Genomic DNA, 56,036 nt, shown 5'->3' with positions numbered 1-56,036 from the left:
GGCGTGCAGTAGGGACAGGGCATACCAGCCGTCGGCCAAACCGGTCAGCGCGGGATCCGCGGTCATGGTCTTCCTTCTGTCGGGGACGCATCCCCAGGATAGACGACCTCCACAATAGCCCGCGTTTGCAACTAACCGCGCATGCACTTATTGTGTGCGCTGGTAATAATCATGCGCAATCTCTCGCGGAGGCACAGCTCATGCCGCTCGCCCTACTCGCCCTCACGCTCGGGGCTTTCGGGATAGGCACCACCGAATTCGTCGTCGTGGGCCTGCTCCCCGATATCGCCGGCAGCTACGGCGTATCGATTCCCACCGCCGGGTTCCTGGTCACCGGCTACGCCTTGGGTGTGGTCGCCGGTGCGCCGCTGATGACCGGCCTCGGCACCCGGATCGCGCGCAAACACATGCTGCTCGCCATGCTGTTGCTACTGGTCGTGGGCAATCTGCTCTCCGCGGTCGCACCGACCTTCCCGGTCATGGTGACCGGGCGGATCATCGCCTCGCTCGCCCACGGGGCCTTCTTCGGTATCGGCGCGGTGGTCGCCGGTACGCTCGTCGCCCCGGAGCGCCGGGCCGGCGCCATCGCGACCATGTTCACCGGACTGACCGTCGCGACCATGCTCGGCGTACCGCTGGGCACCCTCCTCGGCCAGCAATTCGGCTGGCGGCTCACCTTCCTGTTCGTCTCGCTGATCGGCCTCATCGGCCTGATCGGTATCGCCGCGCTGGTGCCCGGGCAGCCCGCACCACGCCATGCCCGGCTGCGCACCGAACTCGCCGTCTTCCGCAACCCGCAGGTCCTGCTGGCCATGGCCATGACGATCCTCGGTTTCGGTGGGGTCTTCGCCGCCATCACCTACCTGGCGCCGATGATGACCGAGGTCACCGGCTATGCCGAGTCCTCGGTCACCTGGCTGCTGGTGCTGTTCGGCCTGGGCTTCTTCATAGGCAATCTGCTCGGCGGCAGGTTCGCCGACCGGCATCTGATGCCGATGCTCTACGTCTCGCTCGGTGGGCTCGCCGTCGCGCTCGCGCTCTTCACGATCACCGCCCACAACAAGATCGCCGCCGCGATCACGGTGGTGCTGATCGGCGCGCTCGGCTTCGCGACCGTACCGCCGCTGCAGAAGCGCGTTCTCGATCACGCCGCCGGTGCGCCCACGCTGGCCTCGGCCGTCAATATCGGCGCCTTCAACCTCGGCAACGCCATCGCGGCCTGGCTCGGCGGCCTGGTGATCGCGGCGGGCCTGGGGTACACCGCGCCGAACTGGGTGGGTGTGGCGCTGGTGGTCGCGGCCATCGGCCTGGCGGTGATATCGGATCTGCTGGAGCGCCGCGCGCGGCGAGTGGACGCCCCGGAGGGCGCATTGCTCGGGGTCTGAGGGGGGCCGAGCCGAGGCCACCCCGCCCGAAACAGGTATGCACCGGGTCGTTCGACCGTGGTCCGGGAGCCCGGGGCCGAGCACGCTGGAGAAACCCGACGGCACGAGTACGCGAAGGTCTCCATGTACCCATTCGATCCCGACACCACCGGCAACAGCGGTGAGGCGCGCACCCGGCCTCCCGACGACATATTGATGATCCACCGGTGCGCACGGTGCGGCAAACTGTTCTCACCGCTGACCATCGACTGCTCGTCCTGTGCGTCCGACAGCCTGGAGGAGGTGCCGTCCAGCGGCGCCGGCTCGGTCCTCTCCTGGCGGGTGGTGGATCGATCCGTGATCGGGGGGCGCGGCGAGACGATGCCGTTGACGGTCGCCGTCGTCGAACTGGACGAAGGTCCGTGGGTCTACACCTCGATCGAGGGCACGATCCCGTTGCTCCCGGACGGCCCGGTCCGCGTGCACTACGTACCGCGGCCCCGGGACGACAGATTTCCGGTTTTCGCGGTCACCGATACCGGCGCCCCCGGCAGCGGTATCGGCGACCGGCCGGAAGGCGACCGTGCGCGCATCTGAACAGCCGGAGGCGGACACGCCCCCGGCGACTTCGTGGGTCCGTACCGCCTTACAACAGTGCGCGGTCCTGGAGACCGCGAGGTCGCTGGCCCCGGGAACGAAGCCACTGCTCGTCTTCGCGATCCGCTGGGCCCCCTTCGGTGGCGCCACCGCCGAGGAAGTGTTCCTCACTTTCGGGGTCACCCGCCGGAAGTTCCTGCAGATGACGGTCGAGGCATTGGACTCGCGCGCGTTCGACGATCCGCGAATGGGCCGGCTGAAAAAGCAGCTCTCGTTGACACTGACCCGGGCCTGGCGGGCGGACCCGACGGGCGCGCCCTTGGAGAACAGCGTGCCACCCCGCTGAGCGAGGCCCACCCGACGCTCCAGGTGCTCATGGGCGCGGAGGCCGGATGCCGACCGGTCCGCCGGCCGGCGCCGACTCCGGCTCCGCGGCTGTCGAAGGCGCGGCGGGCGGATTCGATCTCGTCGTTGTGGTGACCGGCCCAGCGGGCGAGGGCCCGATGCGCAGCCCGTCCGGGCGAAGCCGGGCCTGCCTACCGGCCGCCTTCCCGGTCCCGGCGGGCACGGGCTCCGCGCCGGCGCAGTTGCATCCGGCCCAGCCACTCGTACAGCGCGTCGTACCCGGCGATGCCGAGTGCGATCACACTCAGCAGACCGATGATCACCGTGGCCGGTATCGCGCCCAGCATCCGGCACAGCACCGCCACGACCACGAGTCCGGCCCCGATCCCGAGACTCCACTTACCGATACCGCTCATCACTCCACCAACTCTCCGGGCCGGGACACAAAGCCCGCCACATCGCTTCCTGGGATGTACACATCACCGATATCCGCTCGCCCAGGTACCGAGCGCGACATATCGAACAGGCAGGCGGGGGCACCACCATCCGGCATCACCGCGCCCCGCGGCAAGACCTCGTCCGCGCCGGCGGCGAAGTCCGCCCCTGCCGGTACGACCGTGTGTTGCCGACGATCGCCGACTCCGCTCACTCGGTCTCCAGGGGTACGCCGTGCTCGCCGAGCCAGCCGACGATCTCGTCGAGAACCTGCCGCACCGCGACCGGCCGCAATGCGGCGGGCATCATGAACAGGTAGCGCTGGAAGGTGGCTCCCTGTGCGTTCACGGCCGAGGGGTCGGCACCGGCGCGTAGCAGGTCGAGGACGATGCCGTATTCGTCCAGTTCCGCCGCGATGTGCAGGGGCGTCTCACCGGTGTGATCGGCGATATCCGGGTTCGCGGCACCGGCCAGCAGCGCTCGCGTATTCGCACCCCGCTGGTTGAGTACCGCATCGAGCAACGGCGTACGGCCGGTCTGCGGATTGATCACATCGGGGTCCACCGGCCCGGCCGATATCGCTGTCAGGCACGCGGAGTCATCGGATACCGCCGCATAGTGCAATGGAGTGTCACCCCCGTCATCGGGCCGTAGCGGGTCGGCGCCCGCCTCGAGCAGAATCGCGCACGCGCCGGCTGCTCGATTCGACACCGCCCAGTGCAGCAGCGTCACCCCCTCGGCACCGGCCGCGTTCGGCGCGGTGCCGCTCGCGAGCAGCCGGGCCAGGCGCGCGTCCTCGCCGGCCGCTATCGCCGCGGCGGCGTCCCGACCGGCCGTTCCGTCGAACGGTGTTGCCATGGCGGGGTTGGTCCCTTCTGTGTCGGATGCTGTCAAGTCCCGGGCGAATTCGACCACGGTCGTGTCTCGTCGAGTGCCCGCTGCACCCCGCCCATCTCGTGCAGCACGATAGCGCGGGTGACCGGCGCGCCCCGATGCTCCTGTGGCGACAGCGGGTCCGGCAGGTCGATGCGCGTACCGAGGGCCGGCCGCATCAGTGCGAGCCCACCCGCGGTGCCCGCCGCGGCGGTGGCACCGCCCATCGCCGCGCCGACGTAACCGCCCACGAGGCGCCCGGTTTCCCGGCCCGCCACCCGACCGGCGGTTTCGGCGATCGCGCTACCGAGCGCACCACCGATCGACGACCCGACGACGCCGCCGGCCAGTCCACCGACCACCGACCGCTGCACACGGTGCACATCCTGCAGCGCGGTCAGCGGGTCACCGGCGACCACGTAGTTGCGTATATTCCCGTCCTCGGCGTATGCCCGGGCCGCCGCGGGCTCGATACCCAGCCCGGCGATCGTCCGATCCGATAATCCCGCCGCGTTGAAAGTCACCGCCGGAGAGCCGGATTTGAGAGCCGCGGTGGCCGCCAGCCCGCCCCCGAGCGAATGCCCGGTGATCACCAGACCGTCGCCGAACGCGCCGCGAGCGAGTTTGCCGAGGCGCCCGGCCAGCACATATTGGCGTGCCGGTAGTCCCACACCCTGAGCCAGATTGGTACGCCAGCTACGCACGCTGGTGCGATTGCTTCCCGCGAACGCCAGCACATGCCGCCCCGCCTCGTCCCGATACACGGCGCTGGTCAGTCCGCTCCGGCGATCGTTCAGGGCGTCGGCCGGGATTCCGGCCTTCTCCAGTTCGGCCCGGTCGAGACGGACGAATCCATCGAGCCGGTAGCTGGGGCGGCCGGCGTAGTAGATGTCGTCGGCCAGCATCGCCAGGGTTCGATCACGCGACAGCGCGGTTCGCGAGCGCATGCTGCCGGCGAAGGTGCCCCCGGCCGAGCGGGAACCGATCCGTCCATCCGGATCTCCGTGCCGCCGGATCGGACCCGCAGGTCCGGTATGCGGTATCCGGTGTGGGTCGGCCTTTCTCAATTCGCGAATCCCACGATCGGTCGTCACGACCACCGCGTGGGCACGCTTCGACAGATCCGCACTCGCCTGCCGCGCCGCGGCGAGTATCCGGCCGCTGAGGTGAACGAACCGATTCGCCGGAGGTGTCACCGCCGCGACACTGTTCGCACCGTCGATCGATACCGGTGCACAGTGGGCGCGCCCGCGGCTTTCCCGGGTCGCGTCACCTCGGCGCGGCCTCCCGGGGCGATGCGCGGACCGGACGCGAACGAACTGTGGATCGCGCCGGGAGTCCCCCGCGCACCACTGTGGTCCATCCGTTCATCTCCCGGTATCGATCTCGCGCCACCTCGGGCGTTGCGAATACGGCTGCGCCCCATCCTCCGGACGGAGAACACCTCGCATACTTTCACGAGCGGCGGCGTACCGCGCCGCCACAGGGAAGTGGCCGGCGGAGAAATGTACCGCCGGGCCAGAATGCGAACCACCGGTAGTGCATTCTGCACAAAGTCGATCCGGCATGCTCGCGCGCTACCCGCGGACCCCCCGAATTCCCGGATGTGTGATGTCGCCTGCGGGTACCTCCCGGGTCCACGGCATCGGCCATCCCATCCCACACGGCCGCACCGGTTCGATATTGTGCACATTGCACAAGGAGACCGCCCGATTATGGCGCTTTGACCTATTCCCCGGCTTCAATCGGGTGGCTAACCTCTTTACGCACCGACTACGGAAGCTGAAGAGGGTTTGTCCGCAACAGTTGAATCTGTCGTATCCTGCCGCAGCGGCACCGAACCGAACAGCCGGCACCGCCGGCGCAAGAAAAGGGCTCAGAGATCGGTGCCCGGTCCGTCCCGGCGACGCGGGGTGCCCCTCGTGCCGAGATCGGCGGCACCTACGTTCTCCCGTGCGGTAGCGGGCCCGGCGCGATGACCGCTTCCGCCCGCCCCCCGCAGCACCCCCCGAATCGGTTGCCGGAGGCGACGCCGAACCGGGTCTCCGCCCTCGTGGTGGAGATCGGCGCGGGATTACGCGCGCGAGAATCGGAGATAGCCGCGGGCATGACCCGGCGCATACTCCACGAGATCGATTACACCCGTGACGAACCGCAACTCTCGGACCTGCGCACCGCCAGCATCCACGCCAATATCACCACCATGATCGAGGTGTTCGCGAACGATATCCCGGTCGCTCACCTACAACCGCCGATGGCCGCGGTGGAGTACGCGCGGCGGATGGCGCAGCGCGAGATTCCGTCCAACTACCTCGTACGCGCCTATCACATGGGACAGAACACCATGATGCGCATCTGCTACGACGAGGTCGCGCGACGGAACCTGCCGACGGAGTCGGGACTGGCCGTACTGCAACGGCTCACCGAGCACGTCTACGCCTACACCGATTGGATCATCGAGTACGTCTGCAAAACCTATGAGACCGAACGTATGCGGTGGATGAATGCCCGCGGCAACGTTCACTCGTCCACAGTGCACACACTGCTTTCCGCGCGAACACGCGATCCGGCGGGATTCGAGACCGAGACGGGATACCGGCTCGACCGGACACATCTGGCGGTGATCCTGTGGTCCACCGGTAGCGACGAGGTCGGCACGCTGGCCCTGCTGGATTCCGGCACCCGCGCGATCGCGCACACCCTGCAGGCCGACGGCCCGCCGCTGGCGACCGCCATCGACCGGCGCACGATGTGGGTGTGGTTCCCGTTCGGCAGGGGGTCGGCGATCGACGCGGCCGAGTTACGGACCGCGGCGGGCCTGCCCGCAGGGGTACGGCTGGCCGTCGGGCTACCCGGCCCGGGACTCGGCGGCTTCCGCCGGTCGCATCAGCAGGCCACCGCCGCGTACTTCGTCGCCACGTTGCCGGGGACACCGTCGTTCGCCCAACCGGCGATCGGATTCGGCGACCCCGGGGTGGCGGTGGTGTCACTACTGGCCAAGGATCTGGACTCGACCCGGCAATGGGTGCGCGAGGTACTCGGACCGCTCGCCGACGATACCGATCAGGCGGCAACGCTCCGCGATACGCTGGGCACGTTCTACGAGACCGGCGAGAGCCATGTGCAGACCGCGCAACAGATGACGCTGCATCGCAACACCGTCAAATACCGCATCACCAAGGCGGTCGAAGCCACCCGAGGTAACGGGACGGGACACGAGAAGCTCGATATCGCACTGGCTCTTCGTATCTGCCGCTTCCTCGGACGGAGTGTGCTCCGGCCGCCCTCCTGAACAGCAGCCGGCGATATGACCGCCGGGGTCCGGCACCACGGGATCGCGGCCCCGGCGGGTTCCTGTCATCCACCGAGAGCGTTGTGCGACAGGAACAATGACGCCCCGGAGAATGTGCAATGCGAACAAACTTTCACAAAATGCACGTCCTCCGATTGTTCACAGCAGCGTGTGTCGGTAGGGTTCTCCAGTCGATCTCTCCATATCGCACCGCCTCCGAGAATTCGAAACCAGAAGTGCGAAAACAGGGTGTTCCGATATTCGATGACGCCTTGGTGACGTTCTCGTGTCCACTGTTTCCGCGATATGACGCACTGTGCGCCGAGCACGGGGACGACTTCCCACGAACGGCGAATGTACTGGCCGAAGTGGTGATTACAGTGCTGATACGGGCGTCGGCGTCATCGTGATCCCGACGACCGTCCGTCATCGGGAACGGTAATTCCCGACCGTCCACGAGCGAGGGGAACACCGGTAATTAATCGGCCCGTCCGGGTCGTCGGATGGCCGGCGTCCGCATGTTCAGAAGACGGAGTCGGCGGAATATTCAACTGTTTTTCTGGTCGAGGAGATGGGTGTGGAATCAGAATTCGCCACGATCTCGGGATCGGTGGCGATACCACGATCCGGGGAATTCGCCGCCGACGGCAGCATCGGCGCCGGGCGATGCACGGTAGCGCCCGGTCTCCGCAGCGGACTCCGGCATTCGGCCGCGACACCCCCCGCCGGGCGGGAACGAGCGTGACGGAACAGTTGTCGACAGCGGAACGCCCGGTCGTCCGGATCCTCGCGGGGGTGGCCGGTCGCAGCCTCGCGCTGATGGTGGGTATGGCCATCGGGGCGGTGGACGCCTTGACCGCTCGGCGCGCCGAGTACACCTCCCGACCGGCTCCGGCCCTGCAACCGGTCGTCGTGGGGGTCAGCGGTGGCGCGCTCGCCGCCACCGCGCTGGCGATGGGCATGACACGCGATCGGGCACGGCGGATCGCCATCGCCCACCCCGAGCACGAAGTCCTGGGCACCAGAAGCTTCCACGGCCTCATCACCCGGCGCACCCTCTACCCACAGGCGCGAATTCGTGAACTCGCCCATGCGTTCGCCGGTGACCGCACCTTCGCCGACTTCGCCCTCGAGTCGTCGGCAGAGCACGACCGGGCGGCGGCATCGTCGCTGCTCATCCCCGTCTACGCGGCCGGCCACGGCACCCTGCTGCTACCGCGTGATCTGCCGAAACTGGGCCTGGACGATCTACCCGTCGCGGACGCGATCGTCGCCGCCACCCGGATACCAGGCGCCCTGCCCGCGGCCGCCGGGCTCGACCACGTATTCGACGGCGGCTGCCAATTCCGGGTCCCGCACGAACTCTTCTCGCCCCACCCCGCCCTGATCCTGGACCTGTACGGGCCGCAACCATACGACAGCCGGGGCGGGCTGATGTTCCCGCTGCTGCACCCGTCACTGCCCGCGATCGCGCATCGCCCGCGCCCCTACCAGGACCACACCCTGCGCGAGAAGACCATCTTCGCGGGCCAGCGTTACGGCGCGGCGCTGGAATCACCCACCCGGACGTCCGACGAACTGTTCGACACCGGATACGACATCGCGACGACGTGGATTCGGACCCGCACCGAGGAACAACTGCTCGGTGTCGTCGATGCGCATGTACTGGGGATACCGGACACGAACCCCGCGGCCGGGGAGTACGCCCGCTGAACGGTACCGGAGAATCCGCACCACCCGCCCACGAATGAATCTTCGCTGTTCAGAGGAAGGTATCGCCGAGGCTATCCGTGATCGCTACCTCGGATCCCGCTCAGGACAGTGTGTTCTCCACTCGGCGGTGCACCGGAACCGGTTCCGCGAGTTCGCTGGGGAACACGAAGCGCCGATAGGCCCAGAACCGGAAGCCCATCGCCAGCAGCACGCCGATGATCTGCCCGCTGACGAAGTTCGCCGCCGCCTGGGTCGCCGGGGCGACATCCGGTACCCGGATACCCAGCAGATACAGGGAAATCGCCTGGGGCACGAGGGTGACACCGATCCCGAGTGCGCTGATACCGAAGAAGAGAGCGGCCTCGTGCCGGCGCTGACGCCCGCCCCGGGTGCGGAACGACCACTCACGGCTGAGGATATAGGACACGATCGTCGCGAACAGCACGCCGATCGCGCGGGCGGTCAGCGGTTTATCGCTCAGCACCGTGAATTTCAGCGCGTACACGATTCCGGTATCGATGAACCACGTGATCGCGCCGACGACTGCGAATTTGAGCAGTTCGCGGTGCTGGATGAGCCGCGAACGATACGGCTCGGGGATCCGGTACAGCGCGGAGTGGACTACGGACACCCGGACCACTATAGGTGCGGCGTCCCGCGCAGTGACGTGTGCTGCGATATCCATCGCGTATTCGCCGCGGGAACAGGGGGCCGAGCGGCCGCCACGAATTGCCCTCAGCCGCAGCGACCGCTGTCGATGAGATCCGCGGCCTGTTCCCGCATCTCCACCTTGCGCACTTTCCCGGTGACGGTCATCGGGAACTCCTCGACCACGTGCACATACCGTGGAATCTTGTAGTGCGCCAGCTTTCCGGTACAGAACTCGCGCACCGCAGCGGCGTCGAGATGTGGAGCGCCCTCGCGCATCCGGACCCACGCCATCAATTCCTCGCCGTACCGCTCGTCGGGTACTCCGATGACCTGGGCATCGAGAATATCGGGGTGGGTGTAGAGGAATTCCTCGATCTCCCTGGGATAGATGTTCTCGCCGCCGCGGATCACCATATCCTTGATCCGCCCGGTGACCGCGACATAACCTTCCGCGTCCATGACGCCGAGATCACCGGTGTGCATCCAGCGGGCCGCGTCCACGACCTCCGCGGTGCGCGCCGGATCCTCCCAGTAACCGAGCATGACCGAGTACCCGCGGGTGCACACCTCACCGGGCACCCCACGCGGCAGGGTACGGCCGGTATCCGGGTCGACGATCTTGATCTCCAGATGTGGGCCGACTCGCCCGACCGTCGCGGTGCGCGCGACGATGCTGTCGTCGGCCCTGGTCTGTATCGAAACGGGAGACGTCTCGGTCATGCCGTAGCAGATCGTCACCCCGCTCATACCCATTCGTTCGATGACCTGTTTCATCACCTCGACCGGGCAGGGCGATCCGGCCATGATCCCGGTCCGCAGGGTGGACAGCCGATAATCGCCGAATCCGGGTTCGGCGAGCTCGGCGATGAACATCGTGGGCACGCCGTACAGGGAGGTGCACCGCTCGGCTTCCACCGCGGCGAGGGTGGCCACGGGGTCGAATGCGGGGCTCGGGATCACCATCGCCGCACCGTGACTCGTACACGCCAGGTTGCCCATCACCATGCCGAAGCAGTGATAGAAGGGGACTGGGATACAGACCCGGTCCCGATCGGTGTATCCGCAGATCTCGCCGACGAAGAACCCGTTGTTGAGAATATTGTGATGGCTCAGCGTCGCACCTTTCGGAAACCCGGTGGTGCCGGAGGTGTACTGGATATTTATCGGATCGTCCGCGGACAGTCCGGCCCGCGCCGCGGCGAGGCCGGCGGGGTCGGCCGCGCGCCCGGCGGCGAGCAGGGCGTGCCACTCCGCGCTGTCGAGGAGAACGACACGCTCCAGGGCCGGACACTGCGTACGGACCGATTCCAGCAGGCCGGCGTAATCGGAGGTCTTGAACGATCGGGCGGCGACGATCATCCGGATACCGGCCTGTCGCAGTACGTACTCCAGCTCGTGCGCGCGGTAGGCGGGATTGATATTGACCAGGATCGCCCCGATCTTCGCCGTCGCGTACTGGACGAACACCCATTCGGGACAATTCGGCGCCCAGATCCCGATCCGGTCGCCACGGCCGAAACCGGCCGCGAGCAGCCCCGCGGCGAGGGCATCGATCTCGGTGGCCAGGGCCCGATAGCTCCAGCGCCGGCCGCTCGACACATCGACCAGTGCGTCGTTGCCGGGAAACGCGGCGACGGTGCGGTCGAGGTTCTCGCCGATGGTATCGCCGAGCAGCGGGGTACTCCACGCACCCGAGGCGTAGGCGGGTTGCTCCGTAGTCATAACGGCATAGTGATCCACATCACCATTCCGGTCTACCCCCGAACAGGGGTGGTTCCTTCCCTCCCCGGTCCGCGCCGTCCGTCCTCCCGCCCGCGGCGCCCTGCGCTACGAGCACCGTCGCCTCGCCCCGGCCGACCGTCCCGACCTGTCCGTGGTCAGTCATCTGTCTACCGGTGGCCGACAGCAGCGCCGCCGAGGCCGGCCGGCGACACCGGTGGCCGACGCGAGAACCCGGATGCGCCGTGCCGGACCGAGGCCCCGGCGCCCTCCGGGACGGTCTGTCGCCCGGTCAGCCGGCCGACAGTGAACCGAGAATCGGGAGGAATCCCCAGTCCATGATGCGTCCGGCATCGGCCGTCGCGGCGGCCAGATCGTCGGGTGAGCTGTTGAGGACCACGCCGATCAGCCGCTGACCGCCCCGGGAGGCTTCGAACAGCAGGCAGGTCCCGGCAGCGTCCGTGGAGCCGGTCTTGATTCCGGTGGTGCCCGCGTACTCGCGGAGCAGTCCGTTCGTGGTCTCCCAGAGGTGGTCCCGGTTCGCCGGACCGGCCGGCTGGTGATAGGTCCGCGATCCGGCGATCTCCCGGAAGACCGGGTGGTTCATGGCGTGCCGGCCGAGCCGCACCAGTTCCGCGGGTGTGGAGTAAGTGGAGAAATCGTCGGGGGCGGGAAGTCCGCTGGGGTCGCTGAAATGAGTGTTCGGCATGCCGAGCCGTTGCGCGGTGGCGTTCATCTTCGCGAGGAATCCGTCTTGGCCGGGGCCGTAGGATTCGGCGAGCGCGTAGGCCGCATCGCAGCCCGAGGGAAGCATCATCGCGTACAGCAACTGGCGCGCCGTGAGCACTTCGCCGGGAACCAGGCCGGCGGTGCTCCCCCCGTAGGCCGCGGCATAGTCGACGGCCGCCCGCGGCACCGTGACCGGGCGGTCGATATCGCCCGATTCGAGTACGACCAGCGCCGTCATGACCTTGGTGATACTCGCGATCGGGAGGCGGGTATCCGGCTGCCGGGACCACACGATCATCCCGGTGTTGGCCTCCGCCAGCGCCGCCGCCGGCGCCCGCACTCCGTCCGGCTGGAGAGCCAGCGGAAAGGGGAGTTGAGCAGCCGAGCTGCCCGGGAGCGGGGCAGCCGCGGCGGTGGGAGCGAATACGACGAGCATTCCGGCGACAGCCGCCAGCACTACACGGGCATAGGATCGCATCGCCATATTGTGTCGGCCGACCTGGTCGAACAGTGGGATTTCCGGCCCCGCGGCCCATCGTGCCCTGCCCGCGTGGGGACCGCGCGCATCCGGGTCCGGGCCACCGGCCTCGGCACCGATCCGGTGCGAGCCGACCGACCCGGTGTCGCGCGATCGGACGCATCCCTATCGCGCGTACAACTCCGCTTCGTGTCGCAGGACCGCCTCCCGGGCTCTTCCGGGCCCCAGTGCCCCGTGCGGAAGAAATTCACCGCCCGTATCCGGGCAGAGGCGTTTCGCCCATTCGTAGGCGTACAGGGCCCGGCGCAGCCAGTGCGACGGGCTGTCGCCGAACGAACTGTTGGGATACGGATCGTCCATGACGAGTGCTTCCATCGCCGCATCGAATCCGGCCGGGTCCACGGTGATCTCTCGGTCGTTCATCGCCATCCTTCTCGGTTGAGGGGCCACGAAGTGGTCGTACGGGTACGAGCGCACCCGTACGACCGGCCACGACACGATCGCGATCCGCGAACCGGTGCCCGCGGCCGTCGGCCGTTCCCACCGGAATCGCGGACGCGGCCGACACATCGGAACCTCGAAGCCGTCCGGGGTGTGCGGACGTCCCAGTCAGCTTGCCGGGAACATACGCGGAAAACACCGGTGGAATGACCCGATGGCATACCTGTTTCTCCCGTGCGGGCCGGCCCGCACGGGATGTCGCCGCAGCGCCGGGAGCGGACGGTCCGGTATCGGCCCGGACGCCCGCTGCGCGGCGGACGGCTCCCGGTTGCCGACGGCCCGTGGTGTGGACCCGGGCCGAGTTACCGGGGAAAGCCGCCACCTGTACGTGGTGACCCCGGCGGAGCCGTCAGGCGTCCTGCCTGATCTCCGCGAAGCTCGCCCACTGGACCTCGGCGATATCGTTCGCCTCGTCGTTGTAGGTCGTATCGATCCACTCGATGATCTCGTCCTCCACTTTCCGCAGCACGGACTCCGGTACATCGACCGGGGAGGTCACCTCGAGGGAGAAATAGGCGCGATCGCCGGGGGACTGCCCGGGGTGCTCCTCGGCCCAGGCCAGGCGCATCCGGTGATCGCCTTCGGCCTTCGGCGCCAGTTCTGTTCTCGCCTCGGCGAACTCGGGAGATTTCGCCAGTTCGCCGACCGCCGCCGCGCGGACGGATTCGGCTTGTGCGGGTGTGCAGTACAGCTGGACAACCAGATAGCTACTCACGCTACCGGCCACATCCTCTCGGTTGATCGCATGACGTAGCCGCCCGTGGCCACCCGCGACAGCTGTCGCTCGTTCCGCAGAACCGGTCCACCAACGGCCACGGCAGCATAGCCCGGCACCGGTAGCGGGGTTCACCACAGCCCACAGCCCACTACGCCGGCCACACATACAGATCGGATGCGGGCCAACAGCTTCCGGATATACGGCCGGGTCGGAGCCGGTGGGTCCCCGGACTCGACGCGGTTCACGAGCGGATCCGATCGACCGTCCCGGGGATGTGGCGGGATCGCCGGACAGCCGACCGCCCGCCCGGCGCGTTCCACGCTGGGCGCTCAGTTGCGGCTGATCTCGACCATGTAGAAATCCGCTTTCGCCGCACCGCAGTCCGGGCACGACCAATCGTCGGGAATATCGTCCCATCGGGTACCGGGCGCGATACCGTCCTCGGGCCAGCCCAGCGCTTCGTCGTATTCGAAACCGCATTGCGCGCACTGGAAAAGCTTGTAATCGGTGGTCATCTCAGTGTCCTTTCGTCGCCGTGACCGGTTCGAAGTCGAGTTTTTCGCGGACCCCGCAGTCCGGACAGCACCAGTCGTCGGGAATCGCCGACCACGCGGTACCGGCGGGGAAACCCTCCCGCGGGGCCCCGGTGGTCTCGTCGTAGCGGTAGTCGCAGACCGGGCAGAGATAGACAGCCATCAGCTCGCGACCCCGTATCGGGCCAGCACCCGCGCGCGCTTGCCGGGTTGGATGTTCACCCGCGTGATATCACCGCGGTAGTGGGCCAGCACACGGTGGTCCATCACCCGGCGCCACAGGGGCGGAAAGTAGGCCAGGCTGATCATGCTCGCGTACCCGCCGGGCAGTTCGGGCGCACCGTCCATACTGCGCAATGTCTGGTACCGCCGGGTCGGGTTGGCGTGGTGATCGCTGTGCCGCTGCAGGTGGTACAGGAAGATATTGGTGACGATATGATCGGAATTCCAGCTGTGTTCCGGAGTGCAGCGTTCGTACCGCCCCGATTCGGTACGCCGGCGCAGCAGGCCGTAGTGCTCCAGATAGTTCACCGTTTCCAGCAGCGAGAATCCGTACACCGCCTGGATCAGCAGGAACGGCAGTACCCCCGCACCGAAGACGACTGCCAGCGCGCTCCACAACAGCACCGTCATCGCCCAGGCGTTGAGCACATCGTTGCGCAGTGTCCACGGCCCCGAGTCCATCCGCCCCAGCCGGGTTCGTTCCAGCGCCCAGGCCGAACGGAGGCTGCCGAAGACGCTGCGCGGCAGGAAACTCCAGAAGGATTCCGCGAACCGGGCGCTGGCCGGATCCTCCGGCGTGGCGACCCGCACATGGTGGCCGCGGTTGTGCTCGATGTAGAAATGCCCGTAGCCGGTCTGGGCCAGGGTGACCTTCGACAGCCACCGCTCCAGATCGTCCTTCTTGTGGCCGAGTTCATGGGCGGTGTTGATACCGACGCCACCCATGACACCGACGCTCAGCGCGACGCCGATCTTCGACCAGATTCCGAGCCCGCCCGAGATCCCCAGCCAGGACAGATCGGTCGCGGTCCACAGATAGGCGGCGAATACCAGACTGATCAGCTGGCACGGGATGAAAGCGTAGACGCAGTAGCGGTAGTACCGGTCGCGTTCCAGCGCCCCCATCACCTCCTCGGGCGGATTCTGCCCGTCCGGGCCGAAGAATCGGTCCAGGATCGGCAGCAGCACGTAGACGAGCAACGGCCCGATCCACCACCAGACCGGCGCCACCCGGTGCCAGCCGACCAGGTGGCAGCTCCATACCAGCGCCGCGGCCAGGCCGAGCGAGGTCGGCGCCACCAGTCCGAACAACCACAGGTATCGCTTACGGTCGCGCCACTGCGGCGCCACCTCGTCACGTGAACCCATTTCGGACGTCGTCATCGCGCCCTCCTCGTCTTTCCGGTACGACGGCCACCGCGGGCGGTCGCATCGGCCGGTATCCGGGCATCCACCCCGACCACGGCCGTTTACACTTTTTCTATATCTGTATTCATTACAGACATTTTCTTATCAGTTGTCAACAACAGAGCACATACATCCGTACTGTATTGTGGTTCCCGTGGCTGATGCGCCGAACTTCCAGAACGAGATGCGCCTGCTCCTCCGCGAGCGCGTGATCGATACCGCACGCCGGCTGGTCTGCACCGAGGGCTGGGGTGCGGTCAACATGTCACGGGTGGCCAAGGAAGTCGGGGTGAGCCGTCCCGTGCTCTACAAGGAGATCGGGACCAAACAGGATTTGGCCGAGGCCGTCATCGCGAGCGAACTGGAGACCTTTCTCGTCGGCGTCACCGAAACCGTTACCGCCGAGCCCGGCGACCTGCTCGCCGGTATCACCGCCGCCGCCGAGTACACCCTGCGCACCGCGGCCGACAACACCCTGCTCAAAGCCGTACTGGCGGGCCGCTCCGGCGCCGACACCACCCTGCTGCCCACCTTGATGACCGAACCCGAACCGGTTCTGGGCCGCGCCACGGCCGCGTTCACCGCCATTCTGCGCGCCCGGTACGGCCTCGACTCGTTCAACGAGGCGGAGATCGACATTCGGGTCGAAGCGGTGGTCCGCCTCGCACTGAGCCATCTGTTCCAGCCGGCCGGGAGCATCGACCGCGCGGTCGCCCAGATATCCCTCGTCGCCGCGCCCCTTTTCCGCCACGAACCGTAAGTGGCCCCGTCCAGCGGCGACCCCGGAGGCACAGTCACCGGGGATCGACCGTTTCCGCATGGGCCCGGAGACGCGAACTCCTGACGCTGCGCCGTATCGCAGTCCATTCGGTTTCTCCAACATTCCATATGGACTGTTAAGGTGGCGGGATGACCGAAGCCGTGGAGAGTACGACGAGCCGCGCGGGGCGCCGGGAATGGGCGGCGCTGGCCGCGCTGGTCAGCGTCGTATTACTGCTCGCCATCGACGGGACCGTGCTGTACCTGGCCGTACCGTCGCTCACCGCCGATATCCGGCCGAGCGCGGCCCAATTGCTGTGGATCGGCGATATCTACGGATTCGTACTGGCCGGCCTGCTCATCACCATGGGCAATCTCGCCGACCGGATCGGGCGTAAACGGCTGCTGCTGATCGGTGCCGCGGCGTTCGGCGCCGCCTCGGTTCTCGCGGCGCTGGCACCGAATCCCGAAACGCTCATCGCGGCGCGGGCGTTGCTCGGTGTGGCCGGCGCGACGCTGATGCCGTCGACACTGTCGATCGTCCGGGCGATGTTCGCCGATCCCCGGCAGCGCACCACGGCCATCGCCGTCTGGTCGGCCGGCGCCACCGCGGGCGCCGCAGCCGGACCGCTGGTCGGCGGTGTGCTGCTGGAACATTTCTGGTGGGGTTCGGTATTCCTCATCAATGTGCCGGTCATGGCGGTCGTACTGGTGGCGGGCGCCGTGCTGTTACCGGAATCCCGGGGCGACAGCACCCATCCCGTGGACTGGCTGTCCGCACTGCTGTCGATCCTCGCCGTCGTGCCACTGGTCTACGCGGTGAAGCACTGGGCCGGAACAGGGTTCGACTGGACGGTGCCGACGACGGCGCTGATCGGCGCGGCGGCCGGCTGGTTGTTCCTGCGCAGGCAATCGCGGCTCCCGCTCCCGCTGGTGGACCTCTCACTGTTCCGGATGCCCGCGTTCAGCGGTGCGGTCGCCTCGACCGCGCTGTCGATCTTCGCGTTCCTGGGACTGCTGTTCTTCTTCTCCCAGTATCTGCAACTCGTGCGCGGGTACGGGCCGCTGAAAGCCGGGGCGGCCGAACTGCCGACGACACTGGCCGCTATGGCCGTCATCGCCGTGGTCGGTGTGCTCGTGGCCCGGCTGGGAGCGGGCCGGGCGATCGGGCTCGCCCTGATCGTGGCCGCCGTGGGTCTGGCCGGGGTCGGCTGGACCGCCACCGCGCCCGGCTACTGGGGACTCGCGCTCGCGCTGATCGTGCTGGGACTGGGAGTCGGCGTGGCTATGACATTGTCGACCGACGCGGTGGTCACCGCGGTCCCGAAGGAGCGCGCGGGAGCGGCCTCGTCCATCGCCGAGACCGCCTATGAAATGGGCGGCGCACTCGGAATCGCGGTACTGGGTTCGGTCCAGCTGGCGCAGTATCGCGGGAACCTGGCTCTCGATCCCGGCACCGATCCGGCGCTCGCCGGCGCGGTCGAGGACTCGCTGGCGGGCGCGGCGAGCGTGGCCGGCGATTCCGATATCTTCACCCGTGCGGCGCATGCCTTCACCACCGCCCTGCAGTCCACCTCGTATCTCGCGGCGGTCCTGCTCGTGGTCGCGGGCGTGCTGGCCTGGCGTGTCATCCCGTCCCACCGGCCGACCGCGGACAAGGAGCACCATGAAACGGTCCGACAGCCCCACCCGTGACAAGGAACGGACCCGGCTCGCCGTGTTGGAGGCCGCGGAGCGGATGTTCGCCGAACGCGGCAGCCGCGTGAGCCTCAGCGATATCGCCGCGGCCGCCGGAGTGACCAAAGGCGGCCTCATGCACCACTTCCCGAACCGGGACGCGCTGCTCACCGGGGTCACCGAACATCTGATCGCGCGAGTGTGGGCCGCGGTGCACGAACAGATCGACCTGTCCGAGAACCGGCCGGGAAAGTTCGCCCGCGGTTACGTGCGGGCCCTGACCAGCGGCGACGAATCGGTGCTGCGCGCGTTCAGCCCGACGAACCTGATCGTCACCCTCGGTACGACCCCGGAGCTCGAAGAGCTCTTCGCCCGGGACGCGGCCCGGCTGGACGAGGCGTTCGCCGCCGACGGTCTCGCGACCGAGACCACGCTGGTCATCCGTTTCGCGGCCGAGGGGCTGGCCACGGCTGTGAACAGCCCGTATCTCACCGCCGACCAACTCGTATCGGCACGCGCGGAGCTCCTCGCCATGACGGAGACCGCGGGCTGATCCCGGACCCGCCGCCCGCGAAACCGGTTGCTACGGAATCTCGACGACCATGTCCCGCAGGGTGTATCCACCGATGGCGTCGTTGAAGGAGACGCGCGGCGGCGTGCGCATCCGGATGCCCGGGAACGCGAACAGTTTGGTGAGGAAGATATCGGTCTCCAGGACGGCGATGGAGGCACCTGGGCATTTGTGCGCGCCGTCGCCGAAGGACAGCACCGGTGCGGTGGCGTCGGTGAGCGGTCGGGCCGGGCAGACGGCGAGCGGATCCGCACCTACTGCGTATTCATCGGTATTGGTGGCCGTGACCTGGATATCGATGAGCTCGCCGGCCGGTACGGTGACGCTCGCGCCCTCCCCCGTCGGCAGTTCGACGGGCGCTGTCGTACGCCGCGCGAGATGCGCCACCACGGGCTCCAACCGCAGCAGTTCGTGCAGAACGGCCGTCCGCTCCGGCTCCGCTGCGGCGAGGTAGCGATCCCGGAGCGCGTCGTCGGTGAACAGATGCCAGGCCGCGACATTGACGAATTCACGGGTGGTGACCATGCCCGCGGCGGCGAAAGTGATGCATTCGCCGAGGATTTCGATCGATGAGCAGCCCTCGTCGAGCAGATGCGAGATCAGGTCGTCGCGGCGCCGGGCACGCCGGGCACGTACTGCCGGGCGTACATCGCGGAAGTAGATCGCCGACCAATTCGTGGCCTGCCGCCACACCCAGTAGAGGCCGTCGATACTGGTGAAACCGGGCGACCCGAACTCTTCCGGAAAGAACCGCTCCAGCCGCCGGGCGAGACCGGAACGGCTCTCGGTCAGCCCGATCACCGCGCATGCCACACCGATGGCCAGACCGAAACTCGACTCCGACAGGTGCACCCGGCCGTCGGTGCGCAGGCCGGTCAACTGCTCCTCGGCGACCCGGTCCATCAGTCCCCGGTAGGCCTCGTCGACCCGGCGCGGGGTGAAGAATCTGGCGGTCCGGCGCCGGTGCTCACGATGTTCCGGCCCGTCGCGGTACAGCACCGGCCGCCGGATCCGGGCGGGCAGATTGTCCAGCGTCTCCACCCCGAGCCCGGCCTGGACGGTGTCGGTGCTGCGCAGAGCGGCCCGCGCCGCGGCGTAGCCCCGGACCAGCCAGGTGCCGTCGGCGCGCCGGACGACCGGACAGCCGCCGAGCTCCTCACCACGATCGATCTTGCGTGCGTCCGTGCTGTCGATCGGCATGGATCGCTCCTCTCCCTGGGCCGAGACATCGGATTCTCCGGCGCTCGGGCTACCCGCCGCGCCGCGGCGGCCGGAATCCGGCGCTCGGGCGGCGCACACTCGACAGTGTTGCCCGGCAGGCGTTTACATATCGGCTGTTCGGGAGGAAACCCGGCGATTCGGGCGAACTCGGGAGAGCGATCCGGGCGCGGACACCTCCCCCGCACACAGACTCGGGGTCGGCGCACTCGATTCATCCGTAACGGGTGAGGCGCGGACCGGCCGGTCGGGCTTGGGTAGGTTCCGATCACTTTTCGGAAGGTGGGATATGGCGACATACAGAACCGGACCCGGACCTTCTCCGGTGAAACGAGGCGTGGCCGCGGTGACCTCCATCGCGGCCGCGGTGTTGCTGCTCGCGGTGGGAGTGCTGTCGATTCTGGCGGGTATCTCGGCGGTCGCGTCCGACGAGTTGTTCGTGACCGGCCCGGACTACATGCTGCGTTTCGACACCACCACCTGGGGCTGGATCCATATCGTCCTCGGCATCCTGCTGGCCGTCGCGGCGATCGCCCTGATGACCGGTGCGCTCTGGGCGCGGGTCACGGCGGTGCTCCTGGCCGGCCTGTCGATCATCGCGAATTTCCTGTGGATCCCCTATTACCCGTGGTGGTCGATCACGGTGATCGCCATCGATCTGGTGGTCATCTGGGCGGTATCCACCTGGCGACCGGAGCAGATGTAGCCGACCGCGGCGGCGGCCGGAGCAGCCGCGCTCCGTGATCCGAGCCGCCGCCGGGCGGCACCGTGACAGCGAACAGGCCCGGAGGAACCCACTGTGGGCAAGAAATCGCATCAGCACGCGGACGGCGGATCCGGCGGGGCCCGCCGAGCCGGCCCCCCGGGTTCCGGGGAACTCGTCGATCCCACCGGAAATCCACCCGCCACCCGGATGACGAACAAGGAATACCGCCGCCTGCTGCGCCCGCTGCAGGCCGAACTCGTCGCGGTACAGGAATGGGTGAAGGCCACCGGGGCCCGGATCTGCATCCTGTTCGAGGGCCGGGATACCGCGGGCAAAGGTGGGGTGATCGATACGATCACCGAGCGGGTCAGTCCCCGGGTGTTCCGGGTGGTCGCGCTACCCGCGCCCACCGGGCGCGAACAGTCGCAGATGTATGTGCAGCGCTATCTTCCGCATCTGCCCGCGGCCGGTGAGGTCGTCGTTTTCGACCGCAGCTGGTACAACCGGGCCGGAGTCGAACGGGTGATGGGGTTCTGCACCGAGGAGCAGGCTCAGCAATTCCTGCAGCTGATCCCGGTCGTGGAACGCGCGATCGTGGATTCCGGGGTGATCATGCTCAAATACTGGCTGGAGGTCGGGGAGGAAGAACAGACGCTGCGCCTGCAGAGCCGGATCGACGATCCGCGCAAGATCTGGAAACTCTCGGATCTGGATCTGAAGTCCTACAGCCGCTGGTACGACTACTCGCGCGCCCGGGACGAGATGTTCCACTACACCGATACCGGGTGGGCGCCGTGGTTCGTGGCGGCCACCGACGACAAGAAGCGCGGCCGGCTCAACATCATCGCTCATCTGCTGGACCGGATCCCCTACGCACCGCTCGAACATCACGATATCGAGTTACCCGCCCGCCAGAAGCCGGGCGGCTATCGCACGCCCACGCAACCGCTGCACTGGATTCCGACCCCGTACTGAGCCCGCGCCGAAAGGACGAGCGGTCATGGCCCCCATCCACGCCACGCCCGAGGGTCCGACCGGCTCGCCCGACACCTCGCCACTGCGGGACTGGCATGTCCGGGATGCCGCAGCGGTGGTGACGGCGCTGGATTCCGACAGCGAGTCGGGCCTGTCGCCGGCGGAGGTCGAGGAGCGCCGTCGTAGCTTCGGCACCAACGAGATCGCGGCCGAACCCGCGCCGTCGACGATCGCGATCGCGATCCGGCAGGTCGAGGATCCGATGAATCTCATGCTCGTCGCGGTCGCCGCGGTCAGCGTGGTGATCGGCGAGATCTCCACCGCGATCGTCGTCGGTGGCCTGGTCGTGCTCAATGTCGTACTGGGCACCAGGCAGGAGGTCGAGGCCCGCGCGAGTGTGGATGCGCTGGCGCGTATGCAGTCACCGCGGGCCCGGGTGCTACGGGCGGGTGCCCTCACGCAGGTCGATGCCACCACACTGGTTCCCGGCGATATCGTCCGGCTCGAAGCGGGCGATATCGTCCCGGCCGACGGCCGGCTACTCGACTCGGCGACCCTGGAAACCCAGGAGGCCGCACTCACCGGTGAGAGCGCGCCGGTACCCAAAGATCCGGCGCCACTCACAGATCCGGACGCGCCGCTCGGCGATCGCGCCGATATGGTCTACCAGAACACTTCGGTGACCCGCGGTACCGCGACGATGGCGGTGACCGAGACGGGTATGCGCACCGAAATGGGCCGGATTGCCGCCATGCTCTCGGCCGTGGCGCCGAAGAAATCGCCGCTGCAACGCGAACTCGATTCGCTGACCAAGGCGCTCGGGGCGATCGCCTGGACCGCGGTGGCGATCATCGTGATCATCGGCGTCCTCCGCGGACAGGATTGGAAAACGCTGCTGCTGCTGGGTATCTCGATGGGCGTCTCGGCGATCCCGACCGGTCTGCCCACCTTCGTCCAGGCCATGCTGGCCTACGGGGCACGACGGCTGGCCGAGGCGAAGGCGATCGTGAAGAACCTCACCGATGTCGAGACCCTGGGCGCTACCAGTGCCGTCAACTCCGATAAGACCGGCACCCTGACGATGAACCAGATGACGGTGCGCTCCCTCTATTTCCACGGCGAGTGGTACACCGTCGAAGGTGAGGGTTACACCAGGGTCGGTGCGATCACCCGGTCCGCGGGCAGCCCCGAGGCCGACTTCACCCTGCTCGCCTACGGGCTGTGCCTCGACAGCGATGCTGTCGTATCCGATACCGGTGAGGTGGTGGGCGACCCGACCGAGGCCGCGCTGGTGGTGCTCGCGGCCAAGATCGGCGTCGATGCCGCCCTGACCCGCCGGACATATCCGCGGGTGGCCGCGGTGCCGTTCGACTCGGCGTACAAGTTCATGGCCACCTATCACCATCTCCGGGTGGACGGAGCCGAACGCCTGGTGGGACTGGTCAAAGGCGCGCCGGATATCGTCCTGCAACGGTGCGCGACCGCGTTCCTGCCGGGCCGGCGCGCTGTCCCGATCGCCGAGGTGGCCGACGATCTGGCCGCGGCGAACCGGGCCATGTCGGAGCGGGGCCTGCGGGTGCTGGCCTTCGCCGCCCGGGAACTCGATATCCGGGACGACGATATCCGCGCCGATCCCATGTCCTTCGTGGGCGAACTGACCTTTGTCGGCATGGTGGGCATCATCGATCCCTTACGACCCGAAGCGCGCGAGGCGGTACATATCGCCCAGCAGGCGGGTATCGAGGTTCGCATGATCACCGGCGATCACGCGATCACCGCCGCTGCCATCGGCGCCGAACTGGGGCTGGGGCCCGGCGCCGTCGGCGGCCCGCAGTTGCGTGCGATGTCCGACGGCGAACTCGCCACCGCCCTGCCGGAATTGCACGTCTTCGGCCGGGTCACCCCGCAGGACAAATTGCGCCTGGTCGACACCATGCAGCGCGGCGGCGCGGTGGTCGCGATGACCGGCGACGCTGTCAACGACGCGGCGGCGCTGAAACAGGCCGATATCGGGGTGGCCATGGGCTCCGGCAGCGAGGTCACCAAACAGGCGGGCAAAATGGTGCTCACCGACGACAATTTCGGCACCCTCGTCACTGCCATCCGGTTGGGCCGCGATATCTACGACAAGATCGTGACCTATATCCGCTACCAGATGTCGAAACTGTTCTCCCTGGTCCTGCTCTTCCTCGTCGCCAGTATCTTCGATATCAACGACGGCGTCGCGCTGACCCCGCTGATGGTGCTGTTCCAGCACTTCTTCATCACGCTGTTCCCGGTGGCGGTGATCATGTCCGATCCGCCGCCCCCCGACCTCATGCGCAAACCACCCCGTGATCCGAAAGCGCCCATTGCCCACCGTGCCGCCTTCGCGCAGTGGCTGGGCTACGGTGTGCTGCAATTCGCGGTCACCCTCGCGGCCATGCTCGCCGCCCCGGGTGACTGGAGTACCACGGCGGGCAACGTGCCGATGACCACGGCGTTCGTGGTGCTGTCGCTCGGGTCCGTGCTCGGTGGTCTCGCCATGCGCCGCGATCCGGCGTCCGGATTCGCTCCCCCGATCCTGCGCGCGCTGCGGATCCTGTCCGTCCCCGTGGTCGTCACGGTGTTCGCCGTGGAGCTCGGCTTCCTCCAGGATCTGCTCATGACCACCTCGCTGACCGGCGGACAGTGGCTGGCCTGCCTGGGCTGGTCGTTGATCGTCCCGGCGGTCGTGGAGGCGGACAAGGCGTTTCGCCGCCGGCGCGGTGTACCCGCGGGCCCGATATCGACGGCGGCCGCGGTGGAACCGGCCCGCGCCCGTACCGAAGGAATTCGCACCGGTGCGCAGGCGTCCCGGTCCGGCATCCCGATCCGCTGAAAACGCCGCCGGGCATCGGCTCCCCGGCGGTCGCGCCGGGTGGACAACGGACCGTTGTCTAGACGACCTCGGCCTCGATCAGCAGCTTCCAGATCTCCCCCTGATCGACGACCTCGACGCCGAGCTTCGCCGCCTTGGCGATCTTGCTGTCGCCGACACCCGCACCGGTGACGAGCAGATCGGTATTCGCCGAGACCGAGCTCGCTGCCGTGGCCCCCGCTTTCTCACACAGGCGCTGGAAGGTCGGACGGGCCACCTTCTCCCCGGAGCGCGGATCGCTGATGGCTCCGGTGATCACGACGGTTTTGCCGGCCAGCGGCGCACCGGCCGCGACGACCGGTGGGAGGTCCTCGTCGAGCACGTCCAGATCGACACCCGCGGCGCGTAATCGCTCGATCTCCGGTCGCAGCCGGGTGAGATGCTCGACCAGGGAGGCCGCCACCTTCGGCCCGATATCCTCCACCGCCACGAGTCGCTCTTCGGCCGCGTCCGCGACCTCCTCCAGGGAGCCGAATCCCGCGCGGGCCAGCCGGGCGGCGGTACCGTCGGAGGCCATCGGAATCGCCAGGCCGATCAGCGCGCGGCGCAGCCCCACCCGGCGGCCCGCCTCGATCGATTCGATCATGCGCCCGGCCGAGACCGCACCGATGCGGTCGAACTCGAGCAGGCGTTCGGTGGTCAATGTGTAGAAGTCCGAGGGGCGTTCCAGAATGCCGGCCTCGGCCAGTCGTTCGATCCACACCTGCCCGAAGGCATCGATATCGGCCGCCGATCGTGATGCCCAGTGGATGAGCCTGCGCACTGTCTGGGCGGGGCAGGAGACGTTGGTGCAGAACAGCTCCCGGCTGTTGCCCTGCTCGGTCACCGGTTGGTCGCACGAGGGACAGGTGCTGGGCGGCACGATCTCGCGCTCCTCGCCCGTACGCTTCGAGGCGTCGAGCACCCCTGCCACGAACGGGATCACATCACCCGCACGCCGCACCAGCACGGTATCGCCGATTTTGATATCGCGGGCGCGGATCACCTGCTGATTGGCCAGCGTCGCCTTGGTCACCGTGGTGCCGCCCACGAACACCGGTTCCAACCAGGCCACCGGAACGATCTTGCCCGTTTTGCCGACGTCCCAGACCACATCGTCGAGCAGGGTGGTCTTCTCCTCGGCGGCGAACTTGAACGCCAGCGCCCCACGCGGACTGTTGGACCTGGTCCCGGCCGCGGCGTAGGCGGCGCGGTCGGCCAGCCGGAGCACCGCACCGTCGATATCGTAATCGAGGTCGTTGCGGCCCTGCTCGATCGCGGTGATCGCCGCCTGCGCCTGCTCGGCGTCGGCGGAGACCACCATCCGGGCGCCCGCGATCCCCAGTGCCCGCAGCCCCTCCGCCAGATCGGCCGCGGCGCCACCGGCGGAGGTGTCGAGATCGAAGCCGAAGAACTGCAGGCGCCGCTGCGATACCGTGGCCGGATCCTTCGCCCGCAGCGTACCCGCCGCCGCATTACGCGGGTTGATCAGCGGTTTCTCCGGGTGCGCGGTGTTGTAGGCGAGGAAGGTCGAGCGCAGCATCACCGCCTCACCGCGTACCTCCACCCGCCCCGGGAGCTCGATCCGCTCGGGAACACCGTCGACCAGCGCGCGGACCAGGACGGTCACATCGTCACCGGTGGTGCCGTCACCGCGGGTCACCGCGCGCACCAGCCGCCCGTCCTCGAAGACCAGGGCCAGGGACAGACCGTCGAGCTTCGGCATCACCACCACCGGCTGACCGGGAAACCGCTCGAAGAACGCCGCGACCTGCTCGGGAGTGGTCGCCTTCTCGAGCGACAGCATCGGACGCGAATGCCGGATCGGGGCGTGCAGTACCGCGGGCGCACCGACCTGCTCCAGGGGATTCGGGTCGGGTGCGAGGTCGGGGTGGGCCTCGATCAGGCCGCGTAGTTCGTCCTCGATCGAGTCGTACTCGGCATCGGCGACCAGCGGCGAGCCCTGATAGTAGGCGTCACGCAGCGCCACGATACGGTCCGCGAGCTCTTTGATGTGTTCACCGGCTTCCACGACACGAGACGCTACCGAGCCCCACCGACACGGTGCGTAACCAGTGGTGACAACGGGTCCGGCGACCAGCCGGGCGGCACCGTCCGCCGGTGTGCCGTCCCACTGCCACGGTCACCAGGTGTAGAAGCCCTGGCCCGTCTTCCGGCCGAGATGCCCCGCGGCGACCTTCTCCCGCAGGATCGCCGGTGGCTCGAACCGCGCACCGACCGCACGGGCGAGGTGTTCGGCGATGGCGAGGCGCACGTCGAGGCCGACGACATCGGTCGTGCGCAGCGGCCCCATCGGGTGTTTGTAGCCCAGCGTCATGGCCGCATCGATATCCGCCGCGGAAGCGACACCGTCCTCGAGCATCCGCATGGCTTCCAGGGCGATCGCGACACCCAGTCGCGAGGAGGCGAATCCCGGCGAATCGGTGACCGTGATCGCGGTCTTGCCGAGCGCCTCCACCCAGCCACGCGCGGCGGTGACCACCGCGGCGTCGGTACCGCTGCCCACCACGATCTCGACCAGACCGCTGGCGGGAACCGGGTTGAAGAAGTGCAGACCCAGGAAGGTGGCCGGGCGGTTCAGCTGCGCCGCCAGCCCGTCGATCGACAGTGCGCTGGTGTTGGTGGCGACGACGGCGTCGGGAGCTTCCTTCTCGATCCGGCTCAGCACGGTCGCCTTCAGGTCGGCGATCTCCGGGACCGCTTCCACCACGAGACCGGTAACGGCCAGGGCCGAGGCGTCGGTGGTGACCGCGAGCCGGGCGGTCACCGCTTCGGGTGCCTCGGTGAGCGCGCCGCGCGCCGCGGCCGTCGCCAGACTCGACTCCACCCGGCCGCGGGCCGCCGTCACCGCGTCCGGCTCCGCCTCGACGACGGTCACCGCCGCGCCGGCCAGCAGGAACGCGTGCGCGATACCCGCGCCCATCCGGCCGCCCCCGTAGACCCCCACTGTGCTTGGCAGATTCATTGTTTCTCCGATTCCGATGCGATATTCGCTGATACGACGTTCTCGAGCACGACGGCGAGCGCCTGACCGACGCCGACGCAGAGGGCGGCGACACACCGCGAACTCGTCCTGGCGGGCCCGGGAGATACCGAACCGGTCGGCGAGTTGTTCGTTGCATTCGCCGAGCGGCGCGGTCCATTCGGCCGGCATCCGGGCATTGACCAGGCGCCAGCCCAGTGTGGTCGATACCGCGGTCATATCGCCCGCGGGATGAGCCCGGGCCGGTTCGGGGAGCACCCACGGTGCCCGGGTCATCGACTCGACCTCACCGGCCAGCACGATGTCCACATCGCCGGTTTCGACAGTGCGGGAGGCCATGATCGCCGCGTCCAGGGACGAGCCGCACAGGCGGTTCACGGTCGTCGCCGGCACCGAGGTCGGCAATCCTCGGTCATTGTTCCTCCGTGCCACGAGCAGCGTTCTGGTACCGCGCTGGACGGTCGATCCGCGCTGGTCGAGCACGGTGGCGTCTCCAGGAAGACGTCCGCCCCGGCCACGCCGGTGGCGGCGAGCAGATCGTCGCGCAGTGTCTCGGGCGTGGAGGTCAGCACGATATCGGCCCCCTGGCGCCGGGCGAGATCGGCCTTCGCATCGTCGGGGGCCAGCGACGACCCGGGCACCGTATGCCTTGGCGAGTTGCACGGCGGCCGAGCCCACCCCGCCGCCCGCGCCGGTTACCAGGACGGTCTCCCCCGCGCGCAGCTGCCCGCACCGGAGCAGACCGAAGTAGGGGCCGAATTCCTTGACCAGCGCAGCACGCATGACGAATTCCCGTTCGAAGTAGAGAAGGGTGGCCGACGATCGGGGCAGCGCCCCGGGCCGGATCAGGTCCAGGGCGAGGTGCCGGGCAGCGATGCCAGCGCGGGATACGGCAGAATGCCGCCCGCCCGCCGCAGGGCCGGGTCCACCGGGCTCGCCAGAGTGGCGAAGGACTCCTCCGGTGCGCCGGGTCGCGAGACCCGCTCGGGCGCATCGGTATCGACGAGTCCGGTTTCGACCGCCTCGTCCCAGGTGGCGACCACGGCCGTGCACACGTCTTCGCCGCCGAGCAGTGCCTGCCAGTGCGCGGCAGGTTGCCGGACGAAGACCTCGCCCAACGCCGCAGTGACGGCCCGCTCCTGGCCCGCGTCGTCGTGGAACTTCTCGTCCAGGCCGACGAGTTCGACCAGCCGGTCCCAGAACTTCTGTTCCAGTGCGGCACAGGCCACATGGCGACCGTCGGCCGTGGGATAGATGTGGTACCGCGGGCTACCGCCGGTCAGCTGTTCGGCACCCGGCCGGGGCCAGGCGCCCCCGGCCTGATAGGCGGCGATATAGCCGTAGGCCAGCACCTGGAGGTTGTGGGCCATCGACACCTGGAGGTGGCTCCCCTTACCGGTGCGTTCGGCCTGCCGCAGCCCCAGCAGGATATTGACCACCGCCGGGTAGGTGCCGGCCGAGATATCGGCGAGCACGGAGACCGGCAGCGACGGTTGTCCGGCCGAGTCGGTGACCACACCCAGCAGTCCCGACTCCGCGAGATAGTTCAGGTCGTGGCCGGCGCGCGGCGCGAGTGGGCCGGACGGTCCGTAACCGGTGATCGAGCAGTAGACCACGCGCGGGTTGATCGCCGCGATCGCGTCGTAGCCGAGACCGAGCCGGTCGGCCACGCCCGGACGGAACTGTTCCACCACCACATCGGCCTCCGCGGCGAGTTCGAGCACCCGGTCGCGCTGCGCCGGATCCTTGAAATCCACCCCGTAGGCGCGTTTGCCCCGGTTCAAAACCGCGTAATTGGCGCTGGCCTCGCCGAATTTCGGTTCGTAGGTCCGCATTTCGTCACCGCGGCCGGGGCGTTCGAGTTTGACGACATCGGCGCCCGCGTCGGCCAGCATCAGCGTGGCCAGCGGACCCGGTAGCAGCGTCGACAGGTCGAGTACCTGCACGCCCGCGAGCGGGAGTCCGGTGTCGGTCATGCGATCATCTCCCGTAGTTTGAACTTCTGGATCTTTCCGCTCGGTGTCATCGGCAGTTCGGCGAGACTCACGACGCGCTCCGGCAGACAGTGCTTCGAAAGCCCTTGCGCGAGCAGGTATTGCGCGAGCGTTTCCACCGTGAACTCGGCCGCGCCCTCCTCGAGAACCACCACCGCGCAGACCCGTTCACCGAGTCGTTCGTCGGGGATACCGATCACGGCGGTGTTCAGGATGTCGGGATGGTCGAAGATCGCCGACTCCACATCGGTGACCGGAATGTTCTCGCCGCCCCGGATGATGATGTCCTTGGTGCGGCCGTGCAGCGACAACCAGCCGTGCTCGTCCACACTGGCCCGGTCGCCGGTCCGGAACCACAGGCCCGGCAGATAGGCGTCCTCCGTCGCGTCCGGCCGGTCGAAATAGCCGAACACCACTCCGGGACCGCGCATCAGCAGATCGCCGATCGTGCCCGCCGGTACCTCGTCACCGTCGGTGTCGACCACCCGGACCGCCGAGCCCGCGAAGATCGACCCGTCGGTGCGCTGGATCGCGTCGGGCTCCAGCGGCGTGCACGAACTCATGATGCTGCATTCGGTCAGCCCCCAGGCCGGGGCGATATAGGCCCCGAGCGCCGCACCCGCCTGGGCGGGCAGGTTCCGCGGGACCGACGAGCCCGCGATGATCAGGCAGCGCAGCGGGCAGTCCGGGTCGCCGGCGAGATCGGTACGCATCATGTCCTGTAGGAAAGTGGGCGCCCCGAAGAAGGAGGTGATCCCCTCATCTCTGATCACCTCGGCACCCCAGGCCGGATCCCAGCGGTCCACGTGCACCGCTGTGCCGCACAGCAGCACGGTCATGACGATGCCCCATTCGAAGCCGGTGTGGTGACCGGCGGGTGAGGCGACCAGCTGGACCATCGGATCGCCCCACCGGGAGGTCCCCACGTGTTCGGCCTGCCGGCGCGCCGCGTAGATCAGGGTGTCGTGACTGTGCATGGCCCCCTTCGGTTCTCCCGTGGTGCCGGAGGTGAAACCGAGGTAGCACAACCGGCTCGGCTCGGGGTCGGCGAATGTCCGGTCCGGCACCTCCGCATGGGCCGACCACAGCGATTCACCGTCGCGCAGACCGGTGCCGTCGTCGTCGAGGACCAGCACATGCTCGAGAGTGGGGATCTCGGCGCGCAGCCTGCGGGACAGTTCGAGATGCTGGTTACTGCGCCAACGCCGCGGGATGACGAGCACCTTCGCCTTGCTGCGGCGCAGGACGGCGGCGGCCTGGTTCTCGCCGTAGGCGACCGGGATACCGGCGTAGATCGCGCCGGTCTCGTTGATCCCGAACACCATTTCGGCGTACTCGACCCAGTTCGGCAGCATGAGTACGACGGCATCGCCGACGCCCACACCGAGCGCGGCGAACACCGCGGCGGCGTGGTGGGCATTGCGGTCGAACTCGCGGTAGGTCCGGGTCTCGCGGCGGCCGTCGCTGCGCCGCCCGACCAGCGCGATCCGGTCCGGATGCCGTTCGGCCGCCTCGGTGAGCAGCGAACGGACGGACCGGTTCTCCCACCAGCCCGCCGCCCGCCACTGTGCGGCCGTGGCGTCGTCGACCGGGGTGTACTGACCGTCGAGAACCTCGGTCAGCGTGGTGGATGCACTCACGACGCGTCCTTCCTGATTGCCGTGGGAGTGGGCGCGAGCCCGGTCAGCACCCGGGCGACGGCGGTGGCCGCCCCGCCCGGGTCCGTCGCGGCGCGCAGCGATATCGCGTCGCGCAACCGCCGCTCCGCGCCGTATTCGGTGAGGTATCCGTATCCCCCGTGTGCCTGCAGGGCGCTCGCGGCGGCATCGATCGCACCCGCGCAGGCTTCGCGCAACGCAGCCAGGACCGCGACCTCGTCCTCGGCGCCGAACGCGGCCGCGGTACCCACCGCCGCCCGAGCGGCCTGGTCCAGCAGGGCCTGGCGCACGGTGGGCAGCGCGGTCAGCGCGGCGCCGAATTGCTCGCGGCCCGCGGCGTATTCCGCGGCGGCGTCGGCCGCCGCGCCCGCGATACCCGCCGCCACGGCGGCCGCGCCCAGGCGCAGCCGCCGCCGGGCCGCCGCGGTGTCCACACCGGCGAGGTCGTGGTACTCACCGAGGCGGGCATCGACCTCCAGGGCACGGGTCAGCGCGCCACCGAACCCGGTGCGCCGCAAAGGTTCCGGGGTCAGCACGGCCGGGGGCAGCAGTACCGCGTGACCCGCGTCGCCGAGCAGCAGCAGATACGGCCGCTCGGCCGCCGCGTCCACCCGGGCCACGGTCCCGCGCAGGGCGCCGTCTTCCCGGGTGAGGCGTACCTGCGCTGCCGAGGCGTCGACGACCGCGACGGCGGCCGTACCGGCATGCAGACCGGCGACGAGTTCGGCGAATCGCTCGTCGGCGCCGAGCACATCGACGGCGGTATGGGCCTGCGCCGCGGCCCAGCCCAGCGCCGGCCAGGCCCGGCCGAGTCGTTCGAAGACGAGCGCCGTGGTCGCCCGGTCGGCGCCACCGCCACCGGTCTCCTCGGCGGTGCCCAGTGTCCAGACGCCGAGCGCGGCGAGTTCGGTGACCAGTCCGGCGATCTGCTCCGGTGCGTCGGTGAGCACCGGGTCGTGCGCGGCGGCGAAAGCGCCGAGCATATCCCGCAGATCGCGCTGATCCCGGTCGAGCACGGGCCCCCGCCAGGTATCGGAGGGGGTCACGACCAGAAACTCTCGGTATCAGGGCGGCGCCGCTCACCGAAGGAGGCACTCACCTCGTGGGCCTCCTTCGTCTGCAGGTACAGCGCGAGCTGCTGATCGTGCGCCATCCGCGCCTGTCCCGAGACACCGTTGTGGCGGGCCGAGAACGCGCCCTTCATACCGGCCAGGGCCAGCGGGCTGCGGGTGGTGATCTCCGCGGCCACCTCGGCGGCGCGGGCCGCCAGTTCCGCCGCCGGAACCACCTCGTTGACCAGGCCCATGTCCAGCGCCTGGGCGGCGGTGTATTTGCGGTTGAGGTACCACATCTCCTTGGCGCGCTTACGCCCGATGGTGTCCTCCAGATACCAGCTGCCGTACCCGGCGTCGAAGCTGCCGACCATCGGGCCGACCTGCCGGAACACCGCGGTCTCCGCGGCGATGCTCAGATCGCAGACGGTGTGCAGCACATTGCCGCCGCCGACCGCGAACCCGTTGACCGCGGCCACGATCGGCTTCGCAATGGTGTCGATCGCCTGGTACACGTCGATGATCGGCAGAACCTGGGACTGGTCCAGCGAGGTGACCGGGTCGTGTTCCCCGCCGATGCAGAAGAACTTGTCGCCGGCGCCGGTCAGTACGGCCGCCCGCAGCCGCGGGTCCAGCCGGAACTTCTGCAGCGCGTCGAATAGTTCGAGGCACGTCTGGTGCCGGAACTTGTTGCCCGCGTCGGGCCGGTCGAGGGTGATGGTGAGAACCGGCCCGTCGATGCTGGTGCGGATATCGTCGTAGCTCATCTCAGTTGTTCTCCTCACGAGACGGTGCGGTGCGGAATCCGTGGCCGGTCTTTGTGCCCAGCCGTCCGGCGGCCACCATCCGGCGCAGCAGCGGCGGCGGTGCGTAACGCGGGTCGCCGGTGGCCGCGTGGGCGGCCTCGGTGGCGTGCAGGTGCACATCCAGACCGATCGTGTCGAGCAGTTTCAGTGGCCCGGTCTTGTAGCCCAGGCCCAGTTCCAGTGCGGTATCGATGTCCTCGGCGGTTGCCAGGCCCTCGTCGTACTCGGCCACGACATCGTTGAGATAGGGCAGCAGCAGTGCGTTGATCAGGAAACCCGGCCGGTCATCGACCACGACCGCGACCTTGTCGTCGAGCGTGTCGACGAGGGACACCAGCCGATCGATCAGCTCCTCCTCGCTCTGCAGCGCCCGCACGATCTCCACCGTGCGCATGACCGGCGCCGGGTCGAAGAAGTGCAGTCCGGCCACGCGGCCCGGTGCGGGCAGCCCGGCCGCGAGTTCGGTGACCGACAGCGCGGAGGTACCGGTGAGCAGCGGGATCCGGTCCCCGACCACCGCGGCGACCTCGGTGAGCAGCGCCGTCTTCACCTCGGCGTTCTCGGTCACGCATTCGAGGACGGCGTCGACCCCGCGCAGTTCCGTGACCGAGGTGGTACCGGAGATCCGGTCCAGCACGGCGCGCTTGTCCGCTTCGGTGACCTTGCCCCGGGCGATTCCGCCGTCGAGGAACGCGGCCACCGTCGCCAGGCCCGCCTCGAGACGGGCGGTATCGGTTTCGACGGCGACGACCTTGCGGCCCGATGCGGCGAGCACCTGGGCGATGCCCGCGCCCATGGTGCCGAGGCCGAGGACACCGATCGTCGCGAAGTCGGGAGTGGATTCACTCATGTTCTCTCCTCAGGACCCGAACAGCCGGGTGTCGTCGTAGGTGTAGAAACCGCGGCCGGTCTTACGCCCGAGATCACCCGCGGCGACCATGCGTTCGACCATCGGCGGCGGGAAGAACTTCGGATCGCGCAGTTGCTCGTAGAGCCGGGTCGCCACCTGCTGGTGGATATCCATGCCGACGATGTCGAGCAGCCGGAACGGCCCCATCGGATGGCCGAGCGAACCGAGCACGGCGGCATCGATCGACTCCTTGGTGGCCACACCCGCCTCCAGGGCGCGGATACAGGAGTTCTCCCACGGGATCAGGAAGCGGTTGACGATGAATCCCGGCCGGTCCTTGGTGACCACACTGGTCTTGCCCAGCGAGCCCAGGAATTCGACGGTGGCCTTGTGGGCCCAGTCGGCGGTGTGCCGGCCGTCGGCCACCTCGACCAGTTTCATCAGCGGTGCCGGATTGCAGTAGTGGGTGCCTACAACTCGCTCCGGACGGCGCGAACCCGAGGCGATACCGGTGACCGACAGCGTCGAGGTATTGGTGTGCAACAGTGCCGATTCCGAGACGATCTCGTCGAGCCGGGCGAAGAGATCCTTCTTCACCGCCAGGTCCTCGAACACGGCTTCGACCACGACCTCGCAGGGGGCGAGCTCGGCGAGCTCGGTGGTTCCGGTCAACGCGGCCTTGGCGGACCGGCCGGCCTCGGCGTCCAGTTTGCCCAGCCGCACACTTTTGTCGAAAAAGCTGTGCACGGTATCGATCCCGCGCCGCAGATTCGCATCGTCGATATCGAACAGTACGGTCCGGTAGCCCGCGCGGGCCAGCACGGTCGCGATTCCCGAACCCATCGTCCCGGCGCCGAGTACGGCGACGGTTCTGCTCTCGTTGCTCACTTGGTTCTCCTGAATCTCAGCGGACGCTCTGGCCGCCGTCGAGGACGATGACCTCACCGGTCATGAAATTCGACTCGCCGCCGGCGAGCAGCAGCAGCCAGGGCCGGATCTCGTCGGGTTCGCCCATCCGGCGCGCCGGAATGGCCCGTACGACCCGGGCCGTGGCCTCGGCGTCGTCACGGAGCTCGGCGTTCAACGGGGTGGCGAAATAACCGGGCGCGATGGCGTTGACCTGGATACCGTGCCGGGCCCATTCGACGGCCATCGACCGGGTGAAGGCGATGACGCCCGCTTTCGACGCCGAATACGCAGCGTGGTTCGCCACGCCCTGCAACGCGAAGTTGGACGCGATATTGACGACCTTGCCCCCGCCCTGCGCGATGAGATGCGGACCGACCGCACGCGTGGCCAGGTAGGTGCCGCGCAGGTTCGTCGCGATCACCCGATCCCATTCGTCCGCCGGCTGGTCCACCAGCGGAGTGGAGGCGACGATCCCGGAGTTGTTCACCAGGATGTCCACCCGGCCGAAGGTGTCGACGGTGGCCTGCACCATCCGCCGGACCGACTGCTCATCGGTGATATCGGTCGAGCAGGCCAGCGCCCGGCCCTCGCCGCCGCGGATCTCGGCGACGAATGAGTCCAGCTCGGCCGCCGTCCGGGAGGCGACCGTGACTGCGGCGCCCGCCTCCGCGAGCGCGTAGGCCATGGACCGGCCCAGGCCGCGGCCGGCGCCGGTGACGATCGCGACCTTTCCGTCCAGCGAGTTCATTCAAAGCTCCTTCGGAGTGGTGTCGTGCGGTCCGCGGAGGCCGGAGCGAAGGCGCAGGTATCGCATCATCGGAGCTCCTTCATCGTGCGGGTCGTCTCACGGCCGATGAGCAGCCGCTGGATTTCGTTGGTGCCGTCGTAGATCTGGGTGACCTTGGCGTCGCGCAGGCAGCGCTCGACACCCAGCTCGGCGAGATCGCCGTACGGGCCGAGGATCCGGGCCGCCTCCACCGACGCCTGGAAGCCGAGATCGGTGCAGACCTGTTTCACGACCCCGATCTGTCCGGGCGTGACCTGCGGGTCGGTATCGACCTGGCGGGCCACGGCGTGCAACAGCAACCGGCCCTGCAGGATCCGGCCGCGCAGGTCGGCCAGGGCGAAGGTGTGCTCGTCGGCGAGCCGGTGGCCGTACAGCGCGGTCAGGACCGCGAGAGTGCGCGCGTACGCGGCGCGGGCCAGGCCCACGCCCTGGGCGGCGGCGCTGATGCGGGATTTGACTACGGAATTCATCACCACCGACCAGCCCCGCCCCTCGTCGCCGAGGAGATTCGCGCGCGGCACCGCGACCCGGTCGAAGAAGAGTTCGGCGGTACTCGAACCGTGCATGCCCATCTTGTGGAAGGGCTGTCCGCGGCCCACTCCGTCCCACCCGCCTTCGACCACGAAGGCGGTGATCCCGTCGCGGCCGCGGGTCCGGTCGACGGTGGCGAAGCAGATGATCACATCGGCGCGGTCGCCGGTGGTGATGAACGTCTTCTGCCCGGTCATCGTCCAACCCTCGGCAGTGGGGACGGCGGTGGTGGTCAGGCTCGAGACATCCGAACCCGCGCCCGGTTCGGTGATCCCGAGCGAGCCGTAGCGCGACCCGTCCAGCAGGCCCGGAATGTAGCGCTGCCGCAGTTCCGCGCTACCCGCGATCAGGATCGGGTACGCCGCGTGCATCTGGGTCATGAAAACGAGACTCGTCGCGGCGCAACCGGCCGTGATCTCCTCCATCGCCGCGGCATAGGCGACATTGCTGTCACCGCTACCGCCGAGATCCTCGGGAAACACCAGCCCGCAGAGCCCGGCCCGGGCCAGCGCCTGCACACTCTCGTGCGCGAAGGTGTGCGTCGCGTCCAGTTCGGCCGCCCGCGGCGCGACCTCGTGCGCTACCACCTCACGGGTTCTCGCGCGGACCTCACGTTCCCGCTCGGTCAGTGCCGCATCGGCGGCCGGTTCGTCCAGCAGCTCGTGCAGTGCCAGGTACACCTCGGGATCGGTGTCCATCGCCAGCGGCCCGATGCTCATGAGCCGGCCTCCGGGTCGGCGAAGCGGGCGGGCCGGCGCTCCAGGAACGCACCGATGCCCTCGGTGGATTCCGCTCCCGCCACGGCCAGCGCCGCCAGCCCCGTTTCGACCGCGAGGCCGGTCTCGAGCGGTGCGTCGCGGCCGATGTCCAGGGCGTGCAGGATCGAACGCACCGCGTACGGGCCCTGCGCCGCGATCTTCTCGGCGATTCCCAGGGCAGTAGGCAGCAGCTCCGCCGGAGGCACCGGCGGAACCGGGGTCAGCCCCAGATCGTAGGCACGGTCGGCGTCGAGCCGGGTGCCGGTGAGCATCAGATGCGCGGCCGCGCGTGCCCCGATTGCGCGGGGAAGACGCTGCGTCCCACCGTAACCGGGGACCAGTCCGAGCCCGGACTCCGGCAGCCCGAGCGCCGCCCGGGTGGACAGCACCGGGAACGTCGCGGCGAGCGCCAGTTCGAACCCGCCGCCCAGGGCCAGACCGTTGACCGCGGCGATCACCGGGACCGGCAGTTGCTCCAGCGTCCGGAACGCCCGCTGCCCGGCGGACATCATCTCCCGGGCCCGGTCGGGTCCCATACCCGCAAGCTCTTTCAGGTCCGCACCGGCGCTGAACGCCTTCGCCCCCGCACCGGTGAGCACGACCGCCCGCACCGCCGGGTCCGCGGCCGCCTCGGCCGCCGCCGTGACGAGCGCGGAGAGCACCGCGGCGTCGAGGGCATTGAACGCCTCCGGCCGGTTGATGGTGAGTGTCGTGACAGCACCGGACGTTTCGCGCGACAGCACCGTCACGACCCGACCTCCGCCCGTTCGGCACGGGCCGCACCGACCGCGCCGGTCTCCAGCAGCGCCTCCACATCGTCGTGGGCATAGCCGAGGTCGAGCAGGATGTCGCGGGTGTGCTCGCCGAGGTCCGGGAACCGCTCGTTACGGGGTTCGACGGAGGCGAGCCGGAACGGACTGTGCACGCTCACCAGTGCGCCGTCCGAACCGGGTACCGGCAGCAGCGCACCGCGTGCCCGCACCTGCGGATCCCGGACCACCTCCGACAGCGACTGCACCGGTGCGGCGGGGACATCGATCTCCCCGAAGATCCGCAGCCATTCCGCGGCGGTCCGGGTGGCGATCCGCTCGGCGACGGCCCGGGTGATCCGCGGCCGGTGGGCTCGGCGTCCGGCATTGTCGGCGAGATCCGGGTCGGCGGCGAGGTCGGGCAGGTCCACCACGGCGCAGAAGCGCTGCCACATCGCGTCGTTGCCGATCGCCACCACCAGACTCCGGTCGGCGGCCGCGAAGGGCTGATAGACCGCGAGTACCGAATCGGTCCCCCCGCTGGGCACGGGCTCCGGCTCGCCGGCATGGTAGGCCGCGATCCGGGGCGCCATGAGCGCGAGATCGGTATCGAGCAGCGAGACATCGATGAGCTCGCCCTCACCCGTGCGTGCCTGCCGCACCAGCGCCGCGTTGATCGCGACCGCGGCGCACATCCCGGTGACCACGTCCGACAGCGCCGTGGAGACGCGCTGTGGACTGCGCCCGGCCTCACCGGTGACCGACATCAGTCCCGAACGCGCCTGGGCAACCAGGTCGTAGCCGGGAAGGCCGCTGTCGGGACCGTCCAATCCGAAGCCCGACATCGCGCAATAGATCAGCCGGGGGTTGCGCGCGTGAAGTGAGTCACCGTCGATTCCCATACCGGCCAGTTTGGCAGGATTCATATTCTGTAAGAACACATCGGCGGTATCGAGCAACCGCAGCAACACCTCCCGCCCGGTGCCGGAGCGCAGGTCCAGCACGATCGACTTCTTGTTCCGGTTGGCCGAGGCGAACCAGGCAGATGCCCCGTCGACGAAGGGCGGCCCCCACCCCCGCGTATCGTCGCCGTACCCGGGACGCTCGACCTTGATCACCGTGGCGCCCAGGTCGGCGAGGTACATGGCCGCGGTGGGCCCGGCGTACGAGGTGGTCATATCGACCACTCGCAGGCCCGCCAGCGGTCCACTGCTCTCGTCGTTCATTTCTTCACATCCTTCGGGTATCGGAAAGCTGTCGCCGGAGTCCGGGCCGGTCGCCCGTACCGGTCACCCCCGTCCGTCGGCCCGCACGGGGATCGGCGCGGCCTCGGGCGCATCGGCCGCGACGACCCGCGGTCGCCGGATTCGGTCTTCGGAGCGGCCCCGTCACGGCCGCCCGGCCGTTCGAGCCGGTCGATATCGTCGTGCACCGATTCCCGCGAGGCAGCCACCGCGAGCAGAGTGAGCAGACCGCCGATGGCGATACCCGCACCCGGCGGAAGACCACCGCCGCGGGGAACCGCTCCTCCTCGCTCTCGCCCTCGAGGGCCTGGAACGCGGGCGAGTCCTCGATCCCGAGGCGGATGTACAAGCCGGTGACCACGAGCAGCGAGCTGAGCAGGAAGGGAATCCGCCGGCCCCCACGACATGAGGTCGTCCTCCGGAAGCTGCTGGACGACGAAGCACAGCGGAGGTGGCGAGTACCAGCCCGAGCGGTACACCGACCCGCGGCCGGCCGGCGTAGAAGGCGCGCTCTGTCGAGGTGTTCATGAAGTTCCTTCCGTGCCGTGGCAGAGGTACGTGCCCGGCGGGGCCGACGATGCGGCATCACATGGTCGGTGACGGCCATCACCATAGAAGATAATAGACAGGTTGCGCAAGGTCCAACATTCATAGATCTGTCGTGCTTCGATCCCTCAGCGGTGGATAGCCGGAGGTAGCGACATCGAACAACCTCGTAAGATGCGTTGTCGCCAAATCCAGCGAGACATAGCCGGGGACCGAATGATACCGTTTGTTCGAAAACAAACGTCGAACATTCATATTGGACAGTGGAGGGCACGGTCATGGTCAGCGACGTCGAGCGCAGAACGATCGGACAGGCCGTCCTGCGACCGCGCCAGCAGGTGGAGAAGACCATCAAGGACGCGATACTGTCCGGTGAGCTCCGGAGCGGTGAGATGCTGCCGCCCGAGGCCGAACTCGCCCGGCAGTTCAACGTCAGCCGCACGACACTGCGCGAAGCACTGCGCGTACTCAGCTCCCAGCACTTGATCAACAAGGTGCCCGGTGCCCGCGGCGGGAACTTCGTCCAATCGGTCGACTACCGCTCACTCGGCACCGTGATGACCGAAACGGTCGGCAACCTCCTGGCCCTCGGCAGTATCGGGTTCGACGAAGTCGCCGATGTCCGCCGCCATCTGGAGGTGCCCTCGGTCCGCCTCGCCGCCGCCCACCGCAGCGAGAAGGACCTGGCGGAACTGTCGGATATCGTGCGCCGCCAGAAGACCGCCTCCGTCGACGACCCCGAGATTCCCGACCTCGACCGCCAGTTCCACACCTTGATCGCGCAGGCATCCGGAAACCGGGTGCTCGCGTCCTTCGTCGCGACGCTGCACCACGCCACCGAGCCCGTGCACTATCTCGATCTCTCGCCCGATGTCGGCCGGGAGACGGTGCGCCAGCACGCCTCGATCCTGCGGGCGATCGAAACCCGCGATCCGGATGCCGGCGAAGCGGCGATCATCGAGCATCTGGCCTATCTGCACGAGCACATCCACGCGCACCGCGCGCAGTGATGGACACCGAAGGCGTTGTGCGCGAGCGGCTCCGGCGACCGGCGCGGCGAGAATGCGCGATCTCGCGGGCCTGATCCATCTCGTTCGCCACGGTCGAGTCCGACCGGACGCGTACGGTCCGCTCGGCACACAGCAGACCGGACCACCGACGGAAGACGAAGACGCGGGGCCGAGAGCTCCAGCGACTGGTCGATACCGCACTGCTCGCGGGGGTGAGCCCGGACGGTCGGTCCGCGGTGGGCACCGAAACGTTCACCGATTTCCGGCGCCGCTGCGCGAACGCCCTGGAATCGGCTCGCGCGTCGGCCGGGCGGGGTGAGAGCGTGCTCGTGGTCGCCTCCGCCGGCGTCGTTCGGTGGCCTATTACAAACAGGCGCTCGACTTCCTCGACCGGTACCGCACCCATTTCGACCTCGGCCGGATCGTCTCCGGCCGATTCTCCCTGGACCAGATCAATCTGGCACTCGCGGGAATGCTCGAGATGACGCAGACCAAGCCGGTGGTGATTCCCGGTGCGGACCGCGATTTCGATTCGGCCGCCCGCGGATGACCGGATACCGCGGGCCCGCGCGGTGAGCTCGGCCGACTGAGGCTTCCGGGGTGACCGGTTCGACGTCCGGACCGGCTACACGAGCGGGCGGCCGGCCCGCACGCGACGACGAGGGTCGCGTGCGGGCCGGTTCCGGAACGGCCGGGGCCGCGGTACTACGAGACGGCGGCGCGCGAGTTCGGTTCCGGCGGCCCGTCGGTCGCGGCCGTGCCGGACCGCGCGCTGTCCCCTACGCTCGGCACACCGGACACCGATGTCAGGTCGCGCCCCCGTGTCTCCGCCGTGCGCCAGAGCGCGATCGCTGTGACCAGGGCGGTGACCACGATGATCGCGCTCAACGGCAGGCTGGAGCCGCCGGCCGAGGTGAGCAGACTGCTCGCGACGAGCGGTACGAAACCGGCCCCGATCAGGCTGGACATCTGATAGCCCAGCGACACACCGGTGTAGCGAATCCGCGTCCCGAACATCTCCGCCAGCAGTGGCGCCAGTGGCGCGTACATCAGGTTCTGCACCACCTGCGCGATCAGCAGGCCGACGGTCAGCCACAGCGCGGAGCCGGTATTCACCAGTACATACAGCGGGAGCGCGAACACCACCGCCCCGAGCGCACCCGTCAGCGCCACCGCGCGCCGGCCCACCCGGTCCGACAGTGTGGAGAACAACGGAATGGTGATCAGCGACAAGGCCGAAACCATGACCAGCGCGCGCATCACCTCCGATGCGTGATAGCCGATTCCGGTGGCGTAGGCGATGATGTGCGAGGTGGCGAGCGCGGTCAGGGCGAACGGCCCGATACCGGCCGCGCAGGCCAGGACGAGCGGGCGGGGATGCCGCAGCAGTTGCCCGAGCGGCGTCGTGGCCTTCGGCGCCTTGTCCGCGGTGACCGCCGCTTCCCGGAAGACCGGGCTCTCGACCACACCCAGCCGGACGTAGAGGCCGATCACCACCAGTATTCCGCTGAGCAGGAACGGTAACCGCCAGCCCCAGGAATACAGGCTCTCGTCCGGGAGCAGGCTCACCAGCATCACCACGACGGTGGAGAGCAGAAAACCGATCGGCGAGCCGAGCTGCATGATCCCCGCCCACTTACCGCGGCGGCGGGCGTCGGCGTGCTCGATCACCATGAGCGCCGCCCCGCCCCATTCGCCCCCGATCGCGATGCCCTGGATCAGCCGTAACACGATCAGCGACACCGGAGCCAGGACGCCGATGGCCCGGTAATCGGGGAGCAGGCCGATGACGAAACTCGCGCCACCCATCATCAGCATCGTGATGATCAGCATCGATTTCCGCCCGAGCCGGTCGCCGAAGTGGCCGAACACCACGCCCCCGATCGGACGTGCGGCGTAACCGGCGGCCAGCGTACCGAACGCGGCGATGGTGGAGGCCGCCGAATTCGCCGCCGGGAAGAACAGGCGCCCGAAGACGAGCGCCGCCATGGTGCTGTAGAGCAGGAAATCGTAGTACTCGAGGACGGTGCCGAGCAGGCTCGACACCGCGACCTTGCGTATCTGCGCGTTATCGTGCGCGCTGCCCACCGCACCGTGGTGCGGTTCCGATCCGGCTCCGGGCCGTTGGTTCGGGGTGTTCACAGGGAGCTCCAGCATCTGGGGAGAGGTGACTGCGCGGCAATGTCTAATACCGTTCTGCGCGGCCCCGATCCGGTGATCGAATTGTTCAGTGCGCGGCCGCGCGGACCGCGGCGACGAGCGCGGCGAGCGCTGGGGCGCAATCGTCGCGGGCGTAGCCGAGCAGGCGCACCTCGTCGGCGTCCGGCTCGTAGGCCAGGGTGTTCCCGCGGCCTTGGATTATGGCGGTATCGGGGAGCAGCGGATGCGGCTCGTCGCGTTCGACGATGACCCGCCGGCCGCCCGCGGCGTCCACCATCATCTGGAAGAACTCCCGATAGGTGAGGTTCTGGTCGCCCACGAGGTAGGCGGCGCCGGATTCCCCGTACCGCAGCGCGCCCCGGATCGCCTGCGCCAGCGAAGCCACCGACATGTAGTTGGTACCGCCGGTCGGCGCGAAATCGGGAATATCCGGTTCGTTTCCGGCCGCCCACGAGATCATGCGCCGATAGCGCCGGGCCGACGCACCGGGTACGGCACCGATGATCGAGGGTGGATTCAGGGTGCATACGGTGAACGATTCGCCGGCGAGAGCGCGAGCACCCTCGTCGGCGGCCCGGCGTGCCGCGATATACGGGTTGTCCGAGGCCAGATCCGGGCGCAGCTGGTGGTAGTAGCTGCCCACCTGGACGAATCTGCCGACCCCGGCCCGGCGGGCGAGTTCGGCGATGCGAGGTACCCCGGCACTCTGGGTGCGCTCCCAGAACAGCTCGGTATCGTCACCGGGTTTCTTGTGCCGGACGTCCTGGCCCGCGGCGAAGACGACGGCGTCGAAGCGCGACAGTTGGGTCCGGGTGAAAGTCGGCACGGTGTAATCGCCGGTCAGCGACGGGAATCCGGCTACCGGCGACTCGTCGGGTATCGGCCCGCGGGCCGCGACGGTGACCTCGTCACCGTGCTCGGCCAGATGCACGGCGGTATGCGCGCCGATCATGCCGGTGCCACCGATGATCAGAATTTTCACAGGAGTACCTCTCGGTTCGGAATCGGGATCAGGGGTTGCGGGGACGGTTGGTCCAGCCCCCGGATCGGCGCGGCACCCAGCCACCCGCCGCATGGGTTCCGCCGTCCACGTGGACGGTGCTGCCGGTGACGAACCGGGACAGGTCGGAGGCGAGGAAGAGCGCGACACCTGCGACATCTTCCGGTTGGCCGGGACCTCCGAGCGGTGACCAGGTGGGCCACAGCGACCGGTCCTCCTCCGGAACCAGCGTGGCGTAGGGCACCTGGACCGATTCGATGAGATCCGGCGCGATCGCGTTGACCCGGATACCCGAGGGCCCGGTCTCCGCGGCCAGGGAGCGGGTGAACCCGGTCAGGGCGGCCTTGTAGCCGGAGTACACGGCGTGGCCGGGAATCGCGCGGTGGGCCTCGACCGTGGTGAGGTTGATGATCGAACCGTTGCGCTGTCCGGCCATTCCCGGCAGCAGGGCATGGATCAGCCGCAGGACATGCGCGAAATTGATCTCGTGCAATTCCGCCCAGAGCGACGGTTCGTCGGTGGCGAAAGTCTGTGGCGGCCGTAGATAGTGGCCGACATTGTTGACCAGCACATGAGGCCGGTGCGCGACGAGTTCGGACGGGCACGGCGAGGTCCGCACATCCCACCGGACGGGTGTGATCGAACCGCCGGCCGCGGGATCGAATTCGAATACGCCGAACGGTTCGATATCGGCGGCCAGCACAGCGGCACCGTGGGCGGCGAACGCCCGGGCGACCGCGGCGCCGATACCGGCGGCGGCTCCGGTCACCACAGCGCGCCGACCGGCCAGCAACGCGCCGGGGGTGAATGACGGAGAATCGGTCATCGACGGATTACAGACCATTCGTACCCGCGGCCGACACCCATGTTTCCGGCTGGTGGAAATATCGTCCACGCGAAGGCGGAACACGACCTATTGTGCGAGGTGGCGCCGAGGCCGACCGCTCGCGTGGAATCGGCTCGTCGCGTCGCGCCGGCGAGGAAGGAGATCGGATGCGCTCACCGAGCCCCGAGGAGACCCCGGCCGGAGTGCTCCGGCGGGCGGCATTGATCCTCGACGCACTGGACGGTGTCGAACGCCGGAACCTGTCCCAGATCGTCGCCGCCACCGGATTACCGTTGTCGTCGGTTCATCGTGCGCTGGAACAGCTGGTCGCCCTGCGCTGGGTGCAACGCAGTGGCAAGGACTACCACCTGGGTATGCGCATCATCGAATTGGGCTCGGCCGCGGCCCAGCAGAATTCGTTGCGCCGGGCCGCGCTGCCCAGTCTGCACCGGCTGCACCGGGCGACCGGTTGTATCGTGCACCTGGGGGTACTCGACGGGCCGGAGGTGGTCTACCTCGCGAAGATCGGCGGCGACCTCGTCCCCGCCGTCCGCTCCCGCGTCGGCAGCCGGATGCCCGCGGAATCGTCGGTGATCGGTAAGGCACTGCTCACCGCCGACCGGTCCGCCCGCGGCAGCTCACCGGATATCGACCGGGCCCGGGAGATGCGGGTGGTCGCCGAACACGAGAAGTGTATGAAGGGATTCAGCTGCGTCGCCGTGCCGATCGAGATCGCGGGTCACGACGATCCCGCCGCCGTCTCGATTTTCGGTTCGATGGCGAGGATTCGCGCGGACCGGCGGATACGACAGTCGGTACAGGCCGCGGCGGCCGAGATCGGGCGCCGGATGGGTCTGCCCCGCGCCACGACCTCGGCTACCGTCCCGACCGGCTACCGTCCCGACCGGCTGGGTGCCTGACGCGGTCACCGTCGACACCGACGGTGTCACCGAGGTGCGGGTGACCGGACCGGCCTGGCGTAACCAGGTATGTCAGCAGGTATTCGAAGAGGCGGCGGTCGATTGCGGTCGCGCGCTGGCCGCGTGGTCGGACTCGCGGAGCGGGAAACGTCGAGGCCGCCGGGTCGGGTTTCCGAAATTCACGAAGAAACACGCCGGTACGCCTGCGTTCCGGCTGCGGAACAAACACTCCGAGACGGGACGGGCGGCGATCCGGGTCGGTGACCACGGGGTCGCGCGGTCGGTGACGCTGCCAGGTCTCGGGACACTGCGGGTCCGTGACGACACCCGCCGCCTGCGCCGCATGATCGCCGGTGGACGGGCGAGAATTCTGTACGCCACGGTCTCGACCCGGGCCGGGCGCTGGTGGATCAGCCTGGCCGTCGAGGCCGCCGACCTGCACCCCGCCCACCACCACCGGCCCGCGACGCAGGTGACGACGGTGGCTGGGTCGGGATCGACCGGGGGCTCTCGACGTTCCTGGTCGCCGCGACCGTAGACGGCACCGAAACCGTCCGGATCGACGACCCACCCGAACCCCTGGCGGCCGGGTTACGGCGGCAGCGGCAATTGGCGAAAGCACTGTCGCGGAAACAGAAGGGATCACACAACCGCAAAGAGGCCGCCGCACGGCCGGCACTCCACCACCACCGGATCGGTGCTATCCGCCGGCACTTCCTGCATCAGGTCACCAACCGGCTGGTCAAAACCCACGACCGGCTCGTGATCGAAGACCTGCACATAGCGGGAATGCTGCGCAACCGGTATCTGGCCCGGGCGATCGGTGACGCCGGGTGGGCAGACTTCGCGCCACTGCTGTCCTACAAACAGCAGTGGCGCGGCGGCACCGCCGTCACCGCCGACCGGTGGTTCCCCTCCAGTAAACGGTGTTCTGCCTGCGGCACCCTGAACGCGGCTCTCACACTGGCGGATCGGGTATTCACCTGCGGGTGCGGTTACCGGGCCGATCGGGACCTGAACGCCGCGGCCGACCTCGCCGCCTGGGCGACCCGGGCAACCACAGACGTTTCACGATCCCCGGACCTCCGAACAGGGGGCCGGGTCACCAATGTCCGCCGACGGGAAGGCGCTGACCGGCACCCTGTGGGTGCCGGTGCAACCGGCCCGGAAGACGCGGAAACCGAGGCTCATTCCCCGGCCGGGGTGTGAACCGAGGACGCCCGAGAAGGGCGGTGTCCGATAACCCCACACGAGTTATCAGACACGCTGTCAGAGATCGCTGTTCAGATACACCAGCAATTCGTCGTGCAGCAGGCCGTTCGACGCTGCCGCACTGCCGCCGAGCGCACCCGGTTTACCGTCGAGGCCGGTGAAATCGCCACCGGCCTCGGTGACGATCACGGCGCCGGCCGCCATATCGCCCGGCGAGAGCTCCGGGTCGGCGCAGAGATCCACCGCGCCCTCGGCCACCATCATGTAGGGCCAGAAGTCGCCGTACCCGCGGGTGCGCCACACAGCGCGGGACAGCTTCAGGAAGCCGTTCAGCCGGCCCTGCTGTTCCCAACCGGTCAGGGTGGAGTAGGCCAGCGACGCGTCCGGCAGCCGCGAGATACGGGAGACCCGCAAACGGGACGCCGAGGAAAGGCTGCGGCCGGTGAAGGCACCGTGATCCTTCGCGGCCCACCAGCGACGGCCGAGCGCGGGCGCGGAGACGACGCCGACAATCGGCCGGTAGCCGCCCTCCGACGCCTCGAGCAGAGAGATCTGGGTGGCCCACACCGGGACCCCGCGCGCATAGTTCTCGAGGCCGTCGATCGCGTCGACCACCCAGCAGCGGGGACCGGTACCCGCCAGCCCCTCGCCCTCACCGAGCACCGCGTCGCGGGGACGGGCACGCTGCAGCTGGCCGCGAACGAGCTTCTCCACTTCGGTTTCGACCGCGCTCACTCTGCTCAGATCCGGTTTCGCCGCGACATCGAGGTCGAGAGCCTTGAAGCGATCCATGCTCGCCGCGTCTGCGGTATCCACGAGAACATGGGCGAAGCGGAGGTCGTCGAGGTGGTCCTGCATGAAACGAAGCTATCCGCACCAAACGGACAGTGCCAACGGGCCTTGCGCTCCGGGTGCCGCGTACCGCCCGGAAACGATCAGCGGCCCAGCCGTTTCGAGCACTACCCCACCTCCTCGGTCACCAGATCCGGGGATGTGGCGTGGTGTGCGGCCGACAGTGCGATCCGATCGGCGCCGAGTTCCATATCCCGCCTCCTTAGATATTCCGCCGCGCCGCCCGACCGCAGCGAAGCCCGGTCAAGAATTCGGAACACCCCGGTCCGGCAGGAATCTCGCACGGCCGTGGAGGTGGAACTCGCGTTCGAGCGCCCGCACGTCCGCGTCGGTCAGCGGTACGTACTCCGGCGCCCCGCGCCCGATCCGGTGATACACCGGATCGGCACCGCGCCACAGCTGCTCCTGCAGTTCACGTTTGAGTATCTTGTTCGACCCGGTGACGGGTAGCCCGGTGGACACCCGCACGAACCGGGGCGCCGATTTGGTACCGAGATCATCCTGACCGTCGAGGAATATCGCGAACTCGACCGGGTCGAAGTCCGCGATATCGGCGACCTCGATCGCGGCCATCACCTGGTCACCCGAACGCGGATCGGGTACCGCGTACACCCCGGTGGCGATGATCTTCGGATGCCGCCGCAGGATCCGTTCGATCATCAGTGCCGACGTGTTCTCCCCGTCCACGCGGATCCAGTCGCCCTTGCGGCCGGCGAAATAGATATATCCCGCCTCGTCGATATAGCCGAGATCACCGGTCCAGTACCAGCCGTGCCGGATCCGCTCGGCCACCGCCGCCTCGTTCTTGTAGTACCCCTCGAAACGCCGGGCGCCACCCTTGTCGACCATCTCACCGATGGCCTGGTCCGGATTGAGTACCCGGCCGTGCCCGTCGAGCACCGCCCGGGCGCATTCGTCCCTGGTCTCCGGATCCACCACGACGATATCGGCGTGGGCCGGCCGGCCCAGCGCGCCGGCGGGGGCAGCCGGGTCGGACCGTACCGATCCGGCGCCCTCGGAGGAGCCGTACCCCTCGAACAGTTCGGCGCCGAACCGGCGGGCGAACTCCGCCCTGTCCTCCGGCGAAGCCTCGGTACCGAACCCGCGGACCAGGGTGTTGTCGATATCGTCAAGCCGCTCCGGGGTCGCCATCAGATAGCCCAATGCCTTGCCGACGTAGGTGAAGAAGGTGGCACCGAAGAACCGCACATCCGGCAGGAAGCCGGATGCGGAGAATTTGGGCGTCAGGCAGACGGTCGCGCCGTTGGCCACCGCCGGTGCCCACAGCGCCATCAGCGCGTTCCCGTGGAACAGCGGCATACAGCAGTAGTCGATATCGTCGCGCACGTGGCCGTATTTCTCGATGTTCGCGTACGCGAGCCGGGCCAACCGGCCCTGGCTGCAGCGCACCGCCTTCGACATACCGGTGGTGCCGGAGGTGAACAGCAGCAGGAACAGCGACGATTCGTCCACCGCCGGGGCGGCGACCGGCACGTCGACCCGGTGTGCCGTCACCTGGTCGAGGTAGGACGGTGCGTCGACGAGCAGGAAACGATCCGCACTCAGTCCGAGGTCGAGATCGCGGAGTTTCGCCATACCCGCGGTATCGGTGACGATCAACCGGCAGTCGACATACCGGATCTCGGCCTCGAGTTCGGCACCGCGCCGGGTCGGGTTGATGCCGACGATCACCGCCCCCGCCAGCGCGGCACCGCCCAGCCAGAACAGGAACTCGGGGGTGTTCTCGAGCAGCACGCCGATATGGAACGGACCGTCGATACGCAGCGAAGTGGCCAGTGCGCCCCGGGCCGCGCTCTCCCGCACCGTCTCGTCCCAGGTCCAGTCCTGTGCCCGGGTTCGTACGCCCGGGTGGGTATCGCCGACGCGATCGAGCAGCATCTCCGCTATGGTCACACGTTCCAACTCGGCTCCTGCCCTCCGGTCGGCCGCCGGACAGCCACGGTGACGCCCGGCCGGCATTCCGATCCGACGCTAGCCACACCGAGGCCCGCCGAGCCGATCCGGTCTCGGCCAGTGGAAAAGTCCACCGCGCTCGCGGTGGTCGTGAGATCTTCTCCGGATGGACCTCGAGCATACGATCGCCCGGCTGGCGGCGACCGAGGCGATCAGAGACTTGATCTTCGCCTACTCACACCTGATCGATCGCGGCGCGCTCGACGAAATCGCGGAACTGTTCGCCGAGGCGGTGTACGGGCTGTGCGACGGCGCGGGCGATCCGGTCGGTACGCCCATCGTCGCGGATGCGCAGGCCGTACTCGATGCCAATCAGGGATTCGTCAAGATGCACGGCACACCGGGTACCCCGCGGACGAAACACCTCACCACGAACGTGCGCATCCGCGTCGCGGACGATAACGCCACCGCGACCGCGCTGTCGTATGTCACCGTCGTACAGGCCGCCGGTGCACTACCGCTGCAACCCATTCTGACCGGCCGCTATTTCGACGGGTTCGCGTACAAAGACCGACGCTGGCGGTTCACCCGGCGACTGTTCTGCATCGACCACACCGGCGATCTCAGCGAGCATACGCGCGGCGGGTTCCACCACGACTGACCACGCGACCGACGGGCCGGCCGCACGTACCCGATACCGCATCTCGCCCGGGTTCGGATGGGATCGGCCCGCGTGATCACCCGCGAAGCCGGTGTTCAGTCGACTGCCGGTGCCCATTGCACACCGTTGATATGCGCGCCGCCGTCGACGAACAGGGTATTTCCGGTGAGGTAGCGCGCACCGTCGCCGGCGAGGAACGCGACGACCGGACCGATATCGTCGAGTGGATCACCGAGGCGGCCCATCGGGTTCGCCGCATTGATCGACGCCGCCATCTCCGGGTTGTCCGCCGCCATTCGCTGGTAGGCCGTGCTCTGCGCGCCGGGGCAGAGCACGTTGCAGCACACCTGCTTCGGCGCCCATTCGCGGGCCGCCGTCCGGGTGAGCGCACGCAGCGCCTCCTTCGCCGCGTTGTAGGCCACCGAGTACATATGGGCGTTCACCCCGTTGAGGCTCGCCAGGTTGACGATCCGGCCGGTACCGTGCTCGGCCAGTGCCGGGAAGGCACGCTGCATGGCCCAGAACGCGGCCATCACCGCCATATCGAAACCGGCGGTCAGGTTCTCGGGGGGTGTCCGCTCCAGGCGGGCATAGGCGCGGCCGCGCCAGGCATTGTTGACCAGGATGTCCAGGCGGCCGTATTCGGCGACCGCCGCGTCCACCATCGCCTCGACCTGCCGTTGGTCGGATACGTCGGTGTGCACGAACAGCGCCGGTACGCCCCAGGTCTCGATCAGCCACCGCGCGGTATCCGCGCCGGCCGCCTCGTCGATCTCCGCGACCAGCACAGCGGCACCCGCACGTGCCAGGGCGCCCGCGATACCGCGCCCGATTCCCGCCCCGGCTCCGGTGACGATCGCCACCCGGTCGGTCAACGTACCCATACGAGTGTCTCCTTGTTCGTGCGGGGATCGCCGGCGCTAGCGCGGCCGCGCAACCGTCTTGTCGATGAACAATCCCGCCACGGAAACGCAGAGGACACCGTCGGCGGTGCGTATCTCACCGACCGAATTGATCTTGGAGCCGTGCTGCGACACCATCCGGCCACGCACCGTGAGCGGGACGAACAACGGGGTCGGACGGTGATATCGGACATTCAGCTGCGCGGTGGGCCCATTGCATCCGGCCCACATATTGGCGACCCCGAGAGTGTGATCGAGCAATTGCGCCGCCACTCCCCCGTGCACATGCCCCGGCGGCCCCTGATAAGGGATGGTCAGAGTGACCACACCGTCGACCCATCCGTCCGCACGACCGGTGAGCACTAGCGGCGGCGCGAGCGCGTTCTCCGGGCCCGTGACCGGGTCGTGGCGGGTGACCCCCTCGCCGTGCCACATATCGACCAACCGTTCGGCCACCGCCGGAGCGTGCTGATCGAGGTGGTCGGCGATACTGCCGAGTTCTTCGGCGACCCGTTCGAGATTCGCGTTCGCGCGCTCGGTGCGCAGCAACGCGTCGACCACCCGCCGCGCCGCGGCCGTCGCACGGTCGACGGGGATGTCCCGAGGTGCCGAGGTCAGCACACTGCCGTCCGGAGAATCGGCCACCGTCGGGCGGACGTTCACATCGTGGGTCATCGAATCTCCATGGTGGCGTATATCGGTACCGGTCGATCTGTCGCGGTGTGGGCCGGACGTTAGCGGTGGGTGCCGGACGAGGCGCGCCACAGTCTCACCCAGCGAGAAGGCCGGTTCGATACGCAGCCGATCCGAGTTGAGATGGTGTGGTGGAGCCTGCCGATCGTCCAGCCCTGACCGCGCTCGCGGCGCGCTACGCGCAGGCCGTCGACCGCCGGGACACCACAGCGCTCGCGTCCCTGTTCGTTGCGGCGGTGGTGCTCGTACTGCCACCCGAACTGCGCCGACGGGACGCACCGAGCGAATTACGGGGCAGGCGGAAGGTGGCCCTGGCGGTGGTGGGAGCGGTGTCCCACCTGGTGGCCACCCGGCACGTCGTGGAGCAGCAGGTGCTCGATATCGGTACCGGCGGGGAGGTACGCGGTGAGACCTACTGCACCGCGCACCACCTCTACGCCCGCGGCGACGGTCACCGCGACCACCGCGTCGCCATCCGGTATCAGGACACCTTCACCGACACCGAGGGCACCTGGCTGTTCTCCCGTCGCGAACTCGTGGTCGACTTCACCGAGGATGTACCGGTGACCCGATCGACGCGGCGCGACCCGATGGCGTGAGCTGACGAAAACCGGGTAGTACCTGCGCACGGACAGCCGAGGTAGCCACCGCCGGGAAAGGAGCAGCATCATGGCCACCCTCCACTTCACCGAGACTACGACCGCGACCCCCGAACAGTTCGTCGCCGCACTCACCGACTTCGGCCCCGGCCGCGAACAACTGTTCGGGAACAGCACCGACGAATACCTCGAAGTGCACCACCGCGGTGCCACCGAGGCCGATGTCACGGAAGGCTCACGCGGTATCTGGGAACGCCTGCGGTACGACTGGTCCGACCCCGGCCGCGTCGTCATGACGACCACCGACTCCAATCTGTGGGGCGGACGGTCGGGCCACACCTACAGCTTCACGACCCTGCCCGACGGCAGAACCGAGGTGGATGTCGTGATCGTACGCGAGGGCAAGAACCTCAAAGGCCGCGTGCTCGGCGCCGCGGTCGGGAGCGTCGGCAAGGGTGTCCTGCGCACTGCGTTCCGGAAGACGGTCGCGGCCGTCGAGGCCCGCGACACCGGGGCGGATCCGACCTGATGCGATCCGGCACCAGTGGATCACCTGTCCAGGGGTGCCCGGCGGTCCCGGTTTCCGATTCGGCCGCGAAAAGATCCGCCGAGTGGCAGTTCCGCATCGACGGATGGCGTCGATCCAGCTCCCGCGCCGCCACATATTGCCCCCGGGGCATCGGATCCGCGAGTGTGACAGGATCATTCGGTTCATCGAAGTGTGCACACGAAGGGCTCTGGAGTGGATCTGCGTTTCGGAGCCGATAGTTCGGCACGGATCCGGCGAGCGGTTCTGGCGCTCACGGTCGGCGTCGGCCTCGTCACCACCCCGGTGCCCGCCGCGGCGGAGGACAGCGCCGACCCGTATATCGATGGCCCGGCCGAAACCGCGGACACACCGTCGCTGCAGTGGTCCGACTGCGGTGAGGGATTCCAGTGCGCGTCGGCGCAGGTACCGCTCGACTACAACCGGCCACGTGACGACCGGATCGACCTCGCGGTGATCAAACTGCCCGCGGCCGATACGGATCGGCGCATCGGTACCCTGTTCGTGAACTTCGGCGGCCCCGGCGCTTCCGGGGTCGACCGGCTCCGGGAGCGAGCGCGCTGGCCGTGGTTGTTCTCCGAAGAACTGCGGTCACGATTCGATGTGGTCTCCTGGGACACCCGGGCGGTGGGGCGTAGCGCCGCGGTGCGGTGTTTTCCCACCGAGGCGGAACAATCGGCGTTCCTCACCGCCATGCCCCCGATGCCCGCCACCCCACCGGACGAGGCGCCGTTCTACGACTGGTCCGCGCAGTTCGCCGACCGGTGCGCGCGGCAGGCGGGGCCGATCCTGAACCACGCGTCGACCGCCGATACCGCACGAGATCTCGAGCTCCTGCGCCGAGCCGTCGGCGATCCGGAACTCACCTATCACGGTATTTCCTACGGTACCCAGCTCGGCGCGATATACGCCAATATGTTCCCCGGCCGGGTGCGGGCCATGGTGTTCGACGGATCGCTGGACTTCGAGGGCAATATCGAGGGCCACGAGGCCCAGGGCACCACGCTTCCGCTGGACACCCGGCAGAATGTGGCCGACGGTATCGCCGCCGCGTTCGGCGCTTTCCTGCAGCAGTGCACGGAAGTCGGCCCGCGATGCGCGTTCTCCGCCGGCGATCCCCGGCTGAAGTGGATCGCACTCGCCGAGCGTGCCCGATCGGCCCCGATCGGAGTGGACGGCCGTGTCTGGACGTATTCCGATATCGTCAACGCGGCCGCCGGCCTCTCGCAGCCGGCCACCTTCCCGGACCTCGCGGAGCTGTTGCAGAAGTTGTTCGACGCGGGCACCGGCATTCCCGGCCTGCAACCGGTCAGCGCGTCCTATGTGGGCAACCGCACCGAGGCCTATCACGCGATCCAGTGCAGTGACAGTACCGTTCCCACCGATACCGGCGTCTACAGTCGCGCCGCGGTATCGGAGGATCTGCGCGTGCCGTATTTCGGACGGGTCGCGGTATTCAGCAGTATCACCTGCGCGTTCTGGCAGGGTCACGATGCCGACCGCTACACCGGCCCGTGGAACCGGCGCACCGCCGCACCGATCCTGGTACTCAACAGCAGATTCGACCCGGCCACTCCCCTTGCCGGCGCCTACGCCGGCGCCGCACAGCTGGCCGAAGCCCGGGTGGTGGTGACCGAGGGAATCGGCCACAGCAGCATGTACGTTCCGAGCACCTGCACGGAGCAGGTCAAACGCGAGTACCTGGTCACCGCCCGGCTGCCCGCCGAGAACACCGGCTGCGCCGCGGACCGCTCCCCTTTCGATCCACCGGCGTGACCTCGGCGGCTACCGCCGGGCCGCGCGGTTCACGCGGGTCAGGACACCGTGCAGTTCTTCGAGGTCGTCCAGTCCGAGCCCCAGCCGTTCGACCACGGCGGGCGGAATCTTCTCGGCCTCGGCGCGTAGCGCCCGCCCGGTACTCGTCAGGTCGACGACCAGGTTGCGCTCGTCCCGCGGATCACGGGTACGGGTGATGTAGTCCAGCGCCTCGAGCCGTTTGAGCAGCGGGGACAGCGTCGGCGAATCGAGCTGGAGCAGTTCGCCGATCTCCTTCACCGACAGTGGGGCGTCCCCCCACAGCGCCAGCATCACCAGATATTGCGGATGCGTGAGCTTCATCGGCTCCAGCAGGGGCCGGTAGATCGCCAGCACGGCCCGGTTCGCCAGCGCCAGCGCGAAACACACCTGCCGCTCCAGCCGCAGAGGATCCTCGATCGCGCTGCTCATGTGCACCTCCACACAGATCTCCTCGGGATGATACGGACAGGACCCTGGACCGGCGCGCACCGGCAACAGATCGCACCCGATCAATTCGTGTACGATCTATTATTGCACGATCGGATAGGGATGAGTGGCTCCACAGCTCATCCGGAGTCGAGGGAGCAGACCGATGCCCGCACGCACGAAACCCACCGCCCTACAGCGGATCCGCTACATCTGCGGTGCGACTCTGCCTGCCGTACTGACGGATTGGGTGGTCGACGATCTCACCGGCCCCGGGGCCACCCGGCGCTACCTGCTGCGTTTCCTGCTGCCGGTGATCCCGCCACTGGGCCTGTTCCTGCTGCTGCCCGGACCGTTGTGGATGCACGCCGCCATGATGGCACTGCTCTACATACCGATCGTCTACTTCGCCGTCGCCCTGGTCTACGTCTACCGCCGCCATCGGCTCGTACAGCACGGCCTCGATCCCGAACTCGCCGATACTGCGCAACAGCGGCGCCGCGCCGACGATCGGCTGAACTACGAACGCCGGTACGGCAGGGCCGCCTGAGCGACCGTCGCCCGGTTCGCACCCGGCGGCAGCCGACGGTACCGGGCGACCGCGGAATTTCGGTTGCGCGACGAACGAATGTTGCGGATGGTTTCCTGATGCGATCACGAACTCGAGAGCACACCGTGCCCGGGCCCCTGCCACCGGAGGAACGACCGGATCTGACCGGCTGGCGTCGCCGCAACGCGCAACGCTCATCCAATGCCGCCCGGCCGATTCCGTCGGGCAAACAGTATCGGCGGAAACAGAAACACCCGAAGCACCGCGATCAGGGCGCCCACCTCTGACGATACGGTGTGTCCTCGACCACCGACCGGCTCCTGCGCGAAACATCCGGTGCGGCAGGCGCGATAACCGACCGACGCGCCTTTCTCATTCCCCAGTCCCCGGAGCGGCCATGAGCGATACCAGCGAGCGCGACACCGACGTCGTACGGATGCGCGACGACCTGCGACATGCCTGCCGCCTGCTCGGTCTCGACGATCGGCACGGCGCCTGGATCGCCTGCGAATTCGCGCCCTGGGCGGTCGGCCACCTCGTCCGCCGGGTGAACCTCGAACTCCGCCTGCACGAGAACGAAGCAGCCTGAGGCGCACTGCCCGGCTTCCGGCCACATCGCAGCCCATCCTGGGTGACACACCGTTCTGTTGAATCAACAGTAAATATTCCGATCACCCTCGGTGACCGATCGCGGAGCGGTAATTTCTCGTCATGGAGGATTCTTCCGACAGCCTCGTAGCGGGCCCGGCCGAACTCACCACCGCCTGGTTGACGACAGCACTCGGCTGCGGGAAGGTGGCCGCCTTCCGATACGACCGGATCGGAACCGGTCAGGTCAGCGACTGCTATCGGATCGATCTCGAGTACGCGGGCGCCGTCGTGGGCCCGCAGTCGGTCGTCCTGAAAGTCGCCGCCCAGGATCCGACGAGCCGGGAGA

At 68.3% G+C, this 56,036-nt stretch carries 57 protein-coding genes and 1 pseudogene (2 of these 58 only partly in view); 23 read left to right on the top strand and 35 right to left on the bottom strand.

What is annotated here, in order from left to right:
• Positions 1-66 carry the beginning of a MarR family winged helix-turn-helix transcriptional regulator gene (locus tag ACWEWT_RS01875; protein ID WP_452555170.1) on the bottom strand. The gene continues 426 nt to the left of window position 1, outside the view, so 66 of the gene's 492 nt are visible here — the first part of the coding sequence; it begins with the start codon at positions 64-66; its stop codon lies off the left edge, out of view.
• A gap of 134 nt (positions 67-200) precedes the next feature.
• On the opposite strand from ACWEWT_RS01875, the gene ACWEWT_RS01870 reads away from it, so the two are divergent.
• The 3 genes from ACWEWT_RS01870 (at position 201) to ACWEWT_RS01860 (ending at position 2,307) form a co-directional block, all read left to right on the top strand.
• The gene (locus tag ACWEWT_RS01870; RefSeq protein WP_452555168.1) at positions 201-1,385 is read left to right on the top strand and encodes an MFS transporter; all 1,185 of its coding nucleotides are present in this window, start codon (positions 201-203) and stop codon (positions 1,383-1,385) included.
• A 123-nt stretch (positions 1,386-1,508) separates the two neighbouring features.
• Positions 1,509-1,961, top strand: a complete 453-nt coding sequence (locus ACWEWT_RS01865) for a Zn-ribbon domain-containing OB-fold protein (protein WP_452555166.1) — start codon at positions 1,509-1,511, stop codon at positions 1,959-1,961.
• The gene (locus ACWEWT_RS01860) at positions 1,948-2,307 is read left to right on the top strand and encodes a hypothetical protein (protein ID WP_452555164.1); all 360 of its coding nucleotides are present in this window, start codon (positions 1,948-1,950) and stop codon (positions 2,305-2,307) included. Before ACWEWT_RS01865 ends, ACWEWT_RS01860 begins: the two co-directional genes overlap by 14 nt.
• A gap of 190 nt (positions 2,308-2,497) precedes the next feature.
• On the opposite strand, the gene ACWEWT_RS01855 is transcribed toward ACWEWT_RS01860, so the two are convergent.
• The 3 genes from ACWEWT_RS01855 to ACWEWT_RS01845 all read right to left on the bottom strand — a co-directional run bounded on the left by ACWEWT_RS01855 (position 2,498) and on the right by ACWEWT_RS01845 (position 4,561).
• The gene (locus tag ACWEWT_RS01855; RefSeq protein WP_452555163.1) at positions 2,498-2,722 is read right to left on the bottom strand and encodes a hypothetical protein; all 225 of its coding nucleotides are present in this window, start codon (positions 2,720-2,722) and stop codon (positions 2,498-2,500) included.
• Positions 2,723-2,951: 229 nt separating this feature from the next.
• Complete coding sequence (locus tag ACWEWT_RS01850) at positions 2,952-3,599, bottom strand: ankyrin repeat domain-containing protein (protein WP_452555161.1); 648 nt, start codon at positions 3,597-3,599, stop codon at positions 2,952-2,954.
• A gap of 32 nt (positions 3,600-3,631) precedes the next feature.
• Complete coding sequence (locus tag ACWEWT_RS01845; protein WP_452555159.1) at positions 3,632-4,561, bottom strand: hypothetical protein; 930 nt, start codon at positions 4,559-4,561, stop codon at positions 3,632-3,634.
• A gap of 1,028 nt (positions 4,562-5,589) precedes the next feature.
• Between ACWEWT_RS01845 and ACWEWT_RS01840 the strand changes: the two genes are divergently transcribed.
• Together ACWEWT_RS01840 and ACWEWT_RS01835 are read left to right on the top strand one after the other, a co-directional pair.
• On the top strand, positions 5,590-6,906 hold the full coding sequence (locus tag ACWEWT_RS01840; RefSeq protein ID WP_452555157.1) for a PucR family transcriptional regulator: 1,317 nt from the start codon (positions 5,590-5,592) through the stop codon (positions 6,904-6,906).
• A gap of 741 nt (positions 6,907-7,647) precedes the next feature.
• Positions 7,648-8,619: a patatin-like phospholipase family protein gene (locus ACWEWT_RS01835; RefSeq protein ID WP_452555155.1), complete on the top strand. Its 972-nt coding sequence runs from the start codon at positions 7,648-7,650 to the stop codon at positions 8,617-8,619.
• 100 nt (positions 8,620-8,719) lie between these two features.
• On the opposite strand, the gene ACWEWT_RS01830 is transcribed toward ACWEWT_RS01835, so the two are convergent.
• From ACWEWT_RS01830 to ACWEWT_RS01795, 8 genes are all read right to left on the bottom strand, one after another.
• Entirely contained in the window at positions 8,720-9,250 is a 531-nt protein-coding gene (locus ACWEWT_RS01830; RefSeq protein ID WP_452555153.1) for a GtrA family protein, read from the bottom strand.
• Between the two features lie 104 nt (positions 9,251-9,354).
• A complete protein-coding gene (locus ACWEWT_RS01825; protein WP_452555151.1) occupies positions 9,355-10,992 on the bottom strand; it encodes an AMP-binding protein in 1,638 nt (545 codons plus the stop codon).
• A 289-nt stretch (positions 10,993-11,281) separates the two neighbouring features.
• Positions 11,282-12,196, bottom strand: a complete 915-nt coding sequence (locus ACWEWT_RS01820) for a D-alanyl-D-alanine carboxypeptidase family protein (protein ID WP_452555149.1) — start codon at positions 12,194-12,196, stop codon at positions 11,282-11,284.
• A gap of 165 nt (positions 12,197-12,361) precedes the next feature.
• Complete coding sequence (locus ACWEWT_RS01815; protein WP_452555147.1) at positions 12,362-12,619, bottom strand: hypothetical protein; 258 nt, start codon at positions 12,617-12,619, stop codon at positions 12,362-12,364.
• Between the two features lie 427 nt (positions 12,620-13,046).
• Positions 13,047-13,412 carry a hypothetical protein gene (locus ACWEWT_RS01810; protein WP_452555145.1) on the bottom strand — a complete coding sequence of 122 codons (366 nt, stop codon included), beginning with the start codon at positions 13,410-13,412 and terminating at the stop codon, positions 13,047-13,049.
• Between the two features lie 332 nt (positions 13,413-13,744).
• The gene (locus ACWEWT_RS01805) at positions 13,745-13,930 is read right to left on the bottom strand and encodes a rubredoxin (protein WP_452555144.1); all 186 of its coding nucleotides are present in this window, start codon (positions 13,928-13,930) and stop codon (positions 13,745-13,747) included.
• Position 13,931: 1 nt separating this feature from the next.
• Positions 13,932-14,111: a rubredoxin gene (locus ACWEWT_RS01800; RefSeq protein WP_452555142.1), complete on the bottom strand. Its 180-nt coding sequence runs from the start codon at positions 14,109-14,111 to the stop codon at positions 13,932-13,934.
• Positions 14,111-15,334 carry an alkane 1-monooxygenase gene (locus ACWEWT_RS01795; protein ID WP_452555140.1) on the bottom strand — a complete coding sequence of 408 codons (1,224 nt, stop codon included), beginning with the start codon at positions 15,332-15,334 and terminating at the stop codon, positions 14,111-14,113. The genes ACWEWT_RS01800 and ACWEWT_RS01795 overlap by 1 nt, the downstream gene beginning before the upstream one ends.
• Positions 15,335-15,512: 178 nt before the next feature.
• Between ACWEWT_RS01795 and ACWEWT_RS01790 the strand changes: the two genes are divergently transcribed.
• From ACWEWT_RS01790 to ACWEWT_RS01780, 3 genes are all read left to right on the top strand, one after another.
• On the top strand, positions 15,513-16,118 hold the full coding sequence (locus ACWEWT_RS01790; protein WP_452555138.1) for a TetR family transcriptional regulator: 606 nt from the start codon (positions 15,513-15,515) through the stop codon (positions 16,116-16,118).
• A gap of 149 nt (positions 16,119-16,267) precedes the next feature.
• Positions 16,268-17,812, top strand: coding sequence for an MFS transporter (locus tag ACWEWT_RS01785; protein WP_452555136.1), 1,545 nt, complete (start codon positions 16,268-16,270; stop codon positions 17,810-17,812).
• A complete protein-coding gene (locus ACWEWT_RS01780) occupies positions 17,784-18,347 on the top strand; it encodes a TetR family transcriptional regulator (RefSeq protein WP_452555134.1) in 564 nt (187 codons plus the stop codon). Before ACWEWT_RS01785 ends, ACWEWT_RS01780 begins: the two co-directional genes overlap by 29 nt.
• 30 nt (positions 18,348-18,377) lie before the next feature.
• Here the strand turns inward: ACWEWT_RS01780 and ACWEWT_RS01775 are convergent, their stop codons facing one another.
• Positions 18,378-19,565 carry a cytochrome P450 gene (locus ACWEWT_RS01775; RefSeq protein WP_452555132.1) on the bottom strand — a complete coding sequence of 396 codons (1,188 nt, stop codon included), beginning with the start codon at positions 19,563-19,565 and terminating at the stop codon, positions 18,378-18,380.
• A gap of 307 nt (positions 19,566-19,872) precedes the next feature.
• On the opposite strand from ACWEWT_RS01775, the gene ACWEWT_RS01770 reads away from it, so the two are divergent.
• The 3 genes from ACWEWT_RS01770 to ACWEWT_RS01760 all read left to right on the top strand — a co-directional run bounded on the left by ACWEWT_RS01770 (position 19,873) and on the right by ACWEWT_RS01760 (position 24,124).
• Complete coding sequence (locus tag ACWEWT_RS01770) at positions 19,873-20,289, top strand: DUF7144 family membrane protein (RefSeq protein ID WP_452555130.1); 417 nt, start codon at positions 19,873-19,875, stop codon at positions 20,287-20,289.
• A gap of 93 nt (positions 20,290-20,382) precedes the next feature.
• Positions 20,383-21,264, top strand: coding sequence for a polyphosphate kinase 2 (gene ppk2 / locus ACWEWT_RS01765; RefSeq protein ID WP_452555128.1), 882 nt, complete (start codon positions 20,383-20,385; stop codon positions 21,262-21,264).
• 25 nt (positions 21,265-21,289) lie between these two features.
• On the top strand, positions 21,290-24,124 hold the full coding sequence (locus tag ACWEWT_RS01760; RefSeq protein WP_452555126.1) for a cation-translocating P-type ATPase: 2,835 nt from the start codon (positions 21,290-21,292) through the stop codon (positions 24,122-24,124).
• A 58-nt stretch (positions 24,125-24,182) separates the two neighbouring features.
• Here the strand turns inward: ACWEWT_RS01760 and ligA are convergent, their stop codons facing one another.
• The 14 genes and pseudogenes from ligA to ACWEWT_RS01690 all read right to left on the bottom strand — a co-directional run bounded on the left by ligA (position 24,183) and on the right by ACWEWT_RS01690 (position 38,466).
• Positions 24,183-26,174: an NAD-dependent DNA ligase LigA gene (gene ligA / locus ACWEWT_RS01755; RefSeq protein WP_452555125.1), complete on the bottom strand. Its 1,992-nt coding sequence runs from the start codon at positions 26,172-26,174 to the stop codon at positions 24,183-24,185.
• A gap of 111 nt (positions 26,175-26,285) precedes the next feature.
• Positions 26,286-27,128 carry a 3-hydroxyacyl-CoA dehydrogenase family protein gene (locus tag ACWEWT_RS01750; RefSeq protein ID WP_452557635.1) on the bottom strand — a complete coding sequence of 281 codons (843 nt, stop codon included), beginning with the start codon at positions 27,126-27,128 and terminating at the stop codon, positions 26,286-26,288.
• Positions 27,129-27,281: 153 nt separating this feature from the next.
• Positions 27,282-27,524: pseudogene (locus ACWEWT_RS01745) on the bottom strand (thiolase family protein); the annotation flags it as partial.
• Entirely contained in the window at positions 27,521-27,787 is a 267-nt protein-coding gene (locus tag ACWEWT_RS01740) for a hypothetical protein (protein ID WP_452555123.1), read from the bottom strand. The gene ACWEWT_RS01740 and the pseudogene ACWEWT_RS01745, both read right to left, overlap by 4 nt.
• A 204-nt stretch (positions 27,788-27,991) precedes the next feature.
• Entirely contained in the window at positions 27,992-29,122 is a 1,131-nt protein-coding gene (locus ACWEWT_RS01735) for a CaiB/BaiF CoA transferase family protein (protein WP_452555121.1), read from the bottom strand.
• Positions 29,119-30,780 carry an AMP-binding protein gene (locus ACWEWT_RS01730; RefSeq protein WP_452555119.1) on the bottom strand — a complete coding sequence of 554 codons (1,662 nt, stop codon included), beginning with the start codon at positions 30,778-30,780 and terminating at the stop codon, positions 29,119-29,121. The genes ACWEWT_RS01735 and ACWEWT_RS01730 overlap by 4 nt, the downstream gene beginning before the upstream one ends.
• Positions 30,777-31,844 carry an acyl-CoA dehydrogenase family protein gene (locus ACWEWT_RS01725; protein ID WP_452555118.1) on the bottom strand — a complete coding sequence of 356 codons (1,068 nt, stop codon included), beginning with the start codon at positions 31,842-31,844 and terminating at the stop codon, positions 30,777-30,779. Before ACWEWT_RS01725 ends, ACWEWT_RS01730 begins: the two co-directional genes overlap by 4 nt.
• Positions 31,841-32,617 carry an enoyl-CoA hydratase-related protein gene (locus ACWEWT_RS01720; protein ID WP_452555116.1) on the bottom strand — a complete coding sequence of 259 codons (777 nt, stop codon included), beginning with the start codon at positions 32,615-32,617 and terminating at the stop codon, positions 31,841-31,843. The genes ACWEWT_RS01725 and ACWEWT_RS01720 overlap by 4 nt, the downstream gene beginning before the upstream one ends.
• Position 32,618: 1 nt before the next feature.
• Complete coding sequence (locus ACWEWT_RS01715; protein WP_452555114.1) at positions 32,619-33,506, bottom strand: 3-hydroxyacyl-CoA dehydrogenase family protein; 888 nt, start codon at positions 33,504-33,506, stop codon at positions 32,619-32,621.
• A 9-nt stretch (positions 33,507-33,515) separates the two neighbouring features.
• Complete coding sequence (locus ACWEWT_RS01710; protein WP_452555112.1) at positions 33,516-34,394, bottom strand: 3-hydroxyacyl-CoA dehydrogenase family protein; 879 nt, start codon at positions 34,392-34,394, stop codon at positions 33,516-33,518.
• A 16-nt stretch (positions 34,395-34,410) separates the two neighbouring features.
• The gene (locus ACWEWT_RS01705; protein ID WP_452555110.1) at positions 34,411-35,163 is read right to left on the bottom strand and encodes an SDR family NAD(P)-dependent oxidoreductase; all 753 of its coding nucleotides are present in this window, start codon (positions 35,161-35,163) and stop codon (positions 34,411-34,413) included.
• Between the two features lie 65 nt (positions 35,164-35,228).
• The gene (locus ACWEWT_RS01700; protein ID WP_452555108.1) at positions 35,229-36,452 is read right to left on the bottom strand and encodes an acyl-CoA dehydrogenase family protein; all 1,224 of its coding nucleotides are present in this window, start codon (positions 36,450-36,452) and stop codon (positions 35,229-35,231) included.
• Positions 36,449-37,240: an enoyl-CoA hydratase/isomerase family protein gene (locus ACWEWT_RS01695; protein WP_452555106.1), complete on the bottom strand. Its 792-nt coding sequence runs from the start codon at positions 37,238-37,240 to the stop codon at positions 36,449-36,451. The genes ACWEWT_RS01700 and ACWEWT_RS01695 overlap by 4 nt, the downstream gene beginning before the upstream one ends.
• The gene (locus tag ACWEWT_RS01690) at positions 37,237-38,466 is read right to left on the bottom strand and encodes a CaiB/BaiF CoA transferase family protein (protein WP_452555104.1); all 1,230 of its coding nucleotides are present in this window, start codon (positions 38,464-38,466) and stop codon (positions 37,237-37,239) included. The genes ACWEWT_RS01695 and ACWEWT_RS01690 overlap by 4 nt, the downstream gene beginning before the upstream one ends.
• 842 nt (positions 38,467-39,308) lie before the next feature.
• On the opposite strand from ACWEWT_RS01690, the gene ACWEWT_RS01685 reads away from it, so the two are divergent.
• Both ACWEWT_RS01685 and ACWEWT_RS01680 read left to right on the top strand, forming a co-directional pair.
• Positions 39,309-40,040 (top strand): FadR/GntR family transcriptional regulator, encoded by a 732-nt coding sequence (locus ACWEWT_RS01685; RefSeq protein WP_452555102.1) that lies wholly within the window; start codon positions 39,309-39,311, stop codon positions 40,038-40,040.
• Between the two features lie 355 nt (positions 40,041-40,395).
• Positions 40,396-40,590: a hypothetical protein gene (locus ACWEWT_RS01680; protein WP_452555100.1), complete on the top strand. Its 195-nt coding sequence runs from the start codon at positions 40,396-40,398 to the stop codon at positions 40,588-40,590.
• A gap of 155 nt (positions 40,591-40,745) precedes the next feature.
• Here ACWEWT_RS01680 and ACWEWT_RS01675 read toward each other — a convergent pair whose 3' ends face one another.
• From ACWEWT_RS01675 to ACWEWT_RS01665, 3 genes are all read right to left on the bottom strand, one after another.
• Positions 40,746-42,128 carry an MFS transporter gene (locus tag ACWEWT_RS01675; protein ID WP_452557633.1) on the bottom strand — a complete coding sequence of 461 codons (1,383 nt, stop codon included), beginning with the start codon at positions 42,126-42,128 and terminating at the stop codon, positions 40,746-40,748.
• A gap of 139 nt (positions 42,129-42,267) precedes the next feature.
• Positions 42,268-43,182, bottom strand: a complete 915-nt coding sequence (locus ACWEWT_RS01670; RefSeq protein WP_452555098.1) for an NAD-dependent epimerase/dehydratase family protein — start codon at positions 43,180-43,182, stop codon at positions 42,268-42,270.
• 28 nt (positions 43,183-43,210) lie between these two features.
• Positions 43,211-44,026, bottom strand: coding sequence for an SDR family NAD(P)-dependent oxidoreductase (locus ACWEWT_RS01665; protein WP_452555096.1), 816 nt, complete (start codon positions 44,024-44,026; stop codon positions 43,211-43,213).
• A gap of 167 nt (positions 44,027-44,193) precedes the next feature.
• Here ACWEWT_RS01665 and ACWEWT_RS01660 point away from each other — a divergent pair, with 167 nt between their 5' ends.
• The 3 genes from ACWEWT_RS01660 to ACWEWT_RS01650 are packed head-to-tail and all read left to right on the top strand — an operon-like array spanning position 44,194 to position 46,155.
• The gene (locus ACWEWT_RS01660) at positions 44,194-44,946 is read left to right on the top strand and encodes an IclR family transcriptional regulator (protein ID WP_452555094.1); all 753 of its coding nucleotides are present in this window, start codon (positions 44,194-44,196) and stop codon (positions 44,944-44,946) included.
• A complete protein-coding gene (locus ACWEWT_RS01655) occupies positions 44,939-45,484 on the top strand; it encodes a hypothetical protein (protein WP_452555092.1) in 546 nt (181 codons plus the stop codon). The genes ACWEWT_RS01660 and ACWEWT_RS01655 overlap by 8 nt, the downstream gene beginning before the upstream one ends.
• Positions 45,442-46,155 (top strand): RNA-guided endonuclease InsQ/TnpB family protein, encoded by a 714-nt coding sequence (locus ACWEWT_RS01650; protein WP_452557631.1) that lies wholly within the window; start codon positions 45,442-45,444, stop codon positions 46,153-46,155. The genes ACWEWT_RS01655 and ACWEWT_RS01650 overlap by 43 nt, the downstream gene beginning before the upstream one ends.
• A gap of 60 nt (positions 46,156-46,215) precedes the next feature.
• On the opposite strand, the gene ACWEWT_RS01645 is transcribed toward ACWEWT_RS01650, so the two are convergent.
• Positions 46,216-47,016, bottom strand: coding sequence for an inositol monophosphatase family protein (locus ACWEWT_RS01645; protein ID WP_452555090.1), 801 nt, complete (start codon positions 47,014-47,016; stop codon positions 46,216-46,218).
• Positions 47,017-47,253: 237 nt separating this feature from the next.
• A complete protein-coding gene (locus ACWEWT_RS01640) occupies positions 47,254-48,990 on the bottom strand; it encodes an AMP-binding protein (protein WP_452555088.1) in 1,737 nt (578 codons plus the stop codon).
• 100 nt (positions 48,991-49,090) lie between these two features.
• Here ACWEWT_RS01640 and ACWEWT_RS01635 point away from each other — a divergent pair, with 100 nt between their 5' ends.
• Positions 49,091-49,585, top strand: a complete 495-nt coding sequence (locus ACWEWT_RS01635; protein ID WP_452555086.1) for a nuclear transport factor 2 family protein — start codon at positions 49,091-49,093, stop codon at positions 49,583-49,585.
• Positions 49,586-49,680: 95 nt separating this feature from the next.
• Here ACWEWT_RS01635 and ACWEWT_RS01630 read toward each other — a convergent pair whose 3' ends face one another.
• Both ACWEWT_RS01630 and ACWEWT_RS01625 read right to left on the bottom strand, forming a co-directional pair.
• Positions 49,681-50,469, bottom strand: a complete 789-nt coding sequence (locus ACWEWT_RS01630) for an SDR family NAD(P)-dependent oxidoreductase (RefSeq protein ID WP_452555084.1) — start codon at positions 50,467-50,469, stop codon at positions 49,681-49,683.
• Positions 50,470-50,505: 36 nt separating this feature from the next.
• The gene (locus ACWEWT_RS01625) at positions 50,506-51,162 is read right to left on the bottom strand and encodes a PaaI family thioesterase (protein WP_452555083.1); all 657 of its coding nucleotides are present in this window, start codon (positions 51,160-51,162) and stop codon (positions 50,506-50,508) included.
• Positions 51,163-51,308: 146 nt separating this feature from the next.
• On the opposite strand from ACWEWT_RS01625, the gene ACWEWT_RS01620 reads away from it, so the two are divergent.
• The 3 genes from ACWEWT_RS01620 to ACWEWT_RS01610 all read left to right on the top strand — a co-directional run bounded on the left by ACWEWT_RS01620 (position 51,309) and on the right by ACWEWT_RS01610 (position 54,102).
• Entirely contained in the window at positions 51,309-51,779 is a 471-nt protein-coding gene (locus ACWEWT_RS01620; RefSeq protein WP_452555081.1) for a nuclear transport factor 2 family protein, read from the top strand.
• 70 nt (positions 51,780-51,849) lie between these two features.
• The gene (locus ACWEWT_RS01615; RefSeq protein WP_452555079.1) at positions 51,850-52,308 is read left to right on the top strand and encodes a hypothetical protein; all 459 of its coding nucleotides are present in this window, start codon (positions 51,850-51,852) and stop codon (positions 52,306-52,308) included.
• A 213-nt stretch (positions 52,309-52,521) separates the two neighbouring features.
• Complete coding sequence (locus ACWEWT_RS01610; protein WP_452555077.1) at positions 52,522-54,102, top strand: alpha/beta hydrolase; 1,581 nt, start codon at positions 52,522-52,524, stop codon at positions 54,100-54,102.
• 9 nt (positions 54,103-54,111) lie between these two features.
• Here ACWEWT_RS01610 and ACWEWT_RS01605 read toward each other — a convergent pair whose 3' ends face one another.
• On the bottom strand, positions 54,112-54,552 hold the full coding sequence (locus ACWEWT_RS01605; protein WP_452555075.1) for a MarR family winged helix-turn-helix transcriptional regulator: 441 nt from the start codon (positions 54,550-54,552) through the stop codon (positions 54,112-54,114).
• 163 nt (positions 54,553-54,715) lie between these two features.
• Between ACWEWT_RS01605 and ACWEWT_RS01600 the strand changes: the two genes are divergently transcribed.
• The 3 genes from ACWEWT_RS01600 to ACWEWT_RS01590 form a co-directional block, all read left to right on the top strand.
• Positions 54,716-55,099, top strand: a complete 384-nt coding sequence (locus ACWEWT_RS01600) for a DUF5313 family protein (RefSeq protein WP_452555073.1) — start codon at positions 54,716-54,718, stop codon at positions 55,097-55,099.
• A gap of 397 nt (positions 55,100-55,496) precedes the next feature.
• Positions 55,497-55,688 carry a hypothetical protein gene (locus ACWEWT_RS01595; RefSeq protein WP_452555071.1) on the top strand — a complete coding sequence of 64 codons (192 nt, stop codon included), beginning with the start codon at positions 55,497-55,499 and terminating at the stop codon, positions 55,686-55,688.
• 122 nt (positions 55,689-55,810) lie between these two features.
• A protein-coding gene (locus tag ACWEWT_RS01590) for a phosphotransferase (RefSeq protein ID WP_452555069.1) crosses the window boundary here: on the top strand, positions 55,811-56,036 show its 5' end (the start). 836 nt of this gene lie beyond the right edge of the window; the window shows 226 of its 1,062 coding nt (coding positions 1-226); its start codon is at positions 55,811-55,813; the stop codon falls past the right edge of the window.

Source organism: Nocardia sp. NPDC003963 (assembly GCF_053605105.1).
The sequence above is the reverse complement of the archived record's forward strand: the minus strand, read 5'-3'. Positions and strand labels throughout refer to the sequence as shown.

Bases quoted from the DNA above. Each gene is read 5' to 3' on its own strand.
- ACWEWT_RS01870 (WP_452555168.1), top strand. From the start codon at position 201: ATGCCGCTCGCCCTACTCGCCCTCACGCTCGGGGCTTTCGGGATAGGC.
- ACWEWT_RS01865 (WP_452555166.1), top strand. From the start codon at position 1,509: ATGTACCCATTCGATCCCGACACCACCGGCAACAGCGGTGAGGCGCGC.
- ACWEWT_RS01855 (WP_452555163.1), bottom strand. From the start codon at position 2,722: ATGAGCGGTATCGGTAAGTGGAGTCTCGGGATCGGGGCCGGACTCGTG.
- ACWEWT_RS01850 (WP_452555161.1), bottom strand. From the start codon at position 3,599: ATGGCAACACCGTTCGACGGAACGGCCGGTCGGGACGCCGCCGCGGCG.
- ACWEWT_RS01845 (WP_452555159.1), bottom strand. From the start codon at position 4,561: ATGCGCTCGCGAACCGCGCTGTCGCGTGATCGAACCCTGGCGATGCTG.
- ACWEWT_RS01840 (WP_452555157.1), top strand. From the start codon at position 5,590: ATGACCGCTTCCGCCCGCCCCCCGCAGCACCCCCCGAATCGGTTGCCG.
- ACWEWT_RS01825 (WP_452555151.1), bottom strand. From the start codon at position 10,992: ATGACTACGGAGCAACCCGCCTACGCCTCGGGTGCGTGGAGTACCCCG.
- ACWEWT_RS01820 (WP_452555149.1), bottom strand. From the start codon at position 12,196: ATGCGATCCTATGCCCGTGTAGTGCTGGCGGCTGTCGCCGGAATGCTC.
- ACWEWT_RS01815 (WP_452555147.1), bottom strand. From the start codon at position 12,619: ATGAACGACCGAGAGATCACCGTGGACCCGGCCGGATTCGATGCGGCG.
- ACWEWT_RS01805 (WP_452555144.1), bottom strand. From the start codon at position 13,930: ATGACCACCGATTACAAGCTTTTCCAGTGCGCGCAATGCGGTTTCGAA.
- ACWEWT_RS01800 (WP_452555142.1), bottom strand. From the start codon at position 14,111: ATGGCTGTCTATCTCTGCCCGGTCTGCGACTACCGCTACGACGAGACC.
- ACWEWT_RS01795 (WP_452555140.1), bottom strand. From the start codon at position 15,334: ATGACGACGTCCGAAATGGGTTCACGTGACGAGGTGGCGCCGCAGTGG.
- ACWEWT_RS01785 (WP_452555136.1), top strand. From the start codon at position 16,268: ATGACCGAAGCCGTGGAGAGTACGACGAGCCGCGCGGGGCGCCGGGAA.
- ACWEWT_RS01780 (WP_452555134.1), top strand. From the start codon at position 17,784: ATGAAACGGTCCGACAGCCCCACCCGTGACAAGGAACGGACCCGGCTC.
- ACWEWT_RS01775 (WP_452555132.1), bottom strand. From the start codon at position 19,565: ATGCCGATCGACAGCACGGACGCACGCAAGATCGATCGTGGTGAGGAG.
- ACWEWT_RS01770 (WP_452555130.1), top strand. From the start codon at position 19,873: ATGGCGACATACAGAACCGGACCCGGACCTTCTCCGGTGAAACGAGGC.
- ACWEWT_RS01760 (WP_452555126.1), top strand. From the start codon at position 21,290: ATGGCCCCCATCCACGCCACGCCCGAGGGTCCGACCGGCTCGCCCGAC.
- ACWEWT_RS01750 (WP_452557635.1), bottom strand. From the start codon at position 27,128: ATGAATCTGCCAAGCACAGTGGGGGTCTACGGGGGCGGCCGGATGGGC.
- ACWEWT_RS01735 (WP_452555121.1), bottom strand. From the start codon at position 29,122: ATGACCGACACCGGACTCCCGCTCGCGGGCGTGCAGGTACTCGACCTG.
- ACWEWT_RS01720 (WP_452555116.1), bottom strand. From the start codon at position 32,617: ATGAGCTACGACGATATCCGCACCAGCATCGACGGGCCGGTTCTCACC.
- ACWEWT_RS01715 (WP_452555114.1), bottom strand. From the start codon at position 33,506: ATGAGTGAATCCACTCCCGACTTCGCGACGATCGGTGTCCTCGGCCTC.
- ACWEWT_RS01705 (WP_452555110.1), bottom strand. From the start codon at position 35,163: ATGAACTCGCTGGACGGAAAGGTCGCGATCGTCACCGGCGCCGGCCGC.
- ACWEWT_RS01700 (WP_452555108.1), bottom strand. From the start codon at position 36,452: ATGAGCATCGGGCCGCTGGCGATGGACACCGATCCCGAGGTGTACCTG.
- ACWEWT_RS01690 (WP_452555104.1), bottom strand. From the start codon at position 38,466: ATGAACGACGAGAGCAGTGGACCGCTGGCGGGCCTGCGAGTGGTCGAT.
- ACWEWT_RS01685 (WP_452555102.1), top strand. From the start codon at position 39,309: ATGGTCAGCGACGTCGAGCGCAGAACGATCGGACAGGCCGTCCTGCGA.
- ACWEWT_RS01665 (WP_452555096.1), bottom strand. From the start codon at position 44,026: ATGACCGATTCTCCGTCATTCACCCCCGGCGCGTTGCTGGCCGGTCGG.
- ACWEWT_RS01660 (WP_452555094.1), top strand. From the start codon at position 44,194: ATGCGCTCACCGAGCCCCGAGGAGACCCCGGCCGGAGTGCTCCGGCGG.
- ACWEWT_RS01645 (WP_452555090.1), bottom strand. From the start codon at position 47,016: ATGCAGGACCACCTCGACGACCTCCGCTTCGCCCATGTTCTCGTGGAT.
- ACWEWT_RS01640 (WP_452555088.1), bottom strand. From the start codon at position 48,990: ATGCCGGCCGGGCGTCACCGTGGCTGTCCGGCGGCCGACCGGAGGGCA.
- ACWEWT_RS01635 (WP_452555086.1), top strand. From the start codon at position 49,091: ATGGACCTCGAGCATACGATCGCCCGGCTGGCGGCGACCGAGGCGATC.
- ACWEWT_RS01630 (WP_452555084.1), bottom strand. From the start codon at position 50,469: ATGGGTACGTTGACCGACCGGGTGGCGATCGTCACCGGAGCCGGGGCG.
- ACWEWT_RS01625 (WP_452555083.1), bottom strand. From the start codon at position 51,162: ATGACCCACGATGTGAACGTCCGCCCGACGGTGGCCGATTCTCCGGAC.
- ACWEWT_RS01615 (WP_452555079.1), top strand. From the start codon at position 51,850: ATGGCCACCCTCCACTTCACCGAGACTACGACCGCGACCCCCGAACAG.
- ACWEWT_RS01605 (WP_452555075.1), bottom strand. From the start codon at position 54,552: ATGAGCAGCGCGATCGAGGATCCTCTGCGGCTGGAGCGGCAGGTGTGT.
- ACWEWT_RS01600 (WP_452555073.1), top strand. From the start codon at position 54,716: ATGCCCGCACGCACGAAACCCACCGCCCTACAGCGGATCCGCTACATC.
- ACWEWT_RS01595 (WP_452555071.1), top strand. From the start codon at position 55,497: ATGAGCGATACCAGCGAGCGCGACACCGACGTCGTACGGATGCGCGAC.